Below are 57,671 nucleotides of genomic sequence, written 5' to 3'. Positions count from 1 at the left end.
GACCAGCAGTCGAACGGGCCGCCGGGCACGCCTTCCCACAGGAGGATGTCGCACGCCCCGCCCGTGGTGGTGTAGCCGGGCATGAAGAAGTGCTCGCCGATGCCGGGCAGTGCGCTGATGCGCACGTGCGGCTCGGGGTAGTCGGGGCGCGGCGCCATGCCGTGCACGTAGATGCACGACAACATCCGCTGCGGGCGGTCGTAGGGAGACCGCGCGGGGTCGCGGTCGAACAGCTCCACCAGGTCGCCCTTGCCCGCGGCGATCACGGTGAGGTCGTAGAGCGCCGAGAGTGCCTCCAGTTCGGAGGTCATCGCGCCGTGGTAGACCACTTCGCCGCCGCGGGCCTCGAACAGCTCCAGCCAGCCCGCCATCTTGACCCGCTGGTCGATCGACTGCGCGTAGGCGTCCCAGCGGCCGACGAAGCCGAAGGCGGCCTCACCGGGCGTTTGGGACACGGTCAGCCGCTGCCCGACGATGCGCGGCGCCCGGTCCTCCCACAGGTTGATGCCGAGTTCGCGTTCGATCTGCAGGCTCGGGGCGAACATGCACTGGGTGGACATGATCCGCCCGTCGCGGATCTCCTCGGGGGTGCGCGCTGACATGACGGTGACGTCGTATCCGGCACCGAGCAGACTCAACCCGAGCTGGAGCCCGGCCTGTCCGGCGCCGACGATGAGGATCCTGCGCATTGCCGCCTCTCGTTCTGCATGGGGGGTACCGATGGCCCATGGCCCGCCCGGGGGCGGTGCCGGCAGGAAACGCGCCGATGCGCTGCTGCGGACGCGTGCCATGGGGTGTGGCGGGAAACGGCGGGTTCAGGTCACCGCCGGTTGTTCGCTGCCGTCCGGGGAGGTCCGCTGCATCGTGTGGGACAGCGCCGCCGCGAGTGTCTCGACGACCGAACCGCTGCTGCGGGCGTCGCAGGCGACCAGCGGGACGTCGGGGTCGAGTTGGAGCGCTTCGCGTACTTCGGCGAGTTCGTGGCTCTGCTCGGCGTTGAACAGGTTGACGGCCACGATGAAGGGGACATCGGAGTCGTTCTCGAAATAGTTGACCGCCGCGAAGGACGCATCCAGCCGGCGGGTGTCGACCAGGACCACGGCCGCGCTGGCCCCGCGGCACAGGTCGTCCCACATCGGCCAGAACCTGGCCTGGCCGGGTGTGCCGAACAGGTACAGCACCAGCTCGTCCGAAATGGTGATCCGGCCGAAATCCATCGCGACGGTGGTGGTGACCTTGCCGGTTCCACCGTCGACCGGGTCCACGGTGCGGGCGGCCTGCGTCATCCACGCCTCGGTGTTGACCGGGGGGATTTCCGAAACCGCGCCGACGAGGGTGGTCTTACCGACACCGAACCCGCCGGCGACGACGATCTTCGCCGAGGCCAGGTTCGATGGCCGGTCAGGCGAGCTCGTAAAGACCATCGATGACTCTCTTCAGCAGGCGGGGGTCGTAGGGGGAGGAGTAGGCGTCGGGGTTGACCACGAGCTGGTCGCGGGCCGCCATGTCGCCGATGAGGACGCGGGTGACCCCCAGCGACACCCCGCAGTGCGCCGAAAGTTCCGCGATGGACTGGACGGCGGTGTGGGCGCGTTCGTACAGCGATCGCGCCTCGGGCGGCAGCCGTTTGGAGTAGACCGGATCGTAGTGCGGCACCGAGATAAGCGTGTGCACGAACAGGCGGTGCCGCGTACGGGTCCGCCCTCCCGTCAGCACATAGGGACGCACCCACGGATTGACCGTCATAGCGCTACTTTCCCTGTTTTCCCGATGGTCGGCGTATTCCCGGTGGCCGCCCCGGTTCCGGTGGCCGGCCCGGTTCTCGCGGATTGCTCCCCGGTGCTCACGACGCTCCCCTGCCGATGGTCAACCCGCGCAGGTTGTCGCGCATCTCGGGCGTGAGGACGTGGCCCACGCTCTGCACGAGCTGGGTCATGCGGTGGGCGACGACGCCCAGATTGGCCCCTTCGCGGACCAGCACGGCCAGGCCCGCCAGGCTGCCGATCCCCATGAAGAGGAAGTGCCCGGCCGGGAACTTCAGCATGACCTGGTCGCACCGTGCTTCGTCGACCTGGTGGGCGATGTTGTTGCCGAGGCTGATCAGACCGCTGGTCATGGCCGCGAGGGGGTCGGCGGTGTCGGTGGGGATCTCGCCGGAGGTGATGAGCGGGAGGCCGTCGGACGAGACGATCAGCGCGTGGGCCACCCCGGGAGTCGAGTCCGCGAACTCGTTGATGAGCCAGTCGAACTCCTGGGGACCGCTCGGGCTAGTGGGGCCGCCGTCCATCACCACACCTCGCTGTCGTCGTCGGGGCGCCGGCCGGGCGCCGTGGGGTCTGTGCCTGCGCCCGGGGCGAAGGCGTCGAGGTCGTCGGCGAACGAGCCGCCGGGGGGCTCCGGCGCGTCGCCGCCGCTGGCCAAGGGGCGGCGCCGGCGTGCCGGGGTCGTGTCGTCGGGGCGCAGACTTTTGCGCTCGCGCCGCGGCAGGTCGCCGGCAGGCGGACGCGACGGCGGCGGGGGCTCGGCCGGCGGCGCGGAACCGGCCCCGAGAGGTCCGGGAGCCACGCTGAGATGCGCGGGCCGGGGCGGCGGGGCGGCAGGGCGGTCGGCGGCCGAAGGCACCGGCGCCGGACCCTGTGCAGGTTCCGGTGCAGGCGCAGGTGCCGTGTCGTCCTGTGCCGGGAGCTCGCCCAGGGCCGGCGGTGGCGCCGGTATGTCGCAGATCAGGTTCGCAGGCAGCGACACCACGACGGTGGTGCCGCCGGCCGAACCGCCGGGGCGGCTGCTGAAGTGCACCCCGACACCGTGGCGGTGTGCCAAGCGGTGCACCACGGGGAAGCCGGTGTGCCGGCCGGTGCGGTCGTCGACCGGGGGCAGGGTTCCGGCCATGGTCTCGTTCAGGTTTCGGACGTGTTCGTCCTTCAGGCCGATTCCGGAGTCGGCGATGCGCACCACCACGCCGCCGTGCTCGGTGGGGTGGGCGCTGACGCTGACGTTGCCGGGCGAGTAGCGCGCGGCGTTGTCCAGCAGCGGGGCGAGGATCGAGGCGACGTCGTCCGTGGCGTAGGAGTGCACCGCCAACTCGGCCACGGTGCCGGTCTGGACCCGCTGGTAGGAGTCGATCGACGACGTCGCCATGCGGACGATGTCCAGCACTGAAGCGGGGTCGCCGCCACCGCCGGGATCGCCGTCGTCCACCTCGGCGAGCACCCGCAGTTCGCGTGCCGCGCGCCGCATCATCGCCACGGCGTGGTCGACGTCGTAGAGCCGCTTGAGCCGCTCGGGGTCGGCCTCGTCGCGTTCCAGGTGGTCCAGCGCCTGGCGCTGCTGTTCGGCGAGGACGAGCACCTGCATGGCGAACCGGTCGCAGACGGCCGAGTAGGGCGCCGGTCCGGCGGGGTCGGGCCGGGACCCGGCCCCGGCGGGGGCGGGATCCTGCGCGGCGGGCGGTTCGGCGCCTGCAGCGGCGCGCGTATCGGCGCCGGGAGGTGCGGCCGTGTCGGGTGCGGCATCCCCGGGAGCGGGTGTCTGGGGAGCGGCCTCGCGGCGGCGCCGGAGCAGCCTGATCATGGCTGTCTTCTCATGGGAGGGCTGAGGGGTCCACTGTACGGAACGCCGCAACGACACATTGGCGGGAAACATCCACTTCTATGTCTGGACGGTGTGCGGAGGACGCACGAATTCAGGACCCGTTCCCCATTGGGAAACGGGTTGGCGCAGAGGGATGGGCGCCCCATCGGTGGTGACAGCGGGGCGACCCTGAGTCAGAATTGCACAATTTCGAGCCAACGAAAAGCGCACGGCCACTTTTGTGGCCTAGTGTCCTAATTGCTGCTTTTTCCCGGCCAACAGAGCACGCCTGCAGAGCACAGCCCCGCCGGGTGGGCGGACGCCGGAGGCGGCCCCCCGGTTGCAGAGGTGTTGCGCGGTGCGCGACGCGCACCCCCGCCCCGCCGGGCGGCCCCTCCATCGGCCCCACAACCGGCCGGGACGCCGGGGCGCCGGCACACGGCCCCCGCCGCGGCCCGCAAGACCCGGCACAACCGCGGTTCCCGGCAATCTATATCCAATATCCTGGATATTGGTTAGACTGTTCGTATGTCTCGTATGCAGGTGCTGATGTCGAAAGCCGGAACGGTCGCCCACCACATGGCGGTCGAGTTGGCCTCTGCCTCTGTCGGCGACCGTATGGCGACCGCCCAGGAGCTCAGCGACCGCCACGGCGTGGGCAAAGGAACCGTCCAGGCGGCCCTGGCGCTGCTGGAGGAGGCCGGCGCCGTCGAGATCCGCTCGCGCGGCAGGCTGGGCAGCTTCATTGCGGCGATCGACCACCGGCTGATCTGGGAGCTCGCCGGCAGCGGAGCGATCCCGATCGCGATGCCGCTGCCCTACTCCCGCCGCTACGAAGGGCTGGCGACCGGCATCCATGCCGCCTTCGAGCGGCTGGGGCTGCCGTGCACGCTCATGTTCGTCCGCGGCGCGACGAACCGGGCCCGCGCGGTCCGCCAGGAGCGCGCCGACTTCGCCGTCATGTCGCGCTTCGCGGCCACGGCCGACCCCGACCTCGAAATCATCCGCGACTTCGGGCCGCACACCTACGTCGGCGCGCACGGCCTTGTCGTCGCCGCCGACCGGGATCCCGACGATCCCGGCCTGCGCCTCGCGGTCGACCCGATGTCCACCGACCAGCGCGAACTCACCGACCAGCGGTTCCCGGACCTGCCTCCGGAACGCCGCGTGGAGGTCTCCTACAACCAACTCAGCCGCTACTTCGCCGACGGCCTGGTCGACGCAACGGTGTGGAACCTCGACGAGATCGACACCCACATCGCGGCGCCCATCACCGCCTACCCGCTCGAAGGCGTCGACTCCACCGCGACGACCTCCGCCGTGGTCGTCGCCCGGCGGCACGCCGAACCCGCACCCACGGCGGTCCAGGACGCGCTGCGCGACGACGTCGTCATGACGGCCGCCACCGAGGTCGTGGCCGGCAAGCGCATCCCCACCTACTGACCCCGGCAACCGACCCCGCCAGAACCGGCAGAACCGGCCGACCTGCCGGATCCACCGGAACCGGCAGGAACACCCGAACCAACAGGACCGAGCAGACCGACAGACCTGACAGCACCGACAGGAGCCCCATGGACACGGCTCTCCGGCAGCGGCTCGACCTCGTCCGCGACCTGCCCGACACCCCGCCCGGCGTCGCCGACTTCGTCGAGGACGAACTCGCCCGGCTCGAACACGCCCACCCGGTCACCGAAGCAACGGCCGGCACGCTCACCGCGCACCTGGTCGCCGCCCTCGGCCGCACCCTGCGCGGGGAGCCCGACATCGACCCGCCCGCCGACACGGTGTACCGCCAGGTGGTCGAGTCCGTGCCCGAGGCGGTCGACGCCGCCGTGCGGCTGTCCGAACGCGCCGGTGCCGCGCTGGGCGCCCGGCTCTCCGAGACCGAACTGCGCTATCTCAGCCTCCACCTGGGCACTCTCGCCCTCACCTCGCCGAAGGAGGATTCCCAATGAAGTTCATTGCCGGAGGAGTCGCCAAGTCGGAGGTCGCCGACACCCTGCGACCCCTGCTCAAAGCGGGCGACAGCGTCCAGGTGGGCACCGACATGGACGCGGCCCCGCTGCTGCGTTCCGGCGCCGCCGACTACTACCTGGGCACGTGCCACACGGGGGCCGGCGCGAGCCTGGGGGTGCTCGTCGGCTTCCTGGGTTCGGACAAGACCCACACCTTCGGCCGCGTGCTGCCCTCCGACGCCGACATCCGGGCGGCCGTCGATGCGGGCAACATCGCCTTCGGGTTCGGACTGGACCAGGTCCCCGACGTCGTTCCCCGCCTATGGGCCGCACTCGACGCGAAACGGCAGGGCTGACCGATGATGGCCGCCGCAGCCGCCGGGAACGCGGCCGTCGCGTTCGAGCTCTGGCAGTCCGTCCTCGTCATCGCCCTGTGCGCCTTCGCCTCTCTCATCGCCAACGCCGCGCTCGCGGTCTTCAACGACGGCGCCCGGCCGTTCCTGCTGGACTACATCCAGGGCCGCTCCACCCGGATCGCCACCGCCACCATCGTGTTCGGTGTCTCCGCCGGGTTCATCTTCGGGTTGGGCGCGCCCATGGCGCTGTCCACCGGGGTGCTCAACCCCTGGCTGGTTTTCCTGCCCGTCGAGATCCTCGGGCTGCTGGCGCCGTGGCGGTGGCTGGCCGCGCTCGCCGGCGGCCTGTGGGGCGCTGTCTGCGCGTTCGGCCTCAACGCCGCCAACGCCATCGCGACCGGCCTGCCCGTCGACTTCATCAGCGCGCTCCAGGAGATCTCGACCCCGATCCTGTGGCTGTTCGCGATCTTCCCGGTGCTGGCCATCACCCGCCAGTTCGGCCGCATCAAGGGCCTGCTGACACTGGTCGCCGAGGTCGCCGTCATCGTCGTGTCCATGCTGGTGTGGCCGGACATGTTCCCCGGCTCATTGGCGATGGCGCTGGGCGTGGTGCTGCTGCTGGGATTCGCCGTGGTGCGGGACCGGGCCGCAAAGCGCGCCGAGACCGCCGAGCTCGCCGAACTGGGAGAAGAGGAGCGCGCGGCCCGCGCCGAGCAGCAGGCCGCCACCGACGCGGCCTCCGACCAGCTGTTCGGCCCCAACGCCGACCGGCTGCGCCGCAACGGGTTCTGGCTCGCCGGGCTCGGCGGCGCGGTCGCCATGCTCGCCGCCAGTGGGATCTTCGGCGGCGGCGAAGCCACCAGCTTCTTGATCGCCGACGGCTCCTACAGCGAGGCCGCGCAGGTCGACTTCCTGCGCGCGTTCGGGTTCGTGCCGCTGATCGCCACGACCGCGCTGGCATCGGGCGCTTACGCAATGGCCGGGTTCACGTTCGTCTACCCCGTCGGCTACCTGGTGCACATGTTCGTCGACGCCTGGCCGCTCGCCCTGGCCGCGGCGTTCGTGCTCGGCGCGGCCGTCATGTCGGCGGAGGTCTTCCTGCTCAGTGCCGTGGGCCGGTGGCTGCAGCGCTGGCCGAGCATCCGCGATGCGGCCGACCACATCCGCAACGCGATCACCGAGTCGCTGGCTCTCGCGATCCTGGTGGGATCGCTCATGGCCGGTCTGACCATGGGCGAGGGCCTTGGCATCGCGCTCGTCGGCGGTCTGTACCTGTTCAACGAGGCGCTGGGGCGCCCCGTCGTGCGCATGGCGGCCGGGCCGGCCGCGGTGCTCGTCGGCGGGATCGTGCTCAACCTGCTCCACCTCGCCGGCCTGTCCACCCCCGCGTGATGGGTATCCGCACCGTCACCGGACGCGAGGTGGCCCCGTCGGCGGTCACCGGTGCCGTCCTGGCCCACGAACACCTGTGCATCGACCTGTCGGGCCCGGCCGACCCCGCTGCCGCCCTCACCGACGGCGATGCGGTGGCCGCCGAGCTGGAACGCGCCCGCACCGCCGACGGGCTCGCCCTCGTCGTCGACCTCACCTGCCGCGGGATGGGACGCGACGTGCGCGCGGCCCGCTCGATCTCCGAGCGGTCCGGGGTGGAGGTGGTGGTCGCGACCGGGTGGTACTACGAACGCTTCCACCCGAGCGGCGAACCCGGCGATTCGGTCGAGGGGGCCACCGACCTGCTCACCGCCGAAATCGAGGGGGGTGTCGGTGCGACGGGCATCCGGCCCGGCGTCATCGGCGAGATCGGCAGCCACGGCCCCGCCGCCAGTGCCGCAGAACGCACCAGCCTGCTGGCCGCCGGGCGCGCCGCCGCGCGCACCGGGCTTTCCGTGGCCACCCACGCCCACCTCGGGCAGGGCGGGCTCCAACAGCTCGGACTGCTCACGTCGACCGGGCTGGCCCCGCACCGCATCTCGATCGGGCACCAGGACCTGTGCGACGACACCGCCCAGCACCGCGCGATCGCCGATGCCGGCGCCTACGTCGCCTTCGACACGGTCGGCAAGGCCGCTTACCAGAGCGACGAACGGCGCCTCGCCCTGCTGCTGCGCCTGTTGGAGGCCGGGCACGAGCGGCGCATCCTGCTGAGCAACGACATCTCGCGCGACAGCTACCTGGCCGACCGCGGAGGGCAGGGATTCGGCCACGTCCTGGGGCCATTCGGCCGGGCGCTCGCCGACCGCGGCGCGGACGCGGCAACCCTCGACCTGCTCTACCGCGGCAACGCACTCAGGTGGCTGGCCGCACTGGACGCAAGGGAGGACACATGACCCCGGGCCCGAGCGCTCGCCCCGAACCGTCCAACCCCCCCGAACCGCACGGCCCGCCCGGCCTGCCCGATACCGCGACGCTGCCGGTGGCCACCGCAGCGGACGCCGAGGCCATGCAGCAGCGGCTCGTCGCGGCGATCGCGGCGCACTTCCCCGACGCCGCCCTGTTCCGGGCCGATGCCGGTGTGGTGCCCGGGCTCGGCCGCCCCGACACCACCCGGCGGGCCGAGGCGGCGCTGGCCGCGGCGTTCGGGGCACAGGACGCCTGCCTGGTGCAGGGGGCGGGCACCGGCGCGATCCGGACCGCGCTCTCGGCCGGGCCGTGGGCCGAGGGCGACCGCAGGATCATCGCCCACGACGCCCCTGACTACGCCACCACCGCGGCCACCTTCCGCGACGGTGCCGCCGAGGTCGTGCGCGCGGACTTCGACGACCCGGCCTGGGCCGGGGCGCTCGCGCACGACCCGGCGCGGTGGGTCCATGTCCAACACGCCCGCCAGCGCCTGACCGACCGCCACCAGCCGGCCGACGTGGTCGCCGCGGCCGCCGCGTCCGGCCGGCGGGTGATCGTCGACGACAACTACGCGGTGTTTCGGACACCGCGCATCGGGGTCGAACTCGGCGCCGCCGCCTCGGCGTTCTCACTGTTCAAACTGCACGGCCCCGAGGGGGTCGGCGTGGTGCTCGGCGACGCGGATATCGTCGGGCGCGCCCGCGCCGCCAACTACTCCGGCGGCGGCCAGGTACAAGGGCACCAGGCGCTGGCAGCGCTGCAGGCCCTCGTCATGGTGCCGCTGAACTGGGCGGCGCAGTCGCGCGCCTCGCTCGCCCTCGCCGAGCGGCTGGCGGGTGGGGCGGTCCCCGGCATCGTTGACGCGCGGCCGGCCAACGTGCAGGACCTGTGCGTGGTCGCGCTGCTGGACCGGCCGCTGGCAACGGCCCTGCCCGGGTGGGCGGCCCGCCACGGAGCGGCCCCGTTCCCCGTGGGCTCGAACTCGCGCTACGAGATCACCCCGCTGGTCTACCGGCTGTCCTCATCGACCCTGGCCGACCGCCCCGGCCTGCGCGACTGGGCGGTGCGGATCAACCCCATGCGGGCGGGCGCCGACCTGACCGAGTCGATCCTGCGGGCGGCCCTGACCGAAGGGGAGGGCAGCTGATGTTCCTGCCGATGACCGAGCGGCGCAACCCGGCCCTCATCGAGTCGGCGATCGCCCTGCACCGGCGGGGCACCATCGACCCCGACACCTATGTCATCGACCGCGACGCGGTCGGCCGCAACGCCGCCGCCCTCGCTGCGGCGGCCGCCGAGCACGGGATCGGGCTGTGGTTCGTCGCCAAGCAGTACGGGCGCAACCCGCTGGTGACCGAGACCGTCGCCCGGCACATCCCCGCGGCCGCCGCGATCGACCACCGCGAGGCCGGATCCGTGCTGGCCGGCGGGGCCCGCCTGGGCAACGTGGGGCACCTGGTGCAGGTACCGCGCAGGCGGCTGCCGGGGCTGCTGGCCCACTCCCCCGACTACGCCACAGTGTTCGACCTGGAAAACCTCTGCGCCGTGGCCGGAGCCGCCGCGGCGCTGGGCCGCACCCAGCGCGTGCTGCTGCGCATCCGCGGCTCCCGGGAAAGCACGTTCCCAGGCCAGGACGGCGGTTTCGAGACCGACGGCATCGCCGCCGCCGTGGAGTACGCCCGCCGGCTGCCGGGCGTCGAGGTCGCCGGTGCCACCGGCTTCCCTTGCATCAGCTTCGACGCCGAACAGCGCCTGCCCCGCCCCACCGGCACGATGGAACGGGTCCAAGACGCCGCCGCGAAGCTGCGCGAGCTGGGCATCGACCCGGTACTGTCGCTGCCCAGCCACACCAGTGTCAGCACCATCCCCCGGTTGGCGGCTGCGGGCGGGGCCTTCGGCGAGCCCGGGCACGCGCTCACCGGCAGCACACCCCAGCACGCCGAGGACCCGGATCTGGCCGAGCAGCCGGCGATGGTCTACGTGTCCGAGGTCGCCCAGCTCGGCACCGCGCCCAGCGTGTTCGGCGGCGGTTTCTACAGTCGCGGGCACGAGCGCAACCTGCTCGTCGCAACCGCGGACGGGCCGCGCCGCGCCGAACTGCGCGACGCGCCGCCGGCGAGCATCGACTACTACCGGCGGTTCGACTGGTGCGAGCAGGGCGTGCGCGCCCACGTCGGCGACACGGCCGTGATGGCCTTCCGCACCCAGGTCTTCGTGACGCGCTCGCGCGTGGCCGTGGTCTCGGGCATCGGCGGTGCGCGGCCGCGGGTCGACGGTGTCTTCGACGCGCTGGGCAGGCAAGCCGGATGAGTGCACAGCCGAGTGCAGCACCGCGTTCGGCCACGGTGCTGGTCCTGGACGGGCTGGGCGTGGGCGCCCTGCCGGATGCCGGCGGCATGCGCGCCTGCGACACCGCCGCCGACACGCTGGGCGCCGTGGCGCGGTGGTCGCTGGCCGAACGCCGCCGTCCGCTGCGCATCCCGCACCTGGCCGGTATGGGGCTGGCGGCCCTCCGCCCCGATCTCGGCGGCGCCATCGCGCCTCCGGTGCCGCTGCTGCAGGCGAGCGGGGCCCGATCGGGGCTGGGCTATCCCGGCGCCGACTCCTTCGCCGGCCACCAGACCCTCATGGGCGCCGACATGTCCCATGTTGTGCTGCGCCGGCTGGCCGAGTCCGCCGGCGGTGTCGCCGCCGCGCTGCGCCGCAGCGGCCACAGCGCCGAACCGCTCGACGGGCGCCCGGTTCTGCTCGTGGACGGGGCGGCGCTGGTTCACGACAACCTGGAGGCCGACCCGGGGCTCAACTGGAACGTGTCCTGCCGGCTGGAGGATCTGCCGTTCGAGCGGATCCTGGCCATCGCCCGCGTCGTGCGCAGCGCCGCCCCGGTGGCGCGGGTCATCGCCGTGGGCGGCCACGCCGACGGGCGGCTGCGCGACGCGGTGCGCGAGGGTGCCGGCGGCACGGTGGGGCTCGATACGCCAGCGAGCGGGTTCTACCGCAACGGCGGGCTGCAGGTGCAGCACCTGGGTGCCGCCGTCGACCACCGCCACCAGGTGCAGGGGGCGGCGGCCGAGCAGGGACTGCCGGTGGCGCTCATCGGCAAGGCGGCCGATCTGCTGGTGACCGATCGGCCCGTCGAGCGGCGGCCCGATGTCGAGACGCCCCGGATCCTGGAGTCGGCGACCGGCCTGGCAGGCCGGGGCCTGGTGGTCGCCAACGTGCAGCAGACCGACCTGGCCGGCCACTCCCGCGACGCCGCGGTGTTCGCCGACCAACTGGAGACCGTCGACGGTGCGCTGGTGGACCTGGCCGCCCGGTTGGGCGAGCGCGACCTGCTGGTGGTCACCGGCGACCACGGCAACGACCCGTCCCTCGGCCACCCGTTCCACACGCGCGAGTGGGTGCCCGTCCTCGCCGCCACGGGCGCCGCTCCCGGCGCCGGCGGTGCCCGCCGCGGCCGCGACCTGGACACGCTCGCCGATGTGGGGGCGTCACTCGCCCGGTGGATCGGGCTGCCCGCCGATGCGGTCGCGGCCGGCACCCCCGCCGACCTGCCGGCGGCCGCTCCGGGTGGGCGGGCGGCGTACTGGTGATCACGCAGAAATGCCCGGATATCAAAGACCAAGCTGAGACGGACGTTTCTGCACGGTCACCGCCGGCCGTGTCAGCGCAGCGCCAGTGCGATCACCTGGGTCTGCTGGTTCGCTGAGAAGTTGTCGTCGCTGACGAGCAGCAGGGTGCGCTCCCCCGTGGGCAGCCGCGGCCCCCACGTGATTCCCTCGATGTTGTCGAGGTGGTCCAGAGCGGGGCCGGGCAGTTCGCCGAGGTCGGCCAGGAGCGTTTTCTCAGCCAAGCGCGGCTCGTGTCCGGCGTTGGGCAGGGCCGGCATCCGCGAGATGTCGGTGGCCCGGCCGGTGTCGACCCGGAACAGCCGGATGGTGTTGCCGTGCCCTGCGACGTAGCTGCGTTCCACGGCGATATGGCCGCCGCGCCGTTGCGGGTCGGCGAGGATCTCGCTGACACCGTTGTCGGCGGCGCCATCCGGAGATTGCGGGGTGGCCGGAATCGGGCCGAGGGGGTAGCCGTACTGCGCCACCAGCGTGCCGTCGCGGCGGGTTTCGGTTATGCGGGTGACGGCGCCTGCGTCCGGCGCGGGCAGGGCGCCGTCCTGGTACAGGGGGCCTTCCATCGCGGTGACCACGGTGCCGCGGCGGGTGAAGGTGAGCCCTTCCAGGGTGAGGTTGGCCCGCGGCCCCCGGTCGCGGCCGCGGGTGTGCATCCGCAGCAGCCGCGGGGTGCGCAGTTCGCGGATGTGCGTGCCGTCGGGGTGGGAGACGCGCACCCGGGGGTGCAGTACCGCCCGGGAGCCGGTCTGCTGCCGCTCCCCCTCGGTGGTCCACCACACGGCGCCGGTGCGGGGGTCGATGCGCACCGACTCGGGATCGACCGTGCCCGATGCCGCGCACGGTGCGTCGGGAGACGGGCAACCGCTGCCGGCGAACTCCTCCAACGAGGGGTAGGGCGCGCCGGCGGGGTCGCGGAGGGTGCGCGCGCCGGTGAGCTCGACGCGGGGCGGCCGGTCGGCGCCGACGTCGATCGCGGCGGTGTAGAGGCGGGCGGGCGCGTGCTCCGAACGGTCGTCGCTGACCAGGACGTAGCGTCCGGTGGCGGGGTCGCGGTCGATTCCGGAGAGGCCGCCGACGGGGGTGCCGTCGACCGCGGTGCCGGGAGGGATGGTGGCGGCACCGAGCAGGCGCACGGCCGGGGTCTGGTCGGCCTGGGCCGGGGTGAGGGCCGCGGCGGCGATCCCGAGTGCGGCGATCGCGGTGGTGGAGCGGGCGAAGGCGTGGCGCATGCGGGGATCCCACCACCCCGGGGTGACGTCCGCCCAACGCCGCGGTGACCACCGGGCGGACGCATTGGGTGGCCGGGGGTTCAATGCGGGCGCGCCGCGGCCGCCCGGAACGAGAGCACCGGGGTCCGGTAACACCGCATAAGTGAGGGGGCGGAGTCGGTCCGGGCGGTCAGGCGGTCGGGTCAGCCGGTCTGGGCGACCAGGTCGAGGAGACCGGGGAAGCGCGCGTTGAGGTCTTCGGTGCGCAGCCGGCTCCGCCGTTCCAGGCCGTACTGGCGCTGGTGGATGACCCCTGCTTCGCGCAGGACTCTGAAGTGGTGCGTGAGGCTGGACTTCGGCCGGTCGAAGCCGAACCATCCACACGGGTGGTCGTAGGCATCGGACTCCAGCAGCAGCGTGCGGGCGATGGTCATTCGCAGCGGTTCCGCCAAGGCACTCATCACGAGTTCGAGCCGCAGCTCGTCGATGTGGGGCTCTGAGAGCAGTGGTGGCCGCTCGGCTTCGGTGGCAGTCGCGGTCATATGGCCAGTATAGCCATACAGTACGTAAAAAGTCGTACTATCTATTCCCAAACCAGCCCCATATAACGCGTTGACCTGGGCTTTCGTCAATCGGGAGAAATGGAGCCGAACAGGCCCGTTATCGTTCTGTGACATAAAGCTGCAATCGCCCGTCCGGGCCGCCCAATACGGCCAACCCCCGCCTGGGAAGCCCCAAACGGCTTGTACGAAGTTATTCGTACTGCTAAGTTCCAGTACGAACTTCTTCGTACTTGGAGGCGTGGTGCCGACTACAGGCGCGGCAGCGAATCAGGGCTCGGCAACCGCAGGAACGACATGGCAGCTGGCACGGACGGCCTGGGCGGTGACCGCCGTGTTCGGGCTCTCGAACTCGCCCACCCCCCTCTACGTCTACTGGCAGGAACGGATCGGGTTCTCGGCCGGAACCCTGACGGTCGTGTTCGCGGCCTACATCGCCGGGCTCGTCGTGGCGCTGCTGGTCGCCGGCCGCGCGGCGGACCGCTACGGGCGCAAGTGGGTGGTCGTCCCGGGCATCCTGCTCGCACTGATCGCCGCAGGCCTGTTCCTGGCAACCGTCAACGTCGCGGTCCTGCTCGCGGCGCGGTTTCTGACCGGGCTCGCGGTCGGCGTGCTCGTCTCGGCCGGAATGGCCGCCGTGGTCGACCTAGGCGGCGAGCACCGCAGGCAGGCCACGTCAACGCTGGCCTCGGTCGCGATGGTTCTCGGTGCGGGCCTCGGCCCGTTCCTGGGCGGCGCGGTCTACGAGGTGACCGACACCCCGGTTGTGTGGGTGTTCTCCGCCAACATCCTGTTCCTGGTCACCGCGCTGCTCGGCTATCTCAACCTGCCGCTTGAGCGGCCGTCCCCGACCGCCCGCGGCGTGCTCTGGCCGAAACTGCCGTCGGTCCCCCTGGGCAACCGCAGAGATGTGGCCGGGGGGATCGGGGTGTTCGCACCCGGGCTCACGGCCACCTGCTTCGTCCTCTCCCTCGGCCCCTCCCTGCTGATACTCGCGGTCGGCAACACCTCGCCGCTACTGGCCGGCGGATCGGCCTGTCTGATGTTCCTCGCCGCGACCGCCTCGCAGCTCGCCCTGATACGCCTGCCCGTCCGGAGCCTGTTCGCCGCCGGCGCCGCAAGCACCGTCACCGCGATGGTGGCGGTGGCCGCCACCGTGGCCACCGCCTCGCCCTGGATGTTCGTGCTGGCAGCGGTCCTGGCGGGCTGCGGCCAAGGCCTGGGCCAACTCGGCGGTCTGCGCCTGATCGCGCACAACGTCCCCGGCTCCAGACGGGCCGAGGCCAACGCCGCGCTCAACATCGGGGCCTACCTACCGGCCGCCGTCCTCTCGGTGGCCACCGGATACACCGTTACCTGGCTGGGCATGACCGCGGCCACGACCGGCCTGGCCGTGGCGCTGGGATTCATCGCCCTCGTCGCCGGTTGCGCCGCCTACCGGATCGCCCGCCGATGACGGTCGTGCGGAATCCGCACGTTGGTCCGGATCCGGTGCCCGCCCGCCGCCACGCGCAGCATGCCGCGCACCCGATCGCCCTGCGCTCCGGCACGGCCCGCACAGCCCGAACGGCCCGAACGGCCGCGCTAGCGGACCAGGTGGGGGAACGCCTCGGCAAGGGCGGATCTCCAGTTCCGGATGGGCCGGAGTCCCGCGGCCTGCCAGGCGCCGTGGCCGAGTGCGCTGTAGGCGGGACGCGCAGCCGGGCGCGGGAACGCGGCGCTGGGTACCGGGCGCACCCGTTCGGGATCCGCACCGAGCAGCTTGAACACCTCGCGGCCGAACTGCAGCCACGTCGCCTCGCCCGAGCTGGTGGCGTGGTAAACACCGCCGGCTGCCGGCGCCGATCCCAGCTCGGCCAGGCGCTGGGCCACATCCGCGGTCCAGGTCGGCTGCCCCCACTGGTCATCGACCACGTCCACGTACTCGCGCTCGCCGGCCAGGCGGATCATCGTGCGCACAAAGCTCCTGCCGTGTGCTCCGTACAGCCACGACGTGCGGACGATGAGCCCGCTGCCCGCGGGCAATGCGGCGCGGACCTCGCGTTCGCCCGCCAGTTTGGTCCGGCCGTAGGCGGTGCGCGGCGCAGGCGCGGCGTCCTCCGGATACGGCGTGTCCGCATCCCCCGAGAACACGTAGTCGGTGGACAGGTGCAGCAGGCGGGCTCCGATTTCGGCGCACCCGCGGGCGACGTTGCCGACCGCGGCGCCGTTGGTGCGCAGCGCCGCGTCCTCGGCGGCCTCGGCGTCGTCGACGGCCGTCCACGCTGCGCAGTTCACCACGGTGGCCGGGCGCAGGCACCGCAGCGTCCTGCGTACCGCCGCCCGATCGGTGACATCCAGTTCGCGGCGGGTGAGTCCGACGGCGTCTTCTCCGCGGTCGGCGAGGCAGGCGAGCAGGTCGCGCGCCAGCATTCCCCCCGCTCCGGTAACCAGCCAGTCGGGCACGGTGGCCAACCTCCGCAATGGTGCTGTCTCGGACCCGGGCGCACGACCGGCCCGGACAACCGGCCGTGCCGCAGCCCGTTTCCACGCTTGACGGCCGACGGGCACCGCAGGCGCCGGTGGCCACCGTCCCATCGCTCCTACTGGGGAAGACCCTGGAATCTGCGCCGACGCGGTGGCGGGCGCCGCCGGCACCCGCGGCACCCGCGGAGGCGGCCGGGCGGCGTATCCGGCACCGCACCCGTGCGGCGCGGGCGGGCGCCCTCAACCGCGTGCGGCACCGGTATTGGCACGCAGTTCGGCGTAGAACCGCCGGCACGCCTCGTAGTCGGGGAGGAGTCCGCGCTCGCGGGCCTCGGTCAGGGACGGGGCGGCGGTGTCCTTGGCCGAGAGCAACGGCCGGCCGGTGGGCCAGTCGATGCCGAGGTCGGCGGTGGCGGGGTTGATCGCGTGCTCCCGTTCGGGAGCGTAGGTGGTCGAGCACAGGTAGGTGAGCACGGCGTCGTCAGTGAGCGCGCAGAAGCCGTGGCCGAGTCCTTCGCCGATGTACAGGGCCCGGCGTTCAACGTCGTCGAGCCGGATGGTCTCGTGGCTGCCGAACCGCGGCGAACCCGTCCGGATGTCCACGACCACATCGGCGATGGCGCCCCGCACGCACGTGACGTACTTGGCCTGACCGGGTGGGACGTCGGCGAAATGGATGCCGCGTATGGCTCCCTGCGCCGAGACCGAGGTGTTCGCCTGGGCGAGTTGCAGGGGGTGGCCGACCGCCTCGGCGAGGCGGTCGAACCGGTACCACTCCAGGAACCGCCCGCGGGGGTCGCCGTGCTGGGCGGGGATGACCTCCCACGCCCCTTCGATGCTCAACGGTCGGATCTGCATTGGCGGCATCCCAACTTTCGCACGGCGGCAAGCGGCACACGCAGCGGTTGCGGGAGCGGTTGCGGAACACGGCGCCCGCGGGCGGCTGACCTGCCGTGACACAGCGGGGTTCCGCGTCGGCGAAAGACTGCGTCCCGTTGGCCGGCAACCGCCGGGTTCCCGGGGGTGGCGGATAGGCGTCGGAGCGGAGCGGTGTTGGCGGTCGTGGTATGTCCAGCATTACCAGCACCGAGAAGAGGAGGACCACCACATTTTGGCACCGGAAAGGGCTGCTCTAGGAATCTTGCGGCCGCCGCCGGGGCCGCGCGCAGGAATCCCGTGCCGAGCACGGGACCGGGGGCGCAGCAGGATATGTGCCCACGCCACCGGCCCCCGCCATTCGGATCCACCTGCAAAATGAATCCAAAAAGTGCCGGCGCACCGGCACTCTAGAGTTTCGCTTAGAAACTCGGCCGAGGTATAGGCCCGGACGATCTTGTGCGATTGACTCCCCGGTGGCCCGGGAAGTGCCCCCAAAACCGCCACGTGCGGTTTCCCGGCCATGAGGAGTGCAAACCGTGGTTCAAAGTCGCAAACGCTTCGGACGTACCGCCGCCCTCGCGGCCTCGTACACCCTGCTGTCCGGCCTGATCATCGGTACGGGCAATCCGGCGGCGCTCGCCGAATCCGCGCCGCAGCAGCCGTCCGGTATGGACTCGCTGATCCCCCGGCCCGCGGTCGTCGAACCCGATCCGGACACCGGGTTCGAACTCGACCGTTCCACCCGTATTACCGTCCCCCGCGGCGGCAAGGACGCACGTACGGCGGCGAAGCTGCTCGCCGACGAGCTCCGGCCCGCCACCGGTTACCGGTTACCCGTCGTGTCGGCACCCGAGCGCCGGGGGATCTCCCTGCGGCTCACCGATAACGGGAGGGGTATCGGTACCCAGGGCTACCGGCTGGATGTCGCGGAACGGTCCGTGCGGCTGAGGGCCAAGACGGTCGAGGGGCTGCGCAACGGAGTGCAGACACTGCTGCAGCTCCTACCTGCCGCGATCGAGGAGGACACCGTCCAGAGCGGGCCGTGGACCATCCCGGGAGGCAGCATCACCGACAAGCCTCGCTATCCCTACCGCGGTGTGCTGCTGGACGTGGCCCGCTACTTCTACCCGGTGGACTTCGTCAAGCGCTACATCGACCAAGCGGCGCGCTACAAGTACAACCATCTGCATCTGCACCTGACCGACGACCAGGGCTGGCGGATCGAGATCAACGGTTGGGAGCGGTTGACCTCCTACGGCGGCAGTACCGAGACCGGCGGCGGCGAGGGCGGTTACTACACCCAGGACGAGTACCGCGAGATCGTACGGTACGCGCAGCGGCGCAACATCACGGTCGTCCCGGAGATCGACGTCCCCGGCCACACCACGGCCGCGCTCGCGTCCTATCCCGAACTCAACTGCGACGGGACCGCGCCGCCGCTCTACACCGGAGTGGATGTCGGGTTCAGCTCGCTGTGCCTGGACAAGGACATCACCTACGAGTTCCTGGACGACGTTGTGGGCGATGTCGCGCGCATGACACCGGGCAAGTACCTGCATATCGGCGGCGACGAGGTACCCGCCGACATTCCAAAAGCCGACTACGCCGACTTCGTGCGGCGGGCCACCGGAATCGTGGCCGACCACGGCAAGCAGTTCGTCGGCTGGCACGATTTCCTGGCCGGTGCCCCGGCGGAGTCGGCCATCGCGCAGTACTGGTACCCGTGGCCGGACAACGAGCTGTCCGAAAAGGCCGCTGCCGAGGGCGCGAAGTTCATCATGTCCCCGGCCGACCACGCCTATCTCGACATGATGTACAACGAGTCCGAACCCCAGGCGGGCCAGTCCTGGGCGGGGTTCGTCGAGGTCAGGGACGCCTACGAGTGGGATCCGGAAACCACCATCACCGGTGTCGGCGGCTCCTCGGTGCTCGGAATCGAGGCCACGATGTTCACCCAGGTGACTCCGACCGAAGAGAGTATCGAGTACATGGCGTTCCCGCGGATGCCCGTACTCGCCGAGGTCGGCTGGACCCCCAAGGCGGACCAGGCCTGGCGGTCCATCCGCCGGCGGCTGCCCGAACAGGCCCACCGCTGGGATATCTGGGGTGTCGACTACTACCGTTCACCGCAGGTCAAGTGGACGTAAGCAGCTGGTGAGGAAGCGGCGCCCACCCGCACACGATCGGCGGCGGGTGGGCGCGCGCGGCCAAGCGCCGGGGTCGGGCGCTGGTGCCGGGGATCCGGCGGCCGGCTTCGTTGGCGGCACCGGGCGGCTTGGCGCAGGCCCCACCGGCCGGACAGGCCGAAATGGTCCGGCGGGACGGCAGGTCCGCCAAGCAGATGTGACAGGCCGTACCTGGTTGAACGGCCGGTCCGGATGCGGGTGCGACCGCCGGAAGGTACGGGGCGAGTGAGGGACTCGCCAACCCGGCGGATTCACCCGGAAAACGGGTCGGGATCCGTTTGGCGCGAATGCGGTGGCGGTTTATCTGACGTATTCCGAGATAACCTTCGGCGGCCACTGCCCGATACTCAGAATGCCCTGAGAATATGCCTTCGCCACCAGGGCGGAGCGGTTGGGGGACTTGAACCGGCGCAGCATCGCACCGACATGGTATTCGATGCCCTGCCTGCTGAGGTAGAGCTTGGACGCGAGCTGCACGGTGGAATTTCCGGCGGCCACGCCCTCAAGGACCCGGGCGTCGAGTTCGCTTAGTAACTTGCGGCGGTCGGTTACCGGCCGGGGTGATTCCGAGTTCCGGTCGGGTTGGACCACCAACACGATCTTGCTCACCTGGCCGCTGTCGCCGCGCACCGCCACGCCCGTCATGTCCACGGAGAACGTGGTGCCGGCGGAGTAGACGCCCACCGCGTTCGCGCTGAACCGGTCGCGGGTCCCCTCGCCCAGCCGGTTCAACTGCCGCATGATGACCTGTTTCACGCTCGTGTGCACGAAGTTTCCGAAGTTCTGACCGTAGACCTCCGATGCCGTCTTGCCGAGCTGGTAGATGAAATCTCCGTTGGCCTCGAGTACGCGCAGTCCGTAGTCGAGGCTGACGATGGATATATCGGATGGTTCCAGTCCGAAGCGCCTGGGCGTGGGCTGCTCCCGTGCGGCGTTTTTATTTTGGCGACCAAAATCGGACCTTTCGGAAACGGCATGGGCCCCCGATTCGGTGCTCATTATTTTTACTATCCTCCAGTGCAGCTAACATCTTGCCCGGAAAATACCAACCTCAACCGGAATACCAGATTTACTGAAGAATAGCCGCGCGCGCCATGGCCGGTCAACGAGACAGCGTTATTCCCCCCTAATACTGTGGTAGCGGTCGGTTGGGGGGCGGAATGTTCGGATGCCGGACTTCGGTCGGGACGGTGGTCTTGTCGGAATTGGCCGCTGTACGCGCGGCTCGCCGGCCGGGCGCCGCGCGGCGGCATGGGAGGGCCGGGCGTTGGACAGCGGCGCATGCGGGTCAGAGGTCATTGGCCGGGGGTCGGGGGCTGGGACCGGAGGGTCAGCGGCCCTTGAGCGGCTCCCACCACCGGCGGTTGTCCCGATACCAGTCGACCGTCTCGCGGAGCCCGTCTCCGATGCCGACCCGCGGCGAGTAACCGAGCTCCCGCGAGATCTTGGCGATGTCCACCGAATAGCGGCGATCGTGGCCCTTGCGGTCCGCGACCGGCCGGATCGCCGACTCGTCGCGCCCGGTGATCTCCAGCAGCCGGCGGGTCAGCTCCAGGTTGGTGAGTTCGGTGCCGCCCCCGATGTTGTAGACCTCGCCGGACCTGCCGTGCTGCGCGACGAGCTGGATGGCGCGGCAGTGGTCGTCGACGTGCAGCCAGTCCCGCACATTGCCCCCGTCGCCGTAGAGGGGCACCGGTTTCCCGTCGAGGAGGTTGGTCACGAACAGCGGGATGACCTTCTCCGGGTGCTGGTAGGGGCCGTAGTTGTTGGAGCAGCGGGTGATCGACACGTCGAGGCCGTGGGTGGTGTGGAACGCCCGCGCCATGAGATCGGCCGAGGCCTTGGACGCGGCGTAGGGCGAGTTGGGCGCGAGCGGGTGCTCCTCCGGCCACGACCCTTCGTCGATCGAACCGTAGACCTCGTCGGTGGACACATGCACGAACCGGCCGACCCCGGCTTCCAGGGCCGCGTGCAGCAGAGTCTGCGTACCCACCACATTCGTCGCAGCGAACTCGGCCGCCCGCGCGATCGACCGGTCCACATGGGACTCGGCGGCGAAGTGCACGACCAGGTCTCTGCCTGCCATCTCCTCCTTGACCAGGGCCGGGTCGCAAATGTCGCCGACCACAACGCGCAGCCGGGCATCGTCCGAAACAGCGGCGAGGTTCCCGCGGTTGCCGGCATAGGTGAACGCGTCCAACACGGCGACCTCGTCCGGCCGGCAGTCGGCGTACTCGCCGGCGAGCAGGCTGCGTACATAGTGCGAACCGATGAATCCGGCGCCGCCGGTGACCAGAACCCGCATCCCTACCGCCCTCCCCCGGCCCGCCGGCCGCCCTCGGAGGCCGCGATCTCCTGGACGTAGCGGCCGTATCCCGAATTGCTGAACCGCGCCCCGAGCTCGTAGCACCATTCGGGGCCGATGAAGCCCATGCGCAGCGCGATCTCCTCCAGGCACGCGATCCGCACGCCCTGGCGTTCCTCAAGGGTCTGCACGTACTGCCCCGCATCGAGCAGCGACTCATGGGTCCCGGTATCGAGCCACGCGAATCCGCGGCCCAGATCGACCACTTTGGCCCGCCCCCGGTCGAGGTAGACGTTGTTGAGGTCGGTTATCTCCAGCTCCCCCCGAGCGGAGGGGACCAGGCTGCCGGCGATTTCCACGACATCGTTGTCGTAGAAGTACAGGCCGGTTATCGCCCGGTTCGATTTTGCGTTCTGCGGTTTTTCCTCAAGCGAGACCAGGTTTCCCGCTGCGTCTACCTCGCCGATTCCGTGCCGGTGCGGATCGCTGACGGGGTAGCTGAAGAGCATGCAGCCCTTGAGGTCCCGGATCGCGCGCTGCAGCAGGTGTGAGAACCCCGGGCCGTGGAAGATGTTGTCGCCCAGGATCAGCGCGCAACTGTCGTCGCCGATGTGGTCCTGGCCGATGACGAACGCCTCGGCGAGGCCGTTGGGTTCGGGTTGTTCGGCGTAGGTGATCCGCAGCCCCAGCCACCACCCGTCGCCGAGCAGCCGCTCGAACAAAGGCAGGTCGACGGGCGTGGAAATAATAAGGATATCCCTGATACCTGCCAGCATCAGCACGGAAATCGGGTAGTAGATCATCGGTTTGTTGTATACCGGCACGAGCTGCTTGGAAACCGCAAGAGTCGCGGGCTGGAGCCGGCTTCCACTTCCACCCGCGAGCACAATTCCCTTCATCGTTACCCCATAGGTCGTGCGACAATTTGACACGCGGTCGGCGCTGCGCAGGCAACAATAGACCCGCAGTCGGTAGAAAAATGTTCAGATACGGCGGCCGGACCGGTCACATATCCGCGGGCCGGCCGACACCGGCCGCGCGCTGGATGCCGAGGTCGTGCAGCGCGTTCGCCTTCAACTCGCCGACGTGCCGGTCCAGCAGAGTGGCCAGATATTCGGGCCCGAAACCGTACTGCTCCAATTCCGGAATGAGCGCGCGCAGCCGGCCGGTATCGACCACCGCGTGTTTGGTCGGCACATCGATGCGCTGCCGTTCCGCGCTCACACCGAGCCGCTCCTCCAAGCCGTCCACGATGTCGGAGACCGCCTCCGGTCTGCCGGTGGCCAGGTTGACCACCTGGTCGGCTATGCCGCCGTCGAGCAGGTGGTCCAGCATCCGCAGCATGTCGTGCACGTCGAGCAGGTCGCGGGAGGCGCCCGTGTGCACGGTGACCGCGCCGCTGAGCAGTTGCCGGGTCAGCGACGGCAGCAGTTGGTGCCGCTGCTGGCCCGCTCCCACAATGTGGGCGAGCCGGAGCACCAGCCACCGGGCGCCGGAACCGGCGCACACGCTCTCCAAGGCGAGTTTGTGTCGGCCGTAGGGAGTCAGCGGGAAAACAGGGCCGTCCTCGGCACCGGGCGAATCGTCGACGCCGTACATACCGGCCGATGCGGTGGACAGGAAGACCACCGTGCGCCCGGCGGCCTTGCAGCGCCGCAGCACGTCGTAGACGAGGGTGGCCTCCCGTTCGAACTCGGAGGCATCGGTCACGAGCACGCTGGAGACCCCCGCCGCGATGAGCGTGCAGGACGGGTAGCGGTCGGCGAAGTACTCCCTGGTGTGGCGGGCGATGAACCCGTCGCCGACGATCTCCATCAGGCCTCCACCGCCGGATCGTGGGTGGTCCGTACAGCTGCCGCCCGGATCTCCTCGACGAGCCGTGCCGTGCCTTCCGCCGATTCGTTCCACGCGGCCTCGACCGCCGGATCGGCGCCGGACAGGGCCGCGCGGGCGAACGAGTCGACCGCGCGGGCGAACTGGTCGGCCGGTGCCGCCCGGATCTCCTCGGCGTGGTCCTGCTCGTCGATGCGCAACACCGGTTGCCAGGTCGGCGGGGGCGTGAAGGCGCGGTCGAGGGCCAACGAGGCCGAACTCCCCCACAGCCGGTACCGCGACCGGTAGCTGTGCTCGAACCCGAAGTCCAACGAGGCGAACGCCCCGCCGCCGGTGGTCAACAGGGCGTGCCCGGCGACGTCGACACCTTTGCCGCCGTCGATCCGCAGCGCGGCACCGGCCACCGACAGATCCCCGCCGAGCAGGAACCGGGCGGCGCGCAGCGGGTAGACCCCCACGTCGAGCAGCGCTCCCCCGCCGAGCCGGTGGTCGTAGCGGATGTCGCCGGCGGGCAGCGGCGGGATGCCGAAGGTCGCGGTGAAGGTCCGCAGCACGCCCAGCCGGCCCTGGTCGAGCAAGTCGCGCACGCGGGCGTGCTGGGGGTGGTGCGGGAAGGTGAAGTTCTCCCGCAGCACGAGACCGCGTTCGGCGGCCAAGGCGGTGAGTTCGGCGGTGTGCGGCGCGGTCGTCGTCAGCGGTTTCTCGCACAGCACGTGCTTTCCGGCGAGCAGCGCCCGCTTGGTCCACTCGTAGTGCAGCGCGGTGGGCAGCGACACGTAGACCGCGTCGACGCCGGAACCGACGGCCAGTTCTTCGTAACTCATCGGGACCGCGCCGAACTCCGCCGCGAACTGTTTCGCCCGATCGGGCGAGCGTGCCGCGACCGCGGCCAGGTCCGCCGTCTCTGCGGCGCACAGCGCGGGCAGGGTGCGCCGGCGCGCGATCGAGGAGCAGCCGAGTGCGCCTATCCGAAGTGCCGGGTTCATTGCAGCCCCCTCAAGCACGCGATCAGGCTGCGCGCCTGGACATTGATGTAGTGGCTGTGCCGCAGCAGGTCGGTCAGCTGGTACAGCGTGAGCCAGCGGTAGCCGGCGAGTCCGCCATCGGCGGAGCAGTCGGGGATTTCGGAGCCGACCTCGATGATCTGGTAGCGGTTGCGGGCGCGGTAGAAGCGGCCGCCCTCCTCGGAGAGTTCGACGTCGTACAGCACCTGTTCCGGCCGGATGTTGAGCACCGTGTCCAGGTACGGCGGCCGGTCGGCGTCGGTGTAGTTCTCCGGGCTGCACTGCACGGTCGGGGCGAGTTCCACCACGTCGAGGTACCCGGGTTCCATTCGGGCGTTGACCAGGGCGTGCAGCACACCGTCGATTCGTCTGACGAGCAGGGCGATGGTGCCGATGCTGTTCGGGCGCACGAGCGGCTGGGTCCAGCCGCCGACTTCGCGGCTGTTCGTGGTGACCTCGACCGCGATGATCCCGAAGAACAGGCCGCGGTCGTGCGCGATCACGTCGTCGGTGATGTGCCACTCCTTGACAGTTTTTAACTGGATGGGAGTGGTCTGCACGAAATGCCGGGTTTGGTGTTCGGTGATCCAGCTCATCACCGCGGTGGAGGTGTGCAGGCTGCCGGCGGTGGATTGCGCCGACCGCGCGATCGCCGCGGGCAGGCCGCCGTCGGGACCGGGGCCGCCGTCGGCCAGGCCGGCAGGCATGCACGACAGCACGGTGCGCGCGTCCATGTTGACGAGGTTGTCCACCTTCAGCAGCTCGTGCAGTTGGCCGAGGGTGAGCCAGCAGAAGTGGTCCGACGGTGCGATGTCGTCGGTGATCTCGACGATCATGTTCCGGTTGCGCTTGCGGTAGAACCACGACCCCTGCTCGGACTGCAGCACGTCGGCGAGGATGTTCTCCGGCGGCGCGTTGCGGAAGTACTCCAGGCAGGGGACATCGCGGCCCTTGTGGACCCGGGTGTAGTTGCTCTTGGTGGCCTGCACCGTGGGCGACAGCTGCACGCCGTTGTGGTTGCCCGGTTCGGACTTGGCCTGCACCAGGAAGTGCAGGACGCCGCCGATGTCCTTGGCAAGGAAACCCAGGATCCCGATCTCCGGCTGGTGGATGATCGGCTGGGACCAGTGGGGCACCGGCCCGTAGTCGGTAAAGACCTCCAGCCCTTCGACGGTGAAGAACCGGCCGCTGTCGTGGCCGAGATTGCCGCTGTCCGGGTCGAAACTCCAGTTGCGCAGCATGGCGAACGGGATGCGGGCGGCATCGTGCCGCTGGGCGCGGTTCTGCTCCGCGATCCAGTTCCAGATCTCGGCGAGCGGCAACGCGCCATCGTCGACGGTCGCGGCGGACCTCGCGATCCGCCGCGGCAGTATCGCGTCCGGCTTTCGCAACAGGCCTTGCGGGCGACGCTGCATAGAGCCTCCTCACTGGGCGCCCCCGTGGCGGATGACGCATATCTCATTGATAACAGCGGGAAACTAGGTAGAACACCGGTCATTAAATGGCGCACGCGGCAAATATGGGGGTACACCCACAATTCTGCTGCTACGCGATGGATCGTGGACGCGAGTGCGGCGCAAGGTGATAGGTGTGTGGAAAAGAAGGCCGCACTGAAACACGAGGGGAGGAACGAAGGTGGTGTCCGCATCCGGGCCGAACGGTCGGCACTACGCCTTTTTCAGCTTCCCCGGTTACGGTCACATCAAGCCGGCGCTTCCCGTTGTCGGCGAACTCGTCCGCAGGGGCCACCGGGTCACCCATTTTGTCGCCGAGCGGTTCACCGCAGCGGCCGAAAACCCGGGCGTACGCGTCGTCGGCTACGCGTCGGACTTCCCCGAGCCGTTCGGCGAGGCGCAGTCGGTCGACGAGGCCGCCGCGATGCTGGTCGACCTGCTGAACGAGGGGTTCGCTCCGCTGGGGCCGGCGCTGGAGAGCCTGTCCGGCGACCCGCCCGATCTGATCGTGCACGACGACATCGGCGCACACACCGCGCGGCTGCTTTCCTGGCGCTGGGATCTGCCCCTGGTCCGGCTCTTCGCGCACTTCGCCGGGCCCGGCTCCACCGCGGGTGAAGACACGGCCGGTGCCGGCGGGCAGGCGGGGCAGGGTGGGCGGGCGGAGCAAAGCGGGCAGGCGGAGCCGGGGCGGGCCGATGGCGCCGAGATCCTGAGCCGACCGTTCCTGGGCCGGGCGTGGCTGGACCGGATGGACGAACTCGCCGCGCTCGGCTTTGCCACTGAGGACGTGATGGCGGCGGTGCAGCGCGAAGATGCCTGCGCGAACATCGTGTTCGTACCGCGGGCCTTCCAGCCGAACGGCGACACCGGATTCGGCGACCGTTACGTGTTCGTCGGCCCGTCCCCGGAGCTCCCCGGAAAGGGGGCGGCGTGGACTCCTCCGGCGGGCAAGCGGATCGCCCTGGTCTCGTTGGGGACCACGCACAACGACACGCCCGGGTTCTTCCGCAACTGCGCCGAGGCGTTCTCGGGCGGCGACTGGCATGTGGTGATGACCGTGGGAGACCGCGCCGACGCGGCCGCGATCGGCGGCGCCGGTGCGGGTGCGGGCATCGAAATGCACCGGTGGTTGCCGCACAGCGCCGTGCTGCCGTACGCGGGCGTCTATGTCGGTACCGGCGGGATGAACAGCGTGATGGAGGCGCTGTACTGGCGCGTCCCGGTGGTCGCCATCCCCCGCACCGGCGAGCAGCGCGCCAATGCCGAGCGCGTGGCCGAGTTGGGGCTCGGCACCCACTTGGAGCGCTGCGACGCGAGCCCCCAGGCGGTGCGCCGGGCGGCGTCAGCAGCCGCCGGCGATCCCGCCGTGGCCGAACGGGTGCGGGCGATGAGCGCCCGCATAGCCGACGCCGGGGGCGCCCGCCGCGCCGCCGACGAGATCGAACGCTGCACTCCGGCCCGCCCGGCAGCTGAGGACCGGGCGGACGGGCGTCCTGACCCCCGTTAGCGGGCCGGCGCGGATGCCCGTTGCGAATGCCGGGGCGGGCGGCGGGCCGCCCGTTTCCGCGGCGCGACCGCGTTCACGCGGCGTTGCACCCCTGGCCGCTGCCCTGCCCCGCCGCTATGCGCTCCAGCACATCCGCCGCGCCCTCGGCGCCGGGGCAGCCCCGGATCTCCGCCTCCATCAGGGCGACGTTACGCGCGATCCGGCCGTCGCAGGCGACCGCCATGGCGGCATCGCGGACCGCGGTCCCGGTCGCCTCGCCGCGCACCACCCGGCCCAGCCCCAACTGCTCCGTCCGCTCTGCCGTGGCCCGCGCATCGGGCTGCTGGGGCACGGCGACCACAGGTACGCCGTGCCGGAACGCGTCCATCAGGGTCCCGGCACCCGCCTGGCACACCATGACGTCGACGTGCGGGAGCACCGCGTCAAAGTCCAGCCAGGCGTGCGGTTCGGTCTCGCGGGGCATGTCCTGCATTTCGGCCGGATCCATGTGCCCGCCTCCGGCCATCAGCACCTGCCATCCGGTTCCGGCGAACGCGTCGGCGCAGGAACGGAAGAAGCCGGGGTTGCCGTTCGCCGAGGTCCCCAGCGTGACCAGTGCGACCTTGGCCGCGTCCGCGCGCGGCCGCCAGCCGGCGGCGGCCGCCGCCGGCCGTGCCGCGCTGCTGGGGCCGACGAAGACGAAATCGTCGGTGAAGCACTCGGCCCGGGGCTGGAACGCCCTGGGCACGAACACGAGGTTGGCCGCGGCCGCTCTGGCGGTGCGGATCCGGTCGAGTTCTGCGGTGTCGAGACCGCAGGACCGGACCCGTTCCGGCAGTTCCGCGGCGACCGCCGTGATGGCCGGGTGGTCCGGGTCGAGCGACGGGTCGCCCGGACCGGGTTCCACACCGTTGATCGGCACCTGTTCGTTGCCCGCCAACCCGGGGAACACCCGCACCACCGGGCAGTCGGCACGTTCGGCGACCAGCCGGCTCGCCACCGTGCTGAGCGCGTCCTCGACGACCACATCCACGGGGCGGCCGGCAAGCTCCGTGCACGCGATCGGCAGCGGGGCGATCCCTTCGCGGAGGTAGGCGGCGACCACCTCGGCGAGGTCCGCAGAGGTGGTCATCCGCGGCACGGAGGCTGGAAAGTCCGACGGATAGCAGAGGGTCCGGGCGCCGGTTTCGGCCACGAGGCCGCCGAAACGGTCGCCGACCACATAAGTGACAGTGTGGCCCCGGGCGCGCAGCGCGCGCACGACCGGCAGCGTGGGTCCGATGTGCCCGACTCTGGGGAAGCTGAAAAAGGCGAAGTTCCGTGCTGTATCGTCCATAGGTGCACCGTAAAGACGGCACCGGGATTTTCCCATGGCCGCCCCGGAAATTCGAATACTTCCCCTAGTGACGGTCGGCGATGACCCTGCAGAAATTCCCGTCTCAACTTTAAAATCTCGGCATTTCTGCACGATCATCGGTGCGCCGGGTGCCCGCCGTCTGCGGGCCGCAGGTAGCCACGTGTTCCGGGCGTCCGGAACACGGCTGCGCTCTCACGGCCGGCGCGGCGCGGAATTCCCGAAGGCCGAACGCAGTTCCGCCCGCCCCGATATGCCGAATTTCCGGTAGCAGTTCGTCAGGTGTTTCTCGACGGCCCGGCGCGTCACCTGGAGCTGCGCGGCGATCTCCACATTGGTCAGCCCTTGCAGCGCGAGTTCGGCGACCCAGCGTTCGCTTTTGCTGAGACCGGTGGCGTCCGCCGGTACCGCCGCCGGCCGGTCGGCGGCGGCGAGCGCCCGTTCCGCGAGCCACTGGGCGCCGCACGACACGGCCAGCCGGTAGGACTCGCCGAGCCGTTCCTCGGCCTGGGCGGCCATGCCGCGGTTGCGCAGCTCGATCCCGTGTTCCAGCAGCGCTTTGGCCAGCCCCGGCCGGTCGTCGGCCGACCGGAGCACCTCGACGGCCTCGTCGAGCAGCGGCCCGGCCTCGGCGGCGGCGACCAGGGCAGCCTTGGCGCGGAGGGTGCGCCCCACCGCTTCGGGAGCGCCCCACCGGCGGGCGTACCCGTGCTCCTGTTCGACCATCTCCAGCGCCGAACCGGCGTCGCCGAGGCGGTGCAGCAGGCGGGCCGCCCGGGTCCGCCACGGGAACAGCACCGGGTTCTGCCAGTCCGCGCGGTGCAGGATGCGGCCGCAGGCCAGGAAATGTTCCAGCGCCGTGCCCGGGTCGGCTCCCGCCGCCAGGGACCCGCGCAGCAGCTCCGCGGTCGCCTGCAGCTGCATCCCGGCGCCGCCCGCCGGCACATCGCCGCAGGCGGCGAGCGCAGCCCGCGCAAGGTGTTCGTCGCGGACGTCCATCGCAACCGCGGCCACCGCCATCAGCGGAGCTCCGGCCGCCCCGCGCAAATCTCCCCCGCTGTCCTGGTGCAGCTCCCATGCAGCGGCCCGGGCTGCGGCGAACCGCCCCATGCGGGCCAGCGCCACCGCCCGCAGGCCGAGCAGGGCCCCGTGCCCGGCCGGGTACGAGTGTGGCTGCGCGGCCGGCTGCAGGGCGCTGTCCAGCCACGACAGGGCGTATGCGGGCGAACCTGCGGCGATCGCGGACACCAGCGCCAGGGCGGCCGTGCCGCCGGTGCCGCCGTGCAGCGCCGGCTCGCGCTCCAGCAGCCGCTCCGCCAACGCGGCGATCCGCGGCGCGCCGGCCTCGGCCGCGACGGTGGCGGCGTACAGCAGGACGGCGAGCAGTTCCCGTTCGGCCGCGGTCGCCACACCCGGGGCGGTGCCCAGTGCGTCCAACCGCCGCACCGCGGAGTGCACAGCGCCGGGATCGGCGCAGGAGGCGAACCGCTGCCTGGCCTCCAGGCCCAAGTGGGCCGTGTGCGCGAGATGCCCGGTGCCGTGCCCGGCCGCCCGCGCCACGGCGGCGGCAGGGGGACCCCCGGCGCCCCGCAGCGCCGTCACCGGGAGCGTGCCGACCGCGTCGGCCTGCTCCTGCGGCGACGGCAGCAACCGGACCGCCTGGCCGATGTGGCGCAGCGCCGCCGCAGCGTCGAACCGCGCCTCCGCCGACGCGAGGTCGACGAGGCGCCGCCCCTGCCCGCCCGCGCCGTGTGCCGCGGCCGGCAGCGCCCGCAAATAGTCGGCGGCGCGGTGCGGGTCGCCGTCCTGTACGGCCGAGTCGGCGGCGGCGCGCAGCTCCTCCAGCGCCCAGTGCGGTGCCGAGTCCAGCGGGATGGTCAGCAGCCGCTCGGCGACCGCGTCAGCTGGATGCCCGCAGTCGTGCAGCGCACGCGCCGCCCGCAGCTGCAGCCGTTCGTGGTCGGCGGCGGCCATCAGTTCGGCGATGGTCTCGCCGAACACCGGAGTGCTGAAGCGCAGCCGATCACCCGGGGCGAGCAGCCCCAACCGGCGCAGTGCCATGCAGGCGTCCGACACCGCGATCGGGTCGCCACCGGCGACGTGTTCGACCAGCGCGGGCCGGGCGTGGGAGCCCAGGACCGCGACGGCCATCGCACACTCCCGCAGCTGCGGCGACTCCCGCAGCGCGCCGGCGACCCGCTCGCGCAGGTACCACGAGCGCGCGGCCAGGCCGTCGGCGACCCGCTCGGGGGCGGTGGCCGCGGGACCGCGGATCGCCAGGTCGTGCTCAAGAGCCCGCAGGACCAGCGGGATGCCCGAACTCGCCGTGTGGCAGGCCGCGGCCAGGTCCGCGCCTGCGTCGGCGCCGAACCGGTCGCGGAGCACGGCGGCGGACTCTTCGGCCGAGAGCGGCGCGGGGAGCAGCCGCCAAGTCGCCGACGACGCGAGTTCGCGGACGGTGGCGCGGCCCGAGGCGGGATCGCCGTCGCGCACCGTACCGATGAGTGCGATGGGCAGCCGGCTGATCTCGCGGACGCAGTCGCGCAGCCACGCGAGGGACGGCGTATCGGCCCATTGCAGGTCGTCGACGAGCAGGACCAGCGGCCCGTCGGCGCACACGCGGGCGAGCAGGCTGCGCAGCCCGTGCACGGCCGGCGCCCGCTCCGGCGCAGCGGCCGTACCGGAGGCGGCGGGCTCGAACAGCGGCAGTACCGCCTGCGCCGCCCCGCTGAACATACTCCGGCGCTGGGTGGCGCCGTCCGCGGCCGGCGCCACCGCGGGCGCCAGCAGGCGGACCGCGGTCGCGAAATCGCCGGCCGAGCCGTGCGGCGGCACCGCGGCGGCGAGGACGCGGGTGGCGCCGTCCGCGGCGAGCCCGCCGGCGCATTCGAGCAGTGCCGACCGGCCGATCCCCAACGGGCCGCCGATCAGGGTGAGCGAGCCCCGGCCCCGGGCGGCGGCCGCCACAGCATCGCCCAGCAGCGCCAGCTCGCGCTCGCGTCCGGCCCGCACCGCGATCACGGGTCCGCGGGGAGCGTGCCGGGGCGGGCACCGAGCGCGGACGGCAATTGCTCGCGGCCGCTGATGCCCAGCGCCCGGTACGCGTTGGTCAGGTGCAGTTCCACCGTGCGTTTGGTGACCGCCAACCGGTCGGCGATCCGCGCGTTGGGCACGCCTGCGGCGGCAAGCTCGGCCACGCACCGCTGCATCTTTGAGAGCCCGGCCCGCGCCTGGGGCCGGGTGCCGCCGGGCTCGCCGCTCAACTCCTGCAGTTGCGCTGCGAGGAGGTCCCACCCGTGGTGGTCGGCGAGCGCGCTCGCCTCGCCGATCAGGGGGGCCGCGGCCGCCCGGTCGCGTTCGGCGAGCCGCGCGGCGGCGAGCCCGGTCAGCGCACGGGCGTACTGCAGCCGCGCCCCGCCTTGGGCCAGCAGCGGCACGGCCCGTTCCAGGTGCGCCGTCGCATCGGAGCCCGGTCCAAACGCCCGGGACGCGCGCAGGTGGGCGTTTCCGGCCGCGACCGCGCCCCACTGCGCGGCGGCGGCCACCTCCTCCTCGGCCAGCCGCCGCCCGGCCTGTTCGGCGCCGGAGCCGACCAGGCACTGGGCAGCGGCCGTACGCCACGGGAGCACCTCGGGATTGCGCCACCCGTGCGAGGCCAACCAGCGGCTGCACTCGCGAAACGCCGCAAGAGCGCGGTCGTGGGCGCCGGTGGCCAATGCGGCTCTGCCCGACGCATATGCGAGGTACACCCCGAAGAATCCGGTTCCGGCAGTGTCGGTGTCCCGGGCGTGTTCGGCGGCCGACTGCGCACGGTCGGGGCGCTGCAGTTCGAGGTCGAGCATGATCCCGGTAGCCGCGAGGTAGCACCGCAGCGCCGGGTGGCACCTGCCCGGGGTGTCGTTCGCCCGGGCGAGGTCGGCGGCCGCTCCGTGCAGCGCACCGGTGGCCAGCCGCACCTGCGCGCGGGCCAGCAGCGCGCCGCTCTGCAGCACCGGCGCCCGGTGCCGGCCTGCTCCGGCCACCAGGTCGTCGCCGTGGATCTCGGCCCCGGCGAGGTCGCCGGCCAACTGCAGGGCGTGCACGGCTGCGGCGCGGGCGGTCAGCACGGGTTGCGCACCGGGGGGTGCGGCCAGGGCCGCCTGCGCCAGCCCGCGCACCCGTTCGGGCTGCGGTTCGCGGATGGCCAGCCGGATGGCGGCCGCTGCGGCCTGGACCGGGTGGGTGCAGGCCTCGCCGAGCGCCGGAACCGGAACGGTGCCGAACCCCGCGCCGCCGTGCGCGGTTTCGGCGGCGAGCCAGTACAGACCGAGCAGGTCTGCGCGGTCGGCGGCGGAGGTGTTCGCGCGGTTGATCACCGTTGCGATCGCGCGGCCGGCGGCTCTGCCGTTGCCGCCGGCGAGCAGCAGGTCGGCGGCAGCGACGCGGTGGGCCCGCAACCTGCGGCCGGTGGAACGGGTGAGGACGTGGCAGAGGTGGCGGTCGCCGGCGCCGGGTTCGCCGGACGGTTCGGTGGCGCCGATTTCGACCAGCACTTCGGCATGCTGTTCGGGCAGGAGGGGCTCGCGCAGCGCCCGGCCGAGCAGCGACACGGCCCTTTCGCGGTCTCCGGCGGCGCGCGCCTGCTTTGCCGCTGATTTCAGCACGTCCGGCACCCAGGGTTCGCCGAGCGGCGGTGCCAGGCGCAGGAGGTCGGCGGTGGCCGGATCGGGTGTTCCGGACTTGTAGAGGCGTACGGCGGCTTGCGAGAAGAGCGCGCTGCGCTCGTCGGCGGCCATGTCGGCGAGGATCCGCTGCCGCACCGCCTCGGGGACGCGGGCACCGGCGGCCGGGTCGGCGGCGAGCAGCCCTGCGGCGTGCAGGTCCGCAAGGGAACCCTGTGTGCCGGCCGGTGTACAGCCGACCAGTTCGGCCAGGTCTTCGGCGGTGAACCGGCCGTCGCCGGCGGCGACCGCCCGCAGCACGGCACGCAGATCGGACGGCAAACCGTCGACCTGATGTTCGAGTTGCCGGGTGGCCAGCTCGGCGCAGGTTTCGGGCAGCCGTTCGACCCAGGACGGTTCGCCGTGCAGGCGCAGCAGCGCGGCGTTCAGCACGGCGGGAATACCGCGGCCGGCCCGCACTGCGGCTTCGAGCGCGTGGGCGCCGGCATCGGGGCGGCCGAATCTGCGCACCAGTTCGGCGGCACCGGCCGGGCTCAACGGTGCGAGTGCCACGCGCTGCGCACCGGCCGGGTCCAGCCGGGAAAGGCCCGATGTCTCGGCCAGCGCGAGCAGCAGCGGGCCTTCGCGGGCCGCGCGGGCGATGGCGTGCAACCATTCCCGCGACCGGGGGTCGCACCAATGCACGTCGTCGACCAGCAGCACCAGCGGCCCGCCGCCGACCGCGGCAAGCAGTTCGCGGTGCAGCGGTTGGGCCGCGGCCTGCTCGCCGCCGGCGCGCTGCAGGGCATCCGGCGGCCGCGCACCGAGGTCGGCGAAGACCTGCTGCGGTACCACGGCCGAGCGCGCCATGTCGGAGGGGTAGCAGTGCGCCGCGGCCACCGGCAGACCGGACCGCTCGGCGAGTCCGGCGAGGTGGCGCAGCAGGGAACTGCGGCCGGTGCCGGGCGCCCCGCTGATCCGGACCACGGCCGGACGCCGCCGTTCGGCCAGACCGGCCACGAGCCGGTCCAGCAGTGCCAGCGCGTCCTCGCGCTCGATCAGCCGCTCACCCGGCAGGCTCATGCTGCCTCCAGCGGCCGCTCGCGCACCGGCCGGGTGCTTTGGTCGGACGGTGCGGCACGTGCGCCGCGGTAGCCGCGCCGCCGCCCAGTGCCGCTGCGAGTTCGCTGCGGCTGTCGACGGCCAGTTTGCGGTAGATGTTGGTCAGGTGGAGTTCGACGGTGCGCACCGATACGAACAGGGCGGCCGCGGCGTCGCGGTTGGTCATCCCGCGCGCGACGGTCTCGGCCACTTCCAGCTCGCGCGCCGTGAGGAGGTTGGCGCGGTGCGGAACGGCGCGCCGCATCCGCCCGCCGGCACCGGCCAGGGTTTCGCGGGCCGCCCGGCCGAGCGCGGACCACCCGGTGTTGGTGGCCAGCAGCGCGGCCTGGCGCAGGTGGTGGCGCGCCTTTTTGCGGTGGTCGAGCTGCAGGAGCGAGCGTCCGAGCAGGTATTCGGCTCTTGCGTGCTCCAAGCGGCGGTTCGATGCGGCGAGGTCGCGCCGGGCCTCTTCCAGGATCTCCACCGCGGCGGCTGCGGGGGTCGCGGCGCCCTCGGCGAGCAGGAGCAGACCGCGGGCGTGGGCCGTGGACCAGGTGCGCGCCAGGTCCCGTCCGTATTCGAGGTGGTCGCGGGCAGCGCCGTAGAGCTGGAGGCTGCCCAGCAGCAGCGCGGAATCGAACCACCACGGCGCGAACACGGGGTTGTTGATCGCGGCGCGCTCGTGGAGGCGGCCGCACTCGGCGAGCAGGCGCAGCGCGGTCTCGACATCGCCGCGGACGGCGCGCAACCGTGCCGCCCACAGCAGCCGGAGCGGTTCTTCCCACCGGTGGTCCAGCGCCCGGCAGTGCCGCATGGCCTCCAGCACGCCCTCGGCCGCTGCGTGTTCCTCGGCGTAGTAGAGCTCGCCGGCCAGGGCGAGCCGGGCCAGGGTCGCGCCGGAGCGGTCGATGCCGGGGTCGAGTACCAGGGTGGCCGCACGGGTGTCGGCGGCCGCTGCGTCGGCATCGCCGCTGTCGCGCAGCAGCAGGGCTCGCCCGCCGAGCGCCTGGCTCATGGTGCGCCGGTCGCCGGTGGCGGCGCCGCCGGCGATGGCGGTGTCCAGTGCTTGCAGGCCGCCGGGCAGGTCGCCGGCCGCGTGCAGCGCCACTGCCGCGGCCACCAGCGAGTGCCCGGGGGCGGCGGCGCCGGGCCGCAGCAGGCTGCGTGCCCGGGGTTCGGCCACCGCGGCCGGCCCGCGCAGCATGCCGATGGGGTCCTCGTGGCACTGCGGGAGATCCGGGGGGTGCGCAACATGGGGGTCCGCAAGACCAGGGGGGTCGGGCGGGCCCAGTCGCGACCGTGCGGCCTCGACCGCCGCAGCCCGGTTCGTGCTCAGCAGGCCGGCGGCCAGGGCGGCCAGGGTCCGCGCCTCGCTGCCGGGGACTGCGGGGCCGGCGCTGCCGGTGAGTGCGCGGGTGACGAGCCGGACCGCCTGGTGCGGGCCGCGCCCGCTGTTGGCGGCGATGGTGAGCAGCGCGACGGCTCTGCGGCGCGAGCCGGGGTCGGCGGCGCGGTGGAGCGCCCCTGCGGCCTCGGTTGCGGCGCGCTCGGGATCGAGCCCGACCAATGCCCGGGCGAGCAGGAGCCGGACGCCGGCCCGTTCGGGCTGCGCCGCTGCCAGCCGCGCCAGGTAGCGCGCGGCCCTGGGCCGGGCGCCGTCGTGTTCGGCGGTGGCAGCGGCGTCGAGGAGGATCTCCGGCATCCAGGGGTCGGCCAGGTGCGGGAGGGCGAGGAGGTGGTCGGCGATGTCGCCGGCGGGCCGCCCGGCGTCGTTGTGCAGCCGCGCCGCGCGCAGCCGCAGGCGGACGAGCTCGGTGTCGGCGAGTTCGCCGGTGTAGCGGTGCATGTCGGCGGCGGAAACGGCGGCGGAACCCGGTACTGCGGAGGCACCGGCGTGCCCGAGGTGGGCCAGTGCCGATCGGGTCGTGGCCAGGGGCAGTCCGCAGCAGCCGCTCACCAGCCGCGGTTCGGAATCGCCCAGCACCGCGACAGCGGCGGCCACCGTGCGTACGTGGCCGGGGTGCAACGCCCCCCGCGGCGGCTGCGGGCGGTCGGCCGCACCCGCCATGGCGACCAGCCGGCAGCGCCGGTGCGCTGCGATTTCCGCGAACACGGGGTCGGCGGGCGCAGCACCGGATTCGCGGGTCAGGACGAGAAAAAGCGGTTGGCGGGCGGTCTCGTGCAGCAGCGCACTGAGCAGCCGCAGCGAATTCCCGTCGCACCAGTGCGAGTCGTCGACCAGCACCGCCAGCGGGAAATCCTGCAATACCCGCAGCGCATTTTCGTGCGGTGATATCACGGCGGGCGCCCCAGCGGAAGCGGTTCCCGGCCTTTTCCGCGTGTCCGGTTCGTTCTTCATGTGCCCGAACAGCGCGTTTGCGGTATGCAAATCGGATTGTGCGTCGGCGGCCGTACACCTGTGCGCAAGGACGGCGAATCGGTTGTCCGCGCAGTGCAGGAACCGGTCGAGCAGCGCCGTCTTGCCGCTGCCCCGCGCTCCCTCGACGATCACGGCGCGGGACGGCCCGACCAGGGCCGCCGCGGCGTCGGGCCCCAGCGGGCCGCGGTCGGATGCCGGGCCGACCGGTCGGTGCAAACCCGTTTTCTCCTGGCCTCCGTCCGTCACGACCACCCTCCACGAAGAATACCCAACCCGGTTAGTGACTGAGATCACTGGACTACGGACAGTATCCATGCACAGCAGCCGGTTTCCGTTCGTTTCAGCGAAATTGGAGGAAACCGGCCGGTGCCGACCCGGACCGCGCAAATCGCGCGCATTCTGTGGTACGGCCGCAGGGCCGGGAACCCGAGCAGCGCCGGAACCGTGCGCAGTAAATCGTGGCAGCCGCGCTGCGCCACTGTCAGAAGAATACCTACCTTGGCCAGACCTGGCCAGTGTGCGCCATTCATCACCTCCTGCGGGTTCTGGGGAGTTACGGCACTGTTTCCGGACAGCAAATTCGCACCAAACCACCAAACGCACGAACCGCCCGTAAAATGAAACTCACTGGCAAGAGCCCTCGAAACGGCACCAACGGCGAATTCGGGGCTTAGTCCCATTTTCCCCTCCTGTCCCAACCGGCGATTCCACGGCGCAAACGGGAGCAGGGCGGGTCGGGGCGGGGGAAGCACCGGCGCGTGGCGCGGCGGTTGGTGCCGTACCGGCGCCCGCCGGTTCCGGGAAAAGATCGGGGCCGGGGAGTCGATCCCCGGCCCCGCCCTACATCCGGTTTATAAGACGCCTGGTGTCACACGGTCCAACCGCGTTCGCCGGCGAAGCGGCCGATGGCGGCACGCACGGCAAGAAGCTGCGACCCGGTCAGATCGGGTGCGGCCTCAAGCAGCAATTCGGTCACCCTCCCGCGCAGCTCGTCTTCCGACAGGACTTCCGCGGTGTCGTCGTCGACTTCTTCGGAAGCGGGCCGCGGCGAGCTCGGTGCCGAGGCGGCCGGCCGTGCCGCAGCGGTGTCGAGCTGCACATCGAACGCCTTCTTGCCGCGGTGGCCCCCGACCGAATCGAACTTGACCCGCTTTCCCGTGTGGAGCTGCGACTTGACTTCCTCGTCGAGCGCGGAAGCGTGGATGAAGATATCCTCTCCGCCGCTGTCCGGTTCGATGAACCCGTAGCCCCGCTCCTCGTCAAAACGTACGACTACCCCTGTCTCCATACAGCACCATCCAAATATTAACTAAACAGCCACATCAGCCATAGCGTATCCCGGGCAACTGCGCCCGGTCCCGATAATCCCAATTTCACTACCAACGCAGCCCGCGCGGACCTGCTTGTTCAAAAGCCTACCCCAGTGGCCTGCGAATGCGCCTTGCATCCCTCCCCACACCACCGCAGCACAATTCCAATCACGCGCCGGCGCACAGCTCGATCTCGTCGGCGGCCCGGGCGGCGCCGCCCGCGTCGCGCATCGCCTGCTGCATCCCGGCCAGGCGCGGGCCGATCCCCGGGTCGTCCAGCACGGCGCCAACCGCTTTGCGCAGCGCCGCAGCGCTCAGCTCCTCCCTTCCGATCATGCTACCCAGGCCGAGATCCTGGACATGGGAAGCGATGAGGTCCTGTTCGGTTAGCTGCGGCAGCAGCACCACCGGCGTACCGGTGTAGAGCGCTTCGCAGACGCTGCCCATTCCGGAGTGCGAGACGAGCACATCGGTCTCCTCCAGCAGCGACAGCTGCGGAACCCACGGGTGCACCTCGATGTTGTCGGGCAGCGGCTCCAGCTCGCCGGGGTCGACCAGGCGGCCGGATACGAGCACGACGTGCCAGCCGGTGTCGGCCAGCTCCCGCACGCATTCGGCGAAGAACCCGCGCTGGCGGGCGTATCCGAAGGTGCCGAACGAAATCGCGACCTGCGGTTTCGCGGGATCGCGCGGTTTGAGCCGCCGCCATGCCCCCTGGAAGCCGCGATCGCCCAGGCACGGGCCGACAAAAGCGTAATCCGGCCCGAAGTGCTCGGCGCCGGCCTGCATCCGGCGCGGCAGGAACACGACGCTGCGGCAGGTGGGGGCGGCACCCGCCTTGAACTCCTCCGGCGACATGTCCAACCCGTGCGCGGCGAGCGCCCCGGCCAGAGCCGCGCGCTCCGCCACGATAGCTGGATGCTCCGGATCGATCGGGGGATGCCGGTCGGAATACTGCAGGTAGGGGTTGAACTCGTCGTTGAACACCATTGTGGTGCACAGTTGGACGGCCGGCACCCCCCATTTGAGCGCGAGCAGTTTTCCCGTGTGGAACCCGGTAAAGTCGTGCAGGACGACATCGGGCCGGTCGCTCTCGAACCGCTCGTGCGCGCGCCCGAGCGGGGCGAGCCCTTCGTCGGTGAGGGAGCGGATGGAGCGGTTGAACTCATCGCCGGTCAGCTCGTTCGGCGCCTTGATGACGGCATCGAGCGAGCGCGGCAGCACACTTTCGTAACGCAGAACCTCGGCACCTGCCGCGGCAACGGCACCGATAAATTCCTCCGTCGTCACATAGGTCACGCGGTGGCCGCGCCGCACAAGTTCGGTGACGACACCGAGAGTCGGGTTCACGTGGCCGTGCAACGGAAAGGTGAACAACGCGATGTGCACCGGGCACCTCCGCCTATTCCGATCCGGTCGTACGGAACACGACCATCACACCACCGGCGGGGCGTTGATACTATAATGGTGTCACTAGTCTTGGCCTGATAGCCGAATTCGGCTGCCGAGGCACGGAGATACATTTCCGCCATGCCCTTGAAATCTGAATCCGGTCGGCGCGACGCACTCTTCCTGATTTACCCCGCCTACGGACACGTGCTCCCGAGCCTAGGGGTGATTTCGGAGCTGGTAAAACGCGGGTGGCGCGTACGCGCCGCCACCTCCGGCAAATTCGCATCCTTGGTCGAGCAGGCCGGCGCCACCCCGCTGCGGTTCGACCCGCCGGTGCCCGAACCGGTGTCCCTTGCCAACCTGTCGTCCAGCGGGTACGAAGAGGTGATCAGGCAGGTCTTCCTCGGCGTGATCAAGGCATCCCCGGGCATCGACGCGACCGTGGCCCAAGACCCGCCCGGTGTCCTGGCCTTCGACTCGGCGCTTTGGTCGACGGGGCGTGCGGTGGCGGCGCGCCACGGCCTGCCCGCCGTGCACCTCTGCCCGACCTTCATCCAGCAGGAACCGTTCACCCGGGCGAGTATGCGAGTCGGCGATCCGGACGAGGCGGCGGAACGCAAGCGCTTGGCGGAGTTCGGCGACACCCTCGTGCAGGTCTACGACCAGCACGGCATGGCCGGAACCTCGCCGCAGAGCTTTGCCGCCGACGCACGCGAACACACGGTCGTCTTCGTGCCGCGGGCGTTCCAACCAGAGGCCGAACGCTTCGGCGCGGGCTACACGTTCGCCGGGCCGTGCGCCTCCACCGGCGGCGGTGAACCCTCGGGCTGGCGACCGCCCGCAGGCGACCGCCCCGTCCTGCTGCTGTCGCTGGGTACCACGGCCAACGAGCGGCTCGGTGTGTTCACCGAATGCGTCGACTCGTTCGCCGACTCCCCGTGGCACGTCGTGATCACCCTTGGCGGCCGGTTCGATCCGGCCGAACTGGGCGGCCTGCCGCCCAACGTGGAGGCGCATGCGTGGGTGAACTACGCCGATGTGCTCGCCCACGCCAGCGCCTGTGTCTGCCATGCGGGCATGGGCAGCCTCATGGCCGCGCTCGAACGCGGGCTGCCCACCGTCGCACTGCCGGGCCAGCCCGAAACGGTCGACAACGCCCGGCGCTTCGCCGAACTGGGTTTGGGCCCCTGGCTTGCGTCCGAAACGGTAACCGGCGAAGCGGTGCGCAAAGCGGTCGATGCGGCCACCACCGACCCCGGCATCGCCGACCGCGTCGCCTGGATGCAGCGGCAGATCCGCGACTCCGGCGGGGCGTCGGCCGCGGCCGACGCCTTTGAGAGCGCCGGGGCGGCCTGAACCCGCGCGGTGCGGGCGGTGGCCGGCTCGCTCACCGGCGGCCACCCCCGCACCGCTCCGGCTCAACCCAACCGGTCGGTGATCAGATCGAGGATCTCGGCCTGGTGGTCGGCGAGGAAGAAATGGCCGCCGCTGAACAGGTGCACGTCGCACTCGGCTTCCGTGTGCTCCTTCCACTGGCGCGCTTCATCGGCCGTCGTCTTCGGGTCGGCGTCGCCGGCCAGTACCGTCACCGGGCAGCGAAGCGCGGGCCCTCCCTGGTAGCGGTAGGTTTCGGCGGCCCGGTAATCGGCGCGGATCGCAGGCAGGGCCATCCGCAGGATCTCCTCGTCGCCGAGGATTCGGGTATCGGTTCCGCTGAGCCGCTGGAGTTCCGCGATGATGCCGTCGTCGTCGCGCTGGTGCACGGTCTCGTCGCGGAAGGCCGACGGTGCCCGGCGGCCGGACGCGAAGAACCTGGTCACCGTGGCCGAGGACTCCGCCTCGATGCGGCGGGTGAGCTCGAACCCCAGGGTCGCGCCCATGCTGTGGCCGAAGATCGCGATGGGACGGTCGCACCAGGGCTGGACCGCGGCGAACAGTTCGTCGGCGAGCCCGTCGATGGTGTCGATGCACTGTTCCCGCAGGCGGTCCTGCCGGCCCGGGTACTGCGCGCAGACGACGTCGATCTCCGGGCTCAGCGCGCGCGCCATCGGCAGGTAGAAACTCGCCGAACCGCCCGCGTGGGGCAGGCACACCAGCCGCACCGCGCTCTGGGGTGCGGGCTGGAACCGTCGGAACCACACGTCACTCTGGTCAACCGGCGTTGTCATAGGTACCCATCTCCCTTGTCTGGTTTACAGCGGCACGTTGCCATGGTGCCCCCGGCCGCCCGGAGCGGTGGCAACCGCGTGCGCCAATCGCTCGCGGGTCCGTTCCGGTGCTATCACCTCGTCCACCACGCCCAGATCGAGGGCGCGTTGCACACCACCGGACTCCCGCTCATGTTCGGCGACCAGCCGGGCCCGCAGTTCGCCGCGTTCGGCCTCGGAAGCGGCGGCGAGCGTCTTGCGGTGGAGCACACCAACGGCCGCTTCGGCACTCATCACGGCCACTTCGGCATCGGGCCACGCGTAGACGGCGGTGGCGCCCAGCGACCGCGAGTTCATGGCAATGTAGGCGCCCCCGTAGGACTTGCGGGTAACGAGCGTTACGCGGGGCACCGACGCCTCGGCAAAGGCGTGGAGCAGTTTGGCGCCCCTGCGGACCACACCGTTCCACTCCTGGGTGACTCCGGGCAAATAGCCGGGGACGTCGACGAGGACTACAAGGGGGACGCCGAGGGCGTCGCACATCCGCACGAACCGGGCAGCCTTCTCGGCGCTGAGCGCGTCCAGGCAGCCGCCCTTGCGCAGCGGGTTGTTGGCGACGACCCCGACCGTGCGGCCGGCCAGCCGACCGAGGCCGATGACGACGTTGGGGGCCCAGCGCGGCTGCAGCTCCTGGAACGGCGCCGCACCGCCGCGGCCGGGGTCGAGCAGGCGGCGGATGATCGGCAGCACGTCGTAGGCGCGGCGCGGACTCTGCGGCAACAGGTCGGCGAAGTCGCACGGCGGCTCGGCCGAGCGCAGATCGATCAGCCCGGGGTCGGCGAACAGGTTCGCCAGCAGGCGCGCACGGTCGAAGGCCTCGTCGGCGGATGCCGCGGTGACGTGGGCTACCCCGGACTTGCCGCCGTGCGGCTCGGGACCGCCGAGGCTGACCACGTCGATGTCCTCGCCGGTGACCTGGCGCACCACATCCGGCCCGGTGACGAACAGCCGCGCGGAATCGGCCATGATGACGATGTCGGTCAGTGCGGGTCCGTACGCAGCCGCCCCGGCGGCGGGCCCCAGGACCACCGAGATCTGCGGAACCCGGCCGGAGGCGGCGGTCATGGCCGCGAACATCCGCCCGACACCGTCCATGGAGGCGACACCATCGGCGAGGCGCGCCCCGCCGGAGTGCCAGAGCCCGATGACCGGGCAGCGTTCCCGCACCGCGAGGTCGATCGCGTCGACAATGCGCTGGGAGCCGGCGGATCCCAGGGAACCACCCTTGAACGCGCCGTCGGTGCAGTACGCGATGGCGGGCCTGCCCGCGATCGAGCCGCGCGCCGAGCGCGCCCCGCTTTCGTCGGCCTCGTTGAGTGGTGCGGTGGTGCCGGGGTCGAACAACCGCCCCATCCGGATCAGCGGATCGCGGTGGTCCACGGCTGTAGTGGGCGAGGTCTCTGCGAGCGTCATAACGGAAATCCCCTTGCGCATCAGAGGCGGCGCGCCCAGGATTCCAGGACGGGCACTGGCGAAAATCCCAGATGTACCCCGGACCCGCAGACGGGCCCGCCGCAGGGCGCCGGCAGGCGCCGCGGCGGACCGCACCCGCCGTGCGGCGCCGCTCAGGGCAGCGACCGCATCCACTCCCCCATCGCCCGGGCGCTGTCGGCGGCGTGCTCCTCGACGATCGTGAAGTGGTTGCCGGGGACATCGACCGCGGTGTGCGGCAGGTTCCAATAGGCCTGCCAGTCGGCGGCACCTGGGGAAACCCTGCCGGGGGTGCCTGCGGGGGTGCTGAACGGTTCGGTGGCCCGCAGCAGCAGAGTCGGCGCGGCCACCGCGGGCGGCACCCACTCACCGAACATCTCCAGGTACCACGCTGCCGTGGTCAGCCGCGCGGTGGTCATCGGGTTCCAGGTGTCCTCGCGGGCGAACATCCCCGCATCCAGGTCCGCCTCGAAGAGCGTCACGATGTCGCCGGCGTGGAAGTACACGTCCAGCAGCGCCACCCCGGCGACCGTGTGCCCCCCGCTCTCCAACCGTTCGGCGACCGCGTGGGCCATTGTGCCGCCCGAGGACAGCCCGGCCAGTACGAACGGCCGGCCGGCCGCGTACTCCAGCACGGCCTCGGCCTGGGCGTCCAGAAAGACGCCGACATCGGCGGGCAGGCCGTGCTCGCTCTCGAAACCCGGCGGCTGGATCACGGCGGCTTCGCGGTCGCCGCGGAAGTACGAGGCCAAGCGGACGTACTCGTGCACCCCGCCGATGGCCACAAAGGTACTGAAAAGCAGTAGGACCGGTTCGGCGGGGCCGCGCGACAGCTTCACCGGATCGACCCGGTTCTTTGCGGCCTCGCCCGCCCGGAACTTCGGGCGGAGGTCGGCCGCGTCCAGCATCAGCTTGTAACCCGCGCCGGTGCGGTTCTGCTCCCACGCCGAACGGAAGAAGGCGTAGAGGGTGTCCGGCCCGCCGGGGCCTGCACCGCCGGAGGTGCCCGGCCCCGCCGCGGCCGGCTGCAGCCGCTCGGCGACGTGGGCTGCCACGGCCGCGGCGGTGGGAAACGCGAAAGCGAGGTTCGCCGGCAGCTCCAGCCCGGTCTCCTCGGCGATGGCGTTGCGCAGCCGGATCGACATCAGCGAGTCGAACCCGGCTTCAGCGAGGTTCTGTTCGGGGTCGAGCTTCCCGGCCGCGCTGAACCCCATCACCTGCTCGGCCTTGCGCAGTACGAGGTCTCGGGGGTCGGCGGCGGGTTCGGCGGCGGACCGCTGCGGAGCGGTGTGCAACTGCGCACGCGCTTCGGGAAGGTCCGCCAGTAGCGGCGCGGCGCGGCCGATGGTGAAGGTCGGCGCGAACAGCTCCCAGTCGATGTCGGCGACCACCAGCGCGGTGTCGCCGTTGTCGAGAGCGCCCTGCAGCGCGGAGAGCGCGGTGTCGGGGTCCATCATCCGCTGCCCCCGCCTGCGCATGAACTCGGCCGCGCCGTCATCGGCGGTGAGGGTTCCGGCGCCGCCCCACGCGCCCCAGGCCACCGACGTGGCCGGCAGCCCCCGGCTGCGGCGGTGTTCGGCGAGCGCGTCGAGTTGGGCGTTGGCGGCGGCGTAGGCGCCCTGCCCGGCCGCGCCCCACACGCCCGCTCCCGAGGACAGCAGCACGAACGCGTCCAGTTCGGTTGTTTCGAGGCGTTCGTGCAGGTGCATGGCGCCCTGCGCTTTCGCGGCGAGCAGTTCCTCCAGGTGCGCCGGGTCGATGTCCGCGACAGCGGCGGTGGTCAGCGCGCCGGCGGCGTGGAAGACCGAGTGCACCTCGGTTGTGGCCAGCAGGTCGGCGACGGCGGCGCGGTCGCCGACATCGCAGGCGACCATGCGGACGTCGCTGCCCTGAGCGCGCAGCTCGGCCTCCAGTTCGGCGGCGCCGGGCGTGGCGGGACCGCGGCGGCCGGCCAGAACGAGGCGCTGGGCCCCGCAGCGGGCGAGCCACCGCGCGATCAGCGACCCCACGCCCGACAGTCCGCCGGTGACCAGGACCGTGCCGCGGGGGCGCCACCGTCTCTGCGGTGCGGCGGGCACGGCCGCCCGCACGAGCCGGCGGGCCAGTACACCCGAGCCGCGGACGGCGATCTGGTCCTCGCCGCCGGCCGCGATCGCCGCGCACATCAGATCCAGCGCCTGCTCGGTGGCGGGCTCGGGCAGGTCGACCAGACCGCCCCACAGCTCGGGGTGCTCCAGCGCGGCGACCCGGCCGAAACCCCATACACGTGCCGGAACGCAGTCGCCGACCGGGTCGTCGCCGGAGGCGGACACGGCGCCGCGCGTCACGCACCACACCGGTGCCGCGGTGCCCGCCGCGGCCAGGTCGTTGACCAAGGCCACCGTTGCGGCGAGGCCGTGCTCGGGGTCGAGGGCCAGCAGCGATACCACGCCCGCCAGGTCGGCCGGGTCGGCCTGGCCGTCGTCTGATACGCCGATCCGGTCGGGGCCGGTGATATCGACGGTGGCGCCGCGCCGCGCCATGGCGTCGGCGGCGGCGCGTTCTTCGGGCCGCCCGGTTCCCACGAGCAGCCACCGGCCGCTGAGGGCGGCGTCGCCGGGGGCGGCCGCCCGGCTCCAGCGGATGCGGTAGCGCCACGCGTCGGCGGTGCCGGCCCCAGCGGCTCCGGCGGCCGGAGCGGCGGCCGGCGCCGGCGCGGGCCAGTACCGTTCGCGCTGGAACGCGTAGGTGGGCAGCGGCACGTAGGCTGCCGGGCCCGCGGGCAGGAAACTCGTCCAGTCCAGGGCGATGCCCCGCGTCCAGGCTTCGGCCAGGGCCCCGATCAGGCCTTCGGCGCCGCCGGCGCCGCGTCGCAGCGTCGCGGTCGCGGCGATCCTGGTTCCGGCGTCCTGCGCGATCTCCTCAACGGAGCCCAAAAGCGCTGGGTGCGGGCTCACTTCGACGACGCCGTCGACGCCGTTGCCCAGCGCGTTGCGCACCGCTTGGTGGAACAGCACGGGGTCGCGGGTGTTGCGCCACCAGTAAGGGGCGTCCATGTCCGAGGTCGCCAACAGGTCGCCGGTCACGGTGGAGTACAGCGGGACCGCGGAGGCGTGCGGAGCGACCGGTGCCAGTGTGTCGAGCAGTTCTTCGCGGACGTGGTCGACCTGCGGGGAGTGGCCGGCGACGCTGATACCGCGGATGATGCGGTTTCCGATGTCCTGCGCGGCCAGTTCGGCGGCGAGTTCGTGCAGGGCGTCCGACTCACCGGAGACGGTCGTGGTCTGCGGGCCGTTCTCCGAGGCGATGGCGAGCAGCTCGCCCCACGGGGCGATCGCCTGCGCCACCTCGCCGGCGGGCAGCGCGACCAGCAGCATCCCGCCGCAGCCGTCCACCTCGGCTTTGCGCCACAGCCGGCTGCGGCCGACCACGATCCGGGCGCCGTCGGCCAGGGTGAGCCCGCCGGCGACGCAGGCGGCGGCGATCTCGCCCTGCGAGTGCCCGACAACCGCTGCCGGGGTGACGCCGTGTTCCTGCCACACCGCCGCCAGCGCGACCATGGTGGTGAACAGCGCGGGCTGCACAACGTCGATTCGGTCCAGCGGGGCCGCATCGGGGGCGCCGCGCAGCACGTCGAGCACCGACCAGTCCACAAGCGGGTCGATGGCGGCGGCACACTCCTCGGCGCGTTTGGCGAAGACGGCGTTGGTCTCCAGAAGCCCGGCCGCCATACCGTGCCACTGCGTGCCCTGCCCGGGAAAGACGAACATGACCTTGCGGGCGGTGCGGGCGCGCGCCTGGACGGTGCCTTCGGGCGGGTTGCCGCCGGCGAAACCGGACAGCGCGGTGAGCAGTTCGCCGCGGTCCTTGGCCAGCAACGCGGCCCGGTGCTCCAGCGCGGGCCGCTGGGTCGCGAGCGCGCGGCAGACGTCGGTGAGCGCGAGCGCGGGGTTGGCGGTGAGGTGGTCGTGCAGCCGGGCGGCCTGGTCGCGCAGTGCCGCACCGGTCTTGGCGGAGAGCGGGCACGGCACGGTTGCCGGTGCCGCACGCGCGGGGACCGCACCGCCCGCGGCGGGGTCGGCGGGGTCGTCCTGGGGTGCCTGCTCCAGGATCACGTGGGCGTTGGTGCCGCTGATACCGAACGAGGAGACGGCCGCGCGGCGCGGTCCGGCCGCCGCGGGCCACGGCCGGGCCGATGTCAGCAGCTCGACCGAGCCCGCCGTCCAGTCGACGTTTCCGCTGGGCTGCGCCACGTGCAGCGTCTTGGGCAGGCTGGCGTGCCGGAGCGCCTGGACCATCTTGATCACACCGGCCGCACCCGCGGCGGCCTGCGTGTGGCCGATGTTGGACTTGATCGACCCGAGTTTGACCGGGCGGTCGCGGTCGCGCCCGTAGGTGGCCAGCAACGCCTGCGCCTCGATCGGGTCGCCGAGCGCGGTGCCGGTGCCGTGGGCCTCCACCACTTCAACGCTGTCGGCGCTCACCCGCGCGTTGGCCAAGGCCTGGCCGATCACCCGCTGCTGGGACCGGCCGTTGGGCGCCGTCAGCCCGTTGCTCGCGCCGTCGGAGTTCACCGCCGACCCGCGTACCAGGGCGAAAACGGGGTGGCCGTTGCGGCGGGCGTCGGAAAGGCGTTCCAACACCAGCATGCCGACGCCTTCGGAGAACCCGGTGCCGTCGGCGGCGTCGGAGAACGCCTTGCTCCGGCCGTCGGCGGCGAGTGCGCGCTGTTTGCTGAACGCCACGAACAGCCCGGGGGTGGCCAGCACGGTCACGCCGCCGGCCAGGGCCAGCGTGCAGTCGCCGCTGCGCAGGCTCTGGGCCGCCAGGTGCAGGGCGACCAGGGACGACGAACACGCGGTGTCCACCGACACCGCCGGCCCTTCCAAACCCAGGCAATAGGCGATCCGGCCGGACAGGACGCTACTGGCGTTTCCGGTGTGCAGGTGGCCCAGCGCCTGCTCATCGGCTGCCACAAGGTTCGCGTAGTCGTGGTAGACCTGCGCGGCGAACACCCCGGTGCGGCTGGCCCGCAGCGACTCGGGGTCGATACCGGCGTTTTCGAGGGCCTCCCACGACGTTTCCAGCGTCAGCCGCTGCTGCGGGTCCATCGCCGTCGCCTCGGCCGGGGAGATCCCGAAGAACGGGGCGTCGAAGTCGCCGGCGTCGTAGAGGAACCCGCCCTCGGCGGAGTAGGTGGTGCCGGGATGGTCGGGGTCGGGGTGGTACAGGCCCTCCAGGTCCCAGCCCCGGTCGGTGGGAAAGCCCGCGATGGCGTCGCGACCGGTGTCGACCAGGTTCCACAGCTCGTCGGGGCCGGTCGCGCCGCCGGGGTAGCGGCAGGCCATTCCCACGATCGCCACCGGATCGTTTTCCCTTGCCTCGTGCTCCCGTAGCCGCGCGTTGGCGTCATCGAGGTCGGCGACAACACGCTTGAGGTAGTACCGGAGCTGCTCGTCACTGGCCATCCAGGCCTCCGTATCGCTTGCCCAGCTTCTGCAACATCTCGTCGTCGGACTCCGCGGCGAGGGCGGAGTCGCCGGTACCGGGCTCCCGGCCGCCGTTGTCCCAGCGGGCGGCCAGCGCGGCCATGCGTGCCACGGCTTCGGCGCGCGACGGGTCGTCTTCGGGCAGCCCTTCGAGCGCCCGTTCCACCCGACCGAGTTCGTCCAGGACCGGGGCGGTGGGCGCCGCCTCTTCCGGGGCGGCCGCGGCCAGCAGGTGTTCGGCCAGTGCTTTGGGCGTGGGGTGGTCGAACACCAGGGTCGGCGGGAGCCGCAGGCCCGTAGCCGTACCCAGCCGGTTGCGCAGTTCGACCGCTGTCAGCGAGTCGAACCCCATCTCCTTGAACGGGCGCTGTTCGTCGATCCCGGTGGGGTCGGTGACCCCGAGGACCGCCGCTGCCTGGCGCCGCACCAGTGCCAGCGCCGCCGGGCCGCGCTGCTCCGGGGTGAGTGCCGCAAGGTCCTCCGCGGGCGCCGCGGCGGCGGTCGGGGCCGCCGCCTGCTGCGGAACGAGATCGTGGAAGAGCGCGGGCAGCATGCTGCCCTGCGCCCGCAGCGCGCCGAGGTCGAGCCGGGTGGCGACGATCAGCGCGGGGCCGGCGTCCATGGCCCGGTCGAACAGGTCGAGTCCTTCGCCGTCGCCCAGCGGCGCGGTGCCCGACCGGGCGATCCGGGAACGGTCCTCGCCGGTGAGGCCGCCGGTCAACCCGGTCGCGGTTGCCCACGGCCCCCATGCCAGGGACCTGCCGGGCAGCCCGCGGGCCGCCCGGTTCTGGGCGAGTGCGTCCAGAAAGGTGTTGGCGGCTGCGTAGTTGGCCTGGGCCGCACCCCCGAGCACGCCGGCGGCCGAGGAGAACATGACAAAGGCGCGCAGGTCCGCTCCCGCGGTGAGTTCGTGCAGGTTCATCGCTGCGTCGGCCTTCGCAGCGAAAACGGTGGCGAGCTGTTCGGGGGCGAGCGAGGCGACCACACCGTCGTCGAGCACCCCGGCCGCGTGGACGACCCCGGTCAGCGGGTGTTCGGGCGGGACGTGGGCGAGGGCGTGTTCGAGCTGGTCCCGGTCGGCGGCGTCGCACGCCACGATGGACACGCCGGCGCCGGCGGCCGACAGTTCCGCGCGGATCTCTGCGGCATCGGGCGCATGGGGGCCGCTGCGGCTGAGCAGCAGCAGGTGGGCGACCGAGTGCTGGGCGGCAAGGTGCCGCGCGAGCAGGCGGCCGAGCCCGCCGGTACCGCCGGTGATCACCACCGTGCCGCCGGGGTCCAGCGGCGGGGCGCAGTCGCCTTCGGCTTCCACCCGCGCCATGCGCGGGACCAGCAGGTGGCCGCCGCGCACGGCCACCTGCGGTTCGCCCAGGCGGGCGATCCGGTCGAGCGGTACGGCCGAGGCGTCGGTGTCGACAAGCACGAATTGGTCCGGGTTTTCGGTCTGTGCGGAACGCACCAGTCCCCACACGGCCGCCGCGGCGGGGTCGGGCTGCTCACCCGGAACGGCCGCCACGGCGCCGCGGGTCACCAGCGCCAGCCTGCCGCCCGCCTGCCCGGCGCCGCCCAGCCACTGCTGGACGTGGTCGAGCGCGCGGGCGGCGGCGCGCTGCGCGGCGGCCGCCGCGTCGCCGCCGTCCGGTTGGATGGTGACCGAACGGAGCTGCACCGGGGCGGCGGAGGGCGGCGGCTCGGCCGCGGTCCACTGCACGGTGAGCAGCGGGACACCGACGGCGCGGGCGCCGGCGGTCAGCTGTTCCGGTGTGATGGGGCGCGCGATGAGCCGCTCGACCGACGCCAGTACGGTGCCGTCGCTGTCGGCCACGGTCATGGCCACCGCGTCGGGCCCGGCCGGGGCGACCCGGGCCCGTGCGGCCGTTCGCCCCGCGGCGGGCAGCCGCACCCCGGTCCAGGAGAACGGCAGCGCGACCTCGTGGCCAATGCCGCTGGTGCCGTCGGTACCTCCGTTGCCGCTGCCTTCGCCGGTGCCGCTGCCGCCGGGTGTGCCCAGGATGTGCAGCCCGGCGTCCAGCAGTGCCGGGTGCATCCGGAACAGGTCGGCTCCGGGGGCCTCGTCGGCGGGCAGCTCGATCTCGGTGAACAGTTCGTCGCCGCGCCGCCAGGCGCGCCGGACACCGCGGAACGCGGGCCCGTAGTCGAGCCCGGCCGCGGCGGCACTCGTGTAGAGGCCGGACACGTCGATCGCGGTGGCGCCGGGCGGCGGCCACGGCTCGGCGAGGCCGGAATCGGGCGCAAGGTCCGGGCCGGCACTGACTGCGCCGGTGGCGTGCAGGCTCCACCCGTCCGGGTCGTCGGCGCCTTCGCGGATGGAGAAGATACGCAGGGTCCGGGCGCCGTCCGCGTCCGGTGCCTCCACCGCGACCTGCACCCGCAGGGCCTCGTCGGGCGGCAGGATGAGCGGAGTCGCGAGGGTGAGCTCGTCCAGGCGGTCGCATCCGCACTGGGCGGCGGCGGTCATCGCCAGTTCCACGAACGCCGTGCCGGGCAGCAGCACCATGCCCCCGACGGCGTGGTCGGCGAGCCAGGGGTGGGTGGCCAGCCCGAGCCGGCCGCTGAGCACGGCACCGCCGGATCCGGGCAGGTCCACGGTCGCGGCGAGGAACGGGTGGGCGGCGGAGCGCAACCCGGCCGACTCCGCGCCGCCCTGGGTTCCGGCCGCGGGCCGGGGCCAGTAGCGCCGCCGCTGGAACGGGTAGGTGGGCACGTCGAAGTGGCGCCGGGCGACCCCGTCGAAGACCGCGTCCCAGGACACCTCGGCGCCGTGGGCGTGGGCGCGCGCCAGCGCTCCGGTGAAGGCCTCCAGGCCGCCCTGGTCGCGGCGCAGCGTGTCCAGTGCGATGGCGGAGGTGTCGTCGGCCTCGGCGATCGTCTCCTCGATGCCGGAGGTCAGCACCGGGTGCGGGCTGACCTCCAGGAAAAGGTCGTGCTCCCGGTCGGTGAGCCGGCGCACGGTCTCGGCGAACCGGACGGGGTGGCGGAGGTTGTCGTACCAGTACTCCGGGGTCAGCTCCGCCGTGTCCACTTTGCCGCCGCGCACGGTGGAGTAGAACGCGATGTCGGCGGGCCGGGCGGTGATCCCGGCGAACGCGTCGGTGAGTTCGGTCCGCAACCCGTCGATATGCGGCGAGTGCGAAGCGTAGGCGACCGGGATCCGCTTCGCCCGGATCTCCGCGTGCTCGCACCTGTCGAGGAGTTCGTCCACGGCGTCGGCGTCGCCGGAGACCACGGTGGAACGCGGCCCGTTGAACGCGGCCACCGACAGCCGGCCGTCCCACGGCGCGATCGCGTCTGCGGCCTCCGCGGGGTTGAGCGCGAGCGAGACCATCCCGCCCTTGCCGCACAGCCCCAGCAGCGCGGTGCTGCGCAGGGCGACGATGCGCGCGGCGTCCTCCAGCGACAGCGCGCCGGCGACGTGTGCCGCCGCCGCCTCGCCCTGGGAGTGGCCGATGACGGCGGCCGGTTCAACCCCGTAGGAGCGCCACAGCCGCGCCAGCGACACCATCACCGCGAACAGCGCCGGCTGCAGCACATCCAGGCGGTCGAGGGCTTCCGGCCGGTCGAGGACATCATGCAGCGACCAGTCGCAATGGGGGGCGAGGGCGCCGGCGCAGTCCTCCATCGCGGTGCGGAACACCGCCGACTCGGCCATCAGCTCCTTGCCCATCCCGGTCCACTGCGTGCCCTGACCCGGGAAGACGAAGACGGCCTTGCCGAGCGGGCGTGCCGATCCGCGTATCAGCCGGGCGGTCTCACCGTTCCCGGCGAGCGCGTCCAGCCCGTCGAGCACGTCGCCGCGGTCTTGGCAGAGCAGCACGGCGCGGCGGTCGAACCGGCTGCGGGTGGTGGTGAGGTAGCGCGCGAGCGCGGCCGGTTGCCAGTCGCCGCGCCCGGCCAGGGTGGCGCGCAGCCTGGCCGCGTACTCGGTCAGCGCCGCGTTGTCGCGGGCGGAGAGGACGAGCGGGAGCGGGGCCGTAAGGGGCGGGGCGGGCTCGGCGGCCGGGCCCTCCGCGCCGCCGGCCGCCCCGGTTGCCTCATGTTCGGCGGGCGGCGCCTGCTCCAGCACGACGTGGGCGTTGGTGCCGCTGATACCGAACGCGGACACCCCGGCCCGCCGCGGGCGGTGGCGCTGCGGCCAGGCGCGGGCCTCGGTGAGCAGCTCGATGTCGCCCGCGTCCCAGTCGACGTGGGTCGAGGGCCGGTCGACGTGCAGGGTCGGCGGCAGCACACCGTGCCGCATCGCCTCAACCATCTTGATCAGCCCTGCCATGCCGGACGCGGCCTGCGCGTGGCCGAGGTTCGACTTCGCCGACCCCAGCAGCAGGGGGTGGCCGGTCGGCCGGTCGCGGCCGTAGGTGGCCAGCAGCGCCTGGGCCTCGATCGGGTCGCCGAGCCGGGTTCCGGTGCCGTGCGCCTCGACCGCGTCGACCTCGCCCGGGGCGACCCCGGCGTCGGCGAGCGCCTGCGAGATCACCTGCTGCTGCGACGGGCCGTTCGGGGCGGTCAACCCGTTCGATGCGCCGTCCTGGTTGACGGCCGATCCCCGCACCACCGCCAGCACGCGGTGGCCGGCGCGCCGCGCGTCCGAAAGGCGTTCGGCGACCAGGACACCGACGCCTTCGGACCAGTTCGTCCCATCGGCGGCGTCGGCGAAGGCCTTGCACCGGCCGTCGGCGGCCATGCCGCCCTGGAGCTCGAACTGGTCGAACATGCCGGCGCTGGTGATGACGGTTGCGCCGCCGACAAGGGCGAGGGAGCACTCGCCTGCGCGCAGCGCCTGGACGGCGAAGTGCAGGGCCACGAGCGAGGAGGAGCAGGCGGTGTCCACTGACACCGCCGGCCCCGCCAGTCCCAGCACGTACGACACGCGGCCGGACGCGACGCTCGTCGCGGTTCCGGTGATCATGAAGTTCCGCGAATCGGTGTCGAGCGCGCCCGCCACATCCTGGTAGGCGGAGTTGGTGAGGCCGAGGTAGACGCCGGTGCCGCTGTTGCGCAGCCCGCGCGGGTCGATGCCGGCGCGTTCCAGCGCCTCCCAGGACGATTCGAGCACGATGCGCTGCTGCGGGTCCATCGCCAGTGCCTCACGCGGCGAGATCCCGAAGAAGTCCGCGTCGAACCGGGTGGCGGAATGCACGAAGCCGCCGACGCCATTGGTGTTGCCGGTCAGACCGCGGTCGGTGGGGAACGGCCCGATGGCGTCGGCACCGGACTCGAACAGCTCCCACAGCGCTTCGGGGGAATCGGCGCCACCCGGGAAGCGGCAGGCCATGCCGACGATGGCGATCGGGTCCGTCGCCGGGTCGGCGGCTTGTTTCCGGACGGCCGGAAGCGCCGCGGGGGTAGTGGCGGCGGCCGGGCCGGCCGGGGCGGTGCCGGTGGCCGGAGTGTCGGAGTCCGCAGCCCCGAGTTCGGCGAGCAGGAAGCCGGTGAGCGCGTCCAGGTCCGGATAGTCGAACACCAGTGTCGCCGAAAGCTGCATCCCGGTGGTTGCGGACAACCGGTTCCGCAGCTCGACGGCAGTGAGCGAGTCGAAGCCGAGCTCGTTGAACGTGCTGCGGGTGTTGACGGCACCGGCGGAGCGGTACCCCAGTACCACCGCGACCTCGGCGCGGACGGCCTCGGTGACCACCTCCCGCCGCTCCGCCGCGGAGAGCCCGCTCAGACGCTGCGCCAGCTTCGGGCCGTCCCCGGACGACTCCGCCCGCTGCGCGGACCTGCGCCGCTTCGGCTTGATCAGCCCGGCCAGCATCGGGGGGATCCGGTCGTGGTCCTCCTCGCTCAGCGACGACCCGTCGAGCAGCATCGGCGCGAGCACCGACCGGTCGCTGCTCTGCAGAGCGGCATCGAGCAAGGCCATACCGCTGTCGGCGTCGATGAGCCGCATTCCGGCGCGGGCCATGCGGCGGATGTCAGCCTCCGAGAGGTGGTCGACGGCGCCGACTTCCCACGGTCCCCATGCGAGCGAGGTCGCGGGCAGGCCCAGGGTCCTGCGGTGCTCGGCGAGCGCATCCAGCGCGGCGTTGGCGGCGGCGTGGTTGCCCTGCCCGGCGCTGCCCAACAGGCCCGCTACGGAGGAGAAGAGGACGAAGTGGGACAGGTCCATATCCCGCGTCAACTCATGCAACCACCACGCCGCATCCACCTTCGGCGCGAACACCCGCCGCACATGCCCACCCGTCAACCCCTCGACCGTCGCATCCTCCACCACACCCGCCGCATGAAACACCGCACCCAACCCACCGACATCCCGAACCACACCCGCCAACTGGTCCCGATCCCCCACATCACACGCCACCGCCCGCACCCGCGCACCATGCCCGGCCAACTCCGCCGCCAACCCGCCATCCCCACCCGACCGGCTCGCCACCACCACATCACCCACACCATGAGCCACCACCAAATGCCGCACCACCACCGACCCCACCCCACCCGAACCACCCGTCACCAACACCGGCCGCCCACCACCACACACCGACAAGGAAGACGAAAGGACCAGGGGAGAAGACGGAGCGGTCAACGAGGCCGAGGAGGTCGGCGCGGCGGTTGCGGCTTCCTCCGGGGTTGCGGCTTCGGACCCGGTGCCGGTCCCGGCGGCCTGTTCCGCCGCCGTCGTACCGGCCGACACGACCGCATCCGACAACCCCCGCGGAACCCGCACCACCACCTTGCCCACATGCCGCGCCCCCGCCATAAACCGAAACGCCCCCTCCACCTCACCCACATCCCACACCGAGATAGGAAGCAACCCCACCTCCCCCGACTCCAACAACCCCAACACCGCCACCAACATCTCCCCCAACCGCTCCACACCCGCCTCCACCAAATCAAACGCCCGATACACCACACCCTCGCGAACCCCCTCCCCACGCACATCGCGCTTACCCAACTCCACAAACCGCCCACCCGGCCCCAACAACCCCAACGACGCATCCACAAACTCCCCCGCCAACGAATTCACCACCACATCCACCCCACCGAACACCTCGGCGAACTCCAACGACCGCGACGACGCCACCTCATCCCGACCCAACCCCAGGTCGTGCAACACACCCCACTTCGCCTCACCCGCCGTGCCCACCACCTCACACCCCCACGCCCGCGCCAACTGCACCGCCGCCATCCCCACACCACCCGCCGCCGCATGCACCAACACCCGCTCACCCGACACCACCCCCGCCACATCCACCAACGCGTAATACGCCGTCAAAAACGCCACCGGCACCGACGCCGCCTCCGCAAACGACCACCCCGCCGGCACCCGCGCCACCAACCGCGCATCCACCACCACGCTGGAGGCCAACCCCGCCGAAAACACCCCGCACACCCGATCACCCACCCGCACACTCTCGACTCCCGCACCGACCTCCGAGACCACCCCCGCACCCTCCAACCCCACCGGATCCAACCGGCCCGGATACATCCCCAACACACTCAACACATCCCGGAAATTCACCCCCACCGCCCGCACCGACACCCGCACCTCACCCGGACCCACCACACCCGCACCCACCGCCACCACACCCAAATCACCCAACGACCCCGACTCCCCATACACCACCCGCCACTCCCCACCCGCAACCACACTCGACGACCACGACGCAGGCGACGGCGCGGACGCCGACGCAGCCGGCTCGGCGGGCAGAGCAGCCGCTTCCCCGCCCGAAGCCGAACCGGCCTCGGAAACCACGACCGCCCTGTCCCCGGCCGGAGCGGACTCGGCCGACGCAGCCGGCTCAACAGCCGATTCCCCGGGCTCATCCATGCGTTCGGGCAACGCCCGGAACGGCACCGGCGAACCCACCAACACACCAACCGGACCCGGCTCCGGCGGACTCACCCGACCCAACCGCGGCACCAACCACTCACCACCCCGCACCGCAACCTGATCCACCCCCGCCTCCACAACACCCCGCACCGCACCCACGTCCACAAACCCCAGCTGACCGTCCAGGTCGACGATGGACACCCGACCCGGATGCTCCGACACCACCGACCGCACCAACCCCCACACCGCCGCACCCGCACCATCCACCGGCCCAGCACAAGCACGATCACCCGCAACAACACCGCCCCACGTCACCACCACCAACCGCGACCCCGACCCCGCCTCCACCAAAAACTCCTGCACCAACCCCAAAACCCGCACCACCGCAGCCTCACCACCACCCCCACACACAGCGACCACCACCACATCCCCCACATCGCCATCCCGGGCCCCGCCCTCACCCACGAATGCACCCGGGCCCCGCAACGCAAGCTCACCCGGACACACCACGCGCCACCCGGACGGAATCCCAGGCCCACCCGACGGCCCATCAGTGCCACCGATAACCACTACCCCAGCCACGCCGAGTTCGTAGGTCCCGTCCCTACCAACCGCGATCTCGCCGCCACCTGCGCTCGCGTCCACGCCTTCCAGCGGCTCCCACACCACCTCCAACAACAACCCCCCACCCCCACCAACCAACGCCCCACCCAACCAACCCCGCTCCACACCACGCATCACCACACCCCACGCCGACACCACCACCCGACCACCACCATCAACCACCACCACCGACACCCGACCCCCACCCCGATCCACCACACGCCCCCACACCCGCCCCGCACCCACAACCCCCAACCACACCCGCTCCCACACAAACGGCACCCGCGCCCCACCCCACGACACCAACACCAACCCCTGCAACACCCCATCCAACAACGCCGGATGCACCCCAAACCCCCCACCACCCCCACCCGGCAACACCACCTCCACAAACACCACACCCCCACACCGCCACGCCCCCACCAACCCCCGAAACACCGGCCCATACACAAACCCACCCGCAGCCAACCCCCCATAAAACCCCGACACATCCACCACCTCCGCACCCACCGGAAGCCACCCACCACCAAAACCCCAACCAGAACCCGAAACCGAATCCGAATTCAAATTAGAAACCGGAAACCCGGAAACCGAACCCGAATCGGAAACCGAACCCGACAACTCCGAACCCGAACCCCAATCCGAAACCCTCACCACCCCAGAACCCGCATCAACAAACCCCACCTCACCACCGAACTCCGAACCAAACACCGACCCATCACCCCACACACCACCCCCCGCCAACACACCACTCGCATGCAACACCCA

General features: G+C 71.8%; 38 protein-coding genes and 1 pseudogene (1 of these 39 running past the window's edge). 12 read left to right on the top strand and 27 right to left on the bottom strand.

The genetic code is table 11. The features are described from left to right. The 5 genes from ACYVD5_RS03185 to ACYVD5_RS03165 form a co-directional block, all read right to left on the bottom strand. On the bottom strand, window positions 1-689 hold the 5' portion of the coding sequence (locus ACYVD5_RS03185; protein ID WP_460999353.1) for a styrene monooxygenase/indole monooxygenase family protein. The gene continues 559 nt to the left of window position 1, outside the view; the window shows 689 of its 1,248 coding nt (coding positions 1-689); its start codon is at window positions 687-689; its stop codon lies beyond the left edge, outside the window. A gap of 126 nt (window positions 690-815) precedes the next feature. Then, window positions 816-1,424 carry a GTP-binding protein gene (locus ACYVD5_RS03180; RefSeq protein WP_460999352.1) on the bottom strand — a complete coding sequence of 203 codons (609 nt, stop codon included), beginning with the start codon at window positions 1,422-1,424 and terminating at the stop codon, window positions 816-818. Then, window positions 1,402-1,746 carry a DUF742 domain-containing protein gene (locus tag ACYVD5_RS03175; RefSeq protein WP_460999351.1) on the bottom strand — a complete coding sequence of 115 codons (345 nt, stop codon included), beginning with the start codon at window positions 1,744-1,746 and terminating at the stop codon, window positions 1,402-1,404. The genes ACYVD5_RS03180 and ACYVD5_RS03175 overlap by 23 nt, the downstream gene beginning before the upstream one ends. 97 nt (window positions 1,747-1,843) lie before the next feature. Continuing rightward, window positions 1,844-2,287, bottom strand: coding sequence for a roadblock/LC7 domain-containing protein (locus ACYVD5_RS03170; protein ID WP_460999350.1), 444 nt, complete (start codon window positions 2,285-2,287; stop codon window positions 1,844-1,846). Continuing rightward, window positions 2,287-3,570 carry an ATP-binding protein gene (locus tag ACYVD5_RS03165; protein ID WP_460999349.1) on the bottom strand — a complete coding sequence of 428 codons (1,284 nt, stop codon included), beginning with the start codon at window positions 3,568-3,570 and terminating at the stop codon, window positions 2,287-2,289. The genes ACYVD5_RS03170 and ACYVD5_RS03165 overlap by 1 nt, the downstream gene beginning before the upstream one ends. A 528-nt stretch (window positions 3,571-4,098) precedes the next feature. Here ACYVD5_RS03165 and yhfZ point away from each other — a divergent pair. The 8 genes from yhfZ to ACYVD5_RS03125 all read left to right on the top strand — a co-directional run bounded on the left by yhfZ (window position 4,099) and on the right by ACYVD5_RS03125 (window position 11,814). After that, window positions 4,099-5,013, top strand: a complete 915-nt coding sequence (gene yhfZ / locus ACYVD5_RS03160) for a GntR family transcriptional regulator YhfZ (protein WP_460999348.1) — start codon at window positions 4,099-4,101, stop codon at window positions 5,011-5,013. Between the two features lie 128 nt (window positions 5,014-5,141). Continuing rightward, a complete protein-coding gene (locus ACYVD5_RS03155; RefSeq protein ID WP_460999347.1) occupies window positions 5,142-5,525 on the top strand; it encodes a hypothetical protein in 384 nt (127 codons plus the stop codon). Further along, a complete protein-coding gene (locus ACYVD5_RS03150) occupies window positions 5,522-5,881 on the top strand; it encodes a DUF2620 family protein (protein ID WP_460999346.1) in 360 nt (119 codons plus the stop codon). The genes ACYVD5_RS03155 and ACYVD5_RS03150 overlap by 4 nt, the downstream gene beginning before the upstream one ends. A gap of 3 nt (window positions 5,882-5,884) precedes the next feature. Then, a complete protein-coding gene (locus tag ACYVD5_RS03145) occupies window positions 5,885-7,273 on the top strand; it encodes a YhfT family protein (protein WP_460999345.1) in 1,389 nt (462 codons plus the stop codon). Further along, a complete protein-coding gene (locus tag ACYVD5_RS03140; RefSeq protein WP_460999344.1) occupies window positions 7,273-8,208 on the top strand; it encodes a phosphotriesterase family protein in 936 nt (311 codons plus the stop codon). Before ACYVD5_RS03145 ends, ACYVD5_RS03140 begins: the two co-directional genes overlap by 1 nt. Beyond that, window positions 8,205-9,368 carry a hypothetical protein gene (locus ACYVD5_RS03135; protein WP_460999343.1) on the top strand — a complete coding sequence of 388 codons (1,164 nt, stop codon included), beginning with the start codon at window positions 8,205-8,207 and terminating at the stop codon, window positions 9,366-9,368. Before ACYVD5_RS03140 ends, ACYVD5_RS03135 begins: the two co-directional genes overlap by 4 nt. Next, entirely contained in the window at window positions 9,368-10,531 is a 1,164-nt protein-coding gene (locus tag ACYVD5_RS03130; protein ID WP_460999342.1) for an alanine racemase, read from the top strand. The genes ACYVD5_RS03135 and ACYVD5_RS03130 overlap by 1 nt, the downstream gene beginning before the upstream one ends. Beyond that, on the top strand, window positions 10,528-11,814 hold the full coding sequence (locus tag ACYVD5_RS03125) for a phosphopentomutase (RefSeq protein WP_460999341.1): 1,287 nt from the start codon (window positions 10,528-10,530) through the stop codon (window positions 11,812-11,814). The genes ACYVD5_RS03130 and ACYVD5_RS03125 overlap by 4 nt, the downstream gene beginning before the upstream one ends. A 71-nt stretch (window positions 11,815-11,885) precedes the next feature. On the opposite strand, the gene ACYVD5_RS03120 is transcribed toward ACYVD5_RS03125, so the two are convergent. Beyond that, a complete protein-coding gene (locus ACYVD5_RS03120; protein WP_460999340.1) occupies window positions 11,886-13,076 on the bottom strand; it encodes an esterase-like activity of phytase family protein in 1,191 nt (396 codons plus the stop codon). 182 nt (window positions 13,077-13,258) lie between these two features. Next, window positions 13,259-13,597, bottom strand: coding sequence for an ArsR/SmtB family transcription factor (locus ACYVD5_RS03115; RefSeq protein ID WP_460999339.1), 339 nt, complete (start codon window positions 13,595-13,597; stop codon window positions 13,259-13,261). A gap of 259 nt (window positions 13,598-13,856) precedes the next feature. Here ACYVD5_RS03115 and ACYVD5_RS03110 point away from each other — a divergent pair, with 259 nt between their 5' ends. Next, window positions 13,857-15,071, top strand: coding sequence for an MFS transporter (locus tag ACYVD5_RS03110; protein WP_460999338.1), 1,215 nt, complete (start codon window positions 13,857-13,859; stop codon window positions 15,069-15,071). 128 nt (window positions 15,072-15,199) lie between these two features. Here the strand turns inward: ACYVD5_RS03110 and rfbD are convergent, their stop codons facing one another. After that, entirely contained in the window at window positions 15,200-16,060 is an 861-nt protein-coding gene (gene rfbD, locus ACYVD5_RS03105) for a dTDP-4-dehydrorhamnose reductase (protein ID WP_460999337.1), read from the bottom strand. 261 nt (window positions 16,061-16,321) lie between these two features. Further along, a complete protein-coding gene (locus ACYVD5_RS03100) occupies window positions 16,322-16,939 on the bottom strand; it encodes a dTDP-4-dehydrorhamnose 3,5-epimerase family protein (protein ID WP_460999336.1) in 618 nt (205 codons plus the stop codon). 557 nt (window positions 16,940-17,496) lie between these two features. Here ACYVD5_RS03100 and ACYVD5_RS03095 point away from each other — a divergent pair. Beyond that, entirely contained in the window at window positions 17,497-19,107 is a 1,611-nt protein-coding gene (locus ACYVD5_RS03095; RefSeq protein ID WP_460999335.1) for a beta-N-acetylhexosaminidase, read from the top strand. Window positions 19,108-19,446: 339 nt separating this feature from the next. Here ACYVD5_RS03095 and ACYVD5_RS03090 read toward each other — a convergent pair whose 3' ends face one another. From ACYVD5_RS03090 to ACYVD5_RS03065, 6 genes are all read right to left on the bottom strand, one after another. Next, the gene (locus ACYVD5_RS03090; protein ID WP_460999334.1) at window positions 19,447-20,145 is read right to left on the bottom strand and encodes a LuxR C-terminal-related transcriptional regulator; all 699 of its coding nucleotides are present in this window, start codon (window positions 20,143-20,145) and stop codon (window positions 19,447-19,449) included. A gap of 331 nt (window positions 20,146-20,476) precedes the next feature. Continuing rightward, window positions 20,477-21,451 carry a dTDP-glucose 4,6-dehydratase gene (gene rfbB / locus ACYVD5_RS03085; protein ID WP_460999333.1) on the bottom strand — a complete coding sequence of 325 codons (975 nt, stop codon included), beginning with the start codon at window positions 21,449-21,451 and terminating at the stop codon, window positions 20,477-20,479. Window positions 21,452-21,453: 2 nt separating this feature from the next. Further along, complete coding sequence (gene rfbA / locus ACYVD5_RS03080; RefSeq protein WP_460999332.1) at window positions 21,454-22,350, bottom strand: glucose-1-phosphate thymidylyltransferase RfbA; 897 nt, start codon at window positions 22,348-22,350, stop codon at window positions 21,454-21,456. Window positions 22,351-22,456: 106 nt separating this feature from the next. Next, on the bottom strand, window positions 22,457-23,266 hold the full coding sequence (locus ACYVD5_RS03075; protein ID WP_460999331.1) for an NAD-dependent epimerase/dehydratase family protein: 810 nt from the start codon (window positions 23,264-23,266) through the stop codon (window positions 22,457-22,459). Next, window positions 23,266-24,270, bottom strand: coding sequence for a Gfo/Idh/MocA family protein (locus tag ACYVD5_RS03070; RefSeq protein ID WP_460999330.1), 1,005 nt, complete (start codon window positions 24,268-24,270; stop codon window positions 23,266-23,268). Before ACYVD5_RS03070 ends, ACYVD5_RS03075 begins: the two co-directional genes overlap by 1 nt. Next, window positions 24,267-25,703, bottom strand: a complete 1,437-nt coding sequence (locus ACYVD5_RS03065; RefSeq protein WP_460999329.1) for an NDP-hexose 2,3-dehydratase family protein — start codon at window positions 25,701-25,703, stop codon at window positions 24,267-24,269. Before ACYVD5_RS03065 ends, ACYVD5_RS03070 begins: the two co-directional genes overlap by 4 nt. A gap of 220 nt (window positions 25,704-25,923) precedes the next feature. On the opposite strand from ACYVD5_RS03065, the gene ACYVD5_RS03060 reads away from it, so the two are divergent. Further along, a complete protein-coding gene (locus ACYVD5_RS03060; protein WP_460999328.1) occupies window positions 25,924-27,252 on the top strand; it encodes a macrolide family glycosyltransferase in 1,329 nt (442 codons plus the stop codon). Window positions 27,253-27,325: 73 nt separating this feature from the next. On the opposite strand, the gene ACYVD5_RS03055 is transcribed toward ACYVD5_RS03060, so the two are convergent. The 7 genes from ACYVD5_RS03055 to ACYVD5_RS03025 all read right to left on the bottom strand — a co-directional run bounded on the left by ACYVD5_RS03055 (window position 27,326) and on the right by ACYVD5_RS03025 (window position 39,405). Continuing rightward, the gene (locus tag ACYVD5_RS03055; RefSeq protein ID WP_460999327.1) at window positions 27,326-28,567 is read right to left on the bottom strand and encodes a macrolide family glycosyltransferase; all 1,242 of its coding nucleotides are present in this window, start codon (window positions 28,565-28,567) and stop codon (window positions 27,326-27,328) included. Between the two features lie 213 nt (window positions 28,568-28,780). Further along, entirely contained in the window at window positions 28,781-31,606 is a 2,826-nt protein-coding gene (locus tag ACYVD5_RS03050; protein ID WP_460999326.1) for an AAA family ATPase, read from the bottom strand. Continuing rightward, window positions 31,603-34,308 (bottom strand): AAA family ATPase, encoded by a 2,706-nt coding sequence (locus ACYVD5_RS03045; RefSeq protein ID WP_460999325.1) that lies wholly within the window; start codon window positions 34,306-34,308, stop codon window positions 31,603-31,605. The genes ACYVD5_RS03050 and ACYVD5_RS03045 overlap by 4 nt, the downstream gene beginning before the upstream one ends. Beyond that, complete coding sequence (locus tag ACYVD5_RS03040) at window positions 34,292-36,952, bottom strand: helix-turn-helix transcriptional regulator (RefSeq protein ID WP_460999324.1); 2,661 nt, start codon at window positions 36,950-36,952, stop codon at window positions 34,292-34,294. The genes ACYVD5_RS03045 and ACYVD5_RS03040 overlap by 17 nt, the downstream gene beginning before the upstream one ends. A 44-nt stretch (window positions 36,953-36,996) precedes the next feature. Next, window positions 36,997-37,386 carry a hypothetical protein gene (locus tag ACYVD5_RS03035; protein ID WP_460999323.1) on the bottom strand — a complete coding sequence of 130 codons (390 nt, stop codon included), beginning with the start codon at window positions 37,384-37,386 and terminating at the stop codon, window positions 36,997-36,999. A gap of 188 nt (window positions 37,387-37,574) precedes the next feature. Beyond that, window positions 37,575-37,994 (bottom strand): cold-shock protein, encoded by a 420-nt coding sequence (locus ACYVD5_RS03030; protein WP_460999322.1) that lies wholly within the window; start codon window positions 37,992-37,994, stop codon window positions 37,575-37,577. A 190-nt stretch (window positions 37,995-38,184) separates the two neighbouring features. Continuing rightward, window positions 38,185-39,405 carry a macrolide family glycosyltransferase gene (locus ACYVD5_RS03025; protein ID WP_460999321.1) on the bottom strand — a complete coding sequence of 407 codons (1,221 nt, stop codon included), beginning with the start codon at window positions 39,403-39,405 and terminating at the stop codon, window positions 38,185-38,187. A 141-nt stretch (window positions 39,406-39,546) separates the two neighbouring features. Between ACYVD5_RS03025 and ACYVD5_RS03020 the strand changes: the two genes are divergently transcribed. After that, a complete protein-coding gene (locus ACYVD5_RS03020) occupies window positions 39,547-40,764 on the top strand; it encodes a macrolide family glycosyltransferase (protein WP_460999320.1) in 1,218 nt (405 codons plus the stop codon). Between the two features lie 62 nt (window positions 40,765-40,826). Here ACYVD5_RS03020 and ACYVD5_RS03015 read toward each other — a convergent pair whose 3' ends face one another. The 5 genes and pseudogenes from ACYVD5_RS03015 to ACYVD5_RS02995 all read right to left on the bottom strand — a co-directional run. After that, the gene (locus ACYVD5_RS03015; protein WP_460999319.1) at window positions 40,827-41,576 is read right to left on the bottom strand and encodes a thioesterase II family protein; all 750 of its coding nucleotides are present in this window, start codon (window positions 41,574-41,576) and stop codon (window positions 40,827-40,829) included. A 24-nt stretch (window positions 41,577-41,600) separates the two neighbouring features. After that, a complete protein-coding gene (locus ACYVD5_RS03010) occupies window positions 41,601-43,028 on the bottom strand; it encodes an acyl-CoA carboxylase subunit beta (protein WP_460999318.1) in 1,428 nt (475 codons plus the stop codon). Window positions 43,029-43,180: 152 nt separating this feature from the next. After that, window positions 43,181-48,493: an SDR family NAD(P)-dependent oxidoreductase gene (locus ACYVD5_RS03005; RefSeq protein ID WP_460999317.1), complete on the bottom strand. Its 5,313-nt coding sequence runs from the start codon at window positions 48,491-48,493 to the stop codon at window positions 43,181-43,183. Next, window positions 48,483-55,226: an SDR family NAD(P)-dependent oxidoreductase gene (locus tag ACYVD5_RS03000; RefSeq protein WP_460999418.1), complete on the bottom strand. Its 6,744-nt coding sequence runs from the start codon at window positions 55,224-55,226 to the stop codon at window positions 48,483-48,485. The genes ACYVD5_RS03005 and ACYVD5_RS03000 overlap by 11 nt, the downstream gene beginning before the upstream one ends. Further along, a pseudogene (locus ACYVD5_RS02995) lies at window positions 55,203-57,413 on the bottom strand (polyketide synthase dehydratase domain-containing protein); the annotation flags it as partial. The pseudogene ACYVD5_RS02995 and the gene ACYVD5_RS03000, both read right to left, overlap by 24 nt. Window positions 57,414-57,671: the final 258 nt, after the last annotated feature.

It is taken from the genome of Streptomonospora sediminis (assembly GCF_054778995.1).
Note: the sequence above shows the minus strand (reverse complement) of the source record. Positions and strands in the feature narration are given on the sequence as shown.

What these genes read in the sequence shown, in the direction of transcription:
- ACYVD5_RS03180 (WP_460999352.1), bottom strand. Translation starts at nt 1,424, where the DNA reads ATGGTCTTTACGAGCTCGCCTGACCGGCCATCGAACCTGGCCTCGGCG.
- ACYVD5_RS03175 (WP_460999351.1), bottom strand. Translation starts at nt 1,746, where the DNA reads ATGACGGTCAATCCGTGGGTGCGTCCCTATGTGCTGACGGGAGGGCGG.
- ACYVD5_RS03170 (WP_460999350.1), bottom strand. Translation starts at nt 2,287, where the DNA reads ATGGACGGCGGCCCCACTAGCCCGAGCGGTCCCCAGGAGTTCGACTGG.
- ACYVD5_RS03165 (WP_460999349.1), bottom strand. Translation starts at nt 3,570, where the DNA reads ATGATCAGGCTGCTCCGGCGCCGCCGCGAGGCCGCTCCCCAGACACCC.
- yhfZ (WP_460999348.1), top strand. Translation starts at nt 4,099, where the DNA reads ATGTCTCGTATGCAGGTGCTGATGTCGAAAGCCGGAACGGTCGCCCAC.
- ACYVD5_RS03155 (WP_460999347.1), top strand. Translation starts at nt 5,142, where the DNA reads ATGGACACGGCTCTCCGGCAGCGGCTCGACCTCGTCCGCGACCTGCCC.
- ACYVD5_RS03150 (WP_460999346.1), top strand. Translation starts at nt 5,522, where the DNA reads ATGAAGTTCATTGCCGGAGGAGTCGCCAAGTCGGAGGTCGCCGACACC.
- ACYVD5_RS03145 (WP_460999345.1), top strand. Translation starts at nt 5,885, where the DNA reads ATGATGGCCGCCGCAGCCGCCGGGAACGCGGCCGTCGCGTTCGAGCTC.
- ACYVD5_RS03140 (WP_460999344.1), top strand. Translation starts at nt 7,273, where the DNA reads ATGGGTATCCGCACCGTCACCGGACGCGAGGTGGCCCCGTCGGCGGTC.
- ACYVD5_RS03135 (WP_460999343.1), top strand. Translation starts at nt 8,205, where the DNA reads ATGACCCCGGGCCCGAGCGCTCGCCCCGAACCGTCCAACCCCCCCGAA.
- ACYVD5_RS03130 (WP_460999342.1), top strand. Translation starts at nt 9,368, where the DNA reads ATGTTCCTGCCGATGACCGAGCGGCGCAACCCGGCCCTCATCGAGTCG.
- ACYVD5_RS03125 (WP_460999341.1), top strand. Translation starts at nt 10,528, where the DNA reads ATGAGTGCACAGCCGAGTGCAGCACCGCGTTCGGCCACGGTGCTGGTC.
- ACYVD5_RS03120 (WP_460999340.1), bottom strand. Translation starts at nt 13,076, where the DNA reads ATGCGCCACGCCTTCGCCCGCTCCACCACCGCGATCGCCGCACTCGGG.
- ACYVD5_RS03115 (WP_460999339.1), bottom strand. Translation starts at nt 13,597, where the DNA reads ATGACCGCGACTGCCACCGAAGCCGAGCGGCCACCACTGCTCTCAGAG.
- ACYVD5_RS03100 (WP_460999336.1), bottom strand. Translation starts at nt 16,939, where the DNA reads ATGCAGATCCGACCGTTGAGCATCGAAGGGGCGTGGGAGGTCATCCCC.
- ACYVD5_RS03090 (WP_460999334.1), bottom strand. Translation starts at nt 20,145, where the DNA reads ATGAGCACCGAATCGGGGGCCCATGCCGTTTCCGAAAGGTCCGATTTT.
- rfbB (WP_460999333.1), bottom strand. Translation starts at nt 21,451, where the DNA reads ATGCGGGTTCTGGTCACCGGCGGCGCCGGATTCATCGGTTCGCACTAT.
- rfbA (WP_460999332.1), bottom strand. Translation starts at nt 22,350, where the DNA reads ATGAAGGGAATTGTGCTCGCGGGTGGAAGTGGAAGCCGGCTCCAGCCC.
- ACYVD5_RS03075 (WP_460999331.1), bottom strand. Translation starts at nt 23,266, where the DNA reads ATGGAGATCGTCGGCGACGGGTTCATCGCCCGCCACACCAGGGAGTAC.
- ACYVD5_RS03070 (WP_460999330.1), bottom strand. Translation starts at nt 24,270, where the DNA reads ATGAACCCGGCACTTCGGATAGGCGCACTCGGCTGCTCCTCGATCGCG.
- ACYVD5_RS03065 (WP_460999329.1), bottom strand. Translation starts at nt 25,703, where the DNA reads ATGCAGCGTCGCCCGCAAGGCCTGTTGCGAAAGCCGGACGCGATACTG.
- ACYVD5_RS03055 (WP_460999327.1), bottom strand. Translation starts at nt 28,567, where the DNA reads ATGGACGATACAGCACGGAACTTCGCCTTTTTCAGCTTCCCCAGAGTC.
- ACYVD5_RS03045 (WP_460999325.1), bottom strand. Translation starts at nt 34,308, where the DNA reads ATGAGCCTGCCGGGTGAGCGGCTGATCGAGCGCGAGGACGCGCTGGCA.
- ACYVD5_RS03035 (WP_460999323.1), bottom strand. Translation starts at nt 37,386, where the DNA reads ATGGGACTAAGCCCCGAATTCGCCGTTGGTGCCGTTTCGAGGGCTCTT.
- ACYVD5_RS03030 (WP_460999322.1), bottom strand. Translation starts at nt 37,994, where the DNA reads ATGGAGACAGGGGTAGTCGTACGTTTTGACGAGGAGCGGGGCTACGGG.
- ACYVD5_RS03020 (WP_460999320.1), top strand. Translation starts at nt 39,547, where the DNA reads ATGCCCTTGAAATCTGAATCCGGTCGGCGCGACGCACTCTTCCTGATT.
- ACYVD5_RS03015 (WP_460999319.1), bottom strand. Translation starts at nt 41,576, where the DNA reads ATGACAACGCCGGTTGACCAGAGTGACGTGTGGTTCCGACGGTTCCAG.
- ACYVD5_RS03010 (WP_460999318.1), bottom strand. Translation starts at nt 43,028, where the DNA reads ATGACGCTCGCAGAGACCTCGCCCACTACAGCCGTGGACCACCGCGAT.
- ACYVD5_RS03005 (WP_460999317.1), bottom strand. Translation starts at nt 48,493, where the DNA reads ATGGCCAGTGACGAGCAGCTCCGGTACTACCTCAAGCGTGTTGTCGCC.
- ACYVD5_RS03000 (WP_460999418.1), bottom strand. Translation starts at nt 55,226, where the DNA reads ATGGCGGGGGCGCGGCATGTGGGCAAGGTGGTGGTGCGGGTTCCGCGG.